The 56,987-nt window shown below is 71.2% G+C and carries 48 protein-coding genes (1 of these 48 running past the window's edge); 17 read left to right on the forward strand and 31 right to left on the reverse strand.

Annotation, left to right across the window (positions count from 1 at the left end):
- Nucleotides 1–519 precede the first annotated feature (519 nt).
- On the forward strand, nucleotides 520–1,617 hold the full coding sequence (locus ACFFR3_RS01230; protein WP_379482461.1) for an AI-2E family transporter: 1,098 nt from the start codon (nucleotides 520–522) through the stop codon (nucleotides 1,615–1,617).
- Here ACFFR3_RS01230 and ACFFR3_RS01235 read toward each other — a convergent pair.
- Nucleotides 1,586–2,374, reverse strand: a complete 789-nt coding sequence (locus ACFFR3_RS01235; RefSeq protein ID WP_379482462.1) for a helix-turn-helix domain-containing protein — start codon at nucleotides 2,372–2,374, stop codon at nucleotides 1,586–1,588. The two genes, ACFFR3_RS01230 and ACFFR3_RS01235, sit on opposite strands and share 32 nt — an antisense overlap.
- A 20-nt stretch (nucleotides 2,375–2,394) precedes the next feature.
- A complete protein-coding gene (locus ACFFR3_RS01240) occupies nucleotides 2,395–3,255 on the reverse strand; it encodes a hypothetical protein (protein WP_364382857.1) in 861 nt (286 codons plus the stop codon).
- 132 nt (nucleotides 3,256–3,387) lie between these two features.
- Here ACFFR3_RS01240 and ACFFR3_RS01245 point away from each other — a divergent pair, with 132 nt between their 5' ends.
- A complete protein-coding gene (locus ACFFR3_RS01245; protein ID WP_379482463.1) occupies nucleotides 3,388–3,516 on the forward strand; it encodes a hypothetical protein in 129 nt (42 codons plus the stop codon).
- Here ACFFR3_RS01245 and ACFFR3_RS01250 read toward each other — a convergent pair.
- Both ACFFR3_RS01250 and ACFFR3_RS01255 read right to left on the reverse strand, forming a co-directional pair.
- A complete protein-coding gene (locus ACFFR3_RS01250) occupies nucleotides 3,509–5,284 on the reverse strand; it encodes a vWA domain-containing protein (protein WP_364382863.1) in 1,776 nt (591 codons plus the stop codon). The two genes, ACFFR3_RS01245 and ACFFR3_RS01250, sit on opposite strands and share 8 nt — an antisense overlap.
- Entirely contained in the window at nucleotides 5,281–6,342 is a 1,062-nt protein-coding gene (locus tag ACFFR3_RS01255) for an ATP-binding protein (RefSeq protein WP_345398160.1), read from the reverse strand. The genes ACFFR3_RS01250 and ACFFR3_RS01255 overlap by 4 nt, the downstream gene beginning before the upstream one ends.
- Nucleotides 6,343–6,639: 297 nt before the next feature.
- Between ACFFR3_RS01255 and erm the strand changes: the two genes are divergently transcribed.
- Nucleotides 6,640–7,416 (forward strand): ErmE/ErmH/ErmO/ErmR family 23S rRNA (adenine(2058)-N(6))-methyltransferase, encoded by a 777-nt coding sequence (gene erm / locus ACFFR3_RS01260; RefSeq protein ID WP_379482712.1) that lies wholly within the window; start codon nucleotides 6,640–6,642, stop codon nucleotides 7,414–7,416.
- On the opposite strand, the gene ACFFR3_RS01265 is transcribed toward erm, so the two are convergent.
- Complete coding sequence (locus ACFFR3_RS01265; RefSeq protein WP_364382867.1) at nucleotides 7,405–8,793, reverse strand: putative hexosyltransferase; 1,389 nt, start codon at nucleotides 8,791–8,793, stop codon at nucleotides 7,405–7,407. The two genes, erm and ACFFR3_RS01265, sit on opposite strands and share 12 nt — an antisense overlap.
- A 127-nt stretch (nucleotides 8,794–8,920) precedes the next feature.
- Between ACFFR3_RS01265 and ACFFR3_RS01270 the strand changes: the two genes are divergently transcribed.
- A complete protein-coding gene (locus tag ACFFR3_RS01270; protein ID WP_379482464.1) occupies nucleotides 8,921–10,507 on the forward strand; it encodes a molybdopterin-dependent oxidoreductase in 1,587 nt (528 codons plus the stop codon).
- Here ACFFR3_RS01270 and ACFFR3_RS01275 read toward each other — a convergent pair.
- The 5 genes from ACFFR3_RS01275 to ACFFR3_RS01295 form a co-directional block, all read right to left on the reverse strand.
- Nucleotides 10,494–12,287: a chitinase gene (locus ACFFR3_RS01275; RefSeq protein WP_364382873.1), complete on the reverse strand. Its 1,794-nt coding sequence runs from the start codon at nucleotides 12,285–12,287 to the stop codon at nucleotides 10,494–10,496. The genes ACFFR3_RS01270 and ACFFR3_RS01275 overlap by 14 nt on opposite strands.
- Before the next feature lie 99 nt (nucleotides 12,288–12,386).
- Nucleotides 12,387–13,829, reverse strand: coding sequence for a carbohydrate-binding protein (locus ACFFR3_RS01280; protein WP_364382876.1), 1,443 nt, complete (start codon nucleotides 13,827–13,829; stop codon nucleotides 12,387–12,389).
- Entirely contained in the window at nucleotides 13,826–15,403 is a 1,578-nt protein-coding gene (locus tag ACFFR3_RS01285; RefSeq protein WP_345398136.1) for a chitinase, read from the reverse strand. Before ACFFR3_RS01285 ends, ACFFR3_RS01280 begins: the two co-directional genes overlap by 4 nt.
- A gap of 289 nt (nucleotides 15,404–15,692) precedes the next feature.
- A complete protein-coding gene (locus ACFFR3_RS01290; protein ID WP_379482465.1) occupies nucleotides 15,693–17,522 on the reverse strand; it encodes a M14 family metallopeptidase in 1,830 nt (609 codons plus the stop codon).
- Nucleotides 17,523–17,613: 91 nt separating this feature from the next.
- Entirely contained in the window at nucleotides 17,614–18,480 is an 867-nt protein-coding gene (locus ACFFR3_RS01295; RefSeq protein WP_364382885.1) for a TIGR03619 family F420-dependent LLM class oxidoreductase, read from the reverse strand.
- A gap of 105 nt (nucleotides 18,481–18,585) precedes the next feature.
- Here ACFFR3_RS01295 and leuE point away from each other — a divergent pair, with 105 nt between their 5' ends.
- Together leuE and ACFFR3_RS01305 are read left to right on the forward strand one after the other, a co-directional pair.
- Entirely contained in the window at nucleotides 18,586–19,242 is a 657-nt protein-coding gene (gene leuE / locus ACFFR3_RS01300; protein ID WP_345398126.1) for a leucine efflux protein LeuE, read from the forward strand.
- Between the two features lie 216 nt (nucleotides 19,243–19,458).
- Entirely contained in the window at nucleotides 19,459–20,100 is a 642-nt protein-coding gene (locus ACFFR3_RS01305; RefSeq protein ID WP_364382891.1) for a VC0807 family protein, read from the forward strand.
- Here ACFFR3_RS01305 and ACFFR3_RS01310 read toward each other — a convergent pair.
- Complete coding sequence (locus ACFFR3_RS01310; protein ID WP_379482466.1) at nucleotides 20,008–21,030, reverse strand: hypothetical protein; 1,023 nt, start codon at nucleotides 21,028–21,030, stop codon at nucleotides 20,008–20,010. The genes ACFFR3_RS01305 and ACFFR3_RS01310 overlap by 93 nt on opposite strands.
- A gap of 34 nt (nucleotides 21,031–21,064) precedes the next feature.
- Complete coding sequence (locus ACFFR3_RS01315) at nucleotides 21,065–22,255, reverse strand: sensor histidine kinase (RefSeq protein ID WP_379482467.1); 1,191 nt, start codon at nucleotides 22,253–22,255, stop codon at nucleotides 21,065–21,067.
- 392 nt (nucleotides 22,256–22,647) lie between these two features.
- Here ACFFR3_RS01315 and ACFFR3_RS01320 point away from each other — a divergent pair, with 392 nt between their 5' ends.
- The 8 genes from ACFFR3_RS01320 to ACFFR3_RS01355 all read left to right on the forward strand — a co-directional run bounded on the left by ACFFR3_RS01320 (nucleotide 22,648) and on the right by ACFFR3_RS01355 (nucleotide 32,176).
- Entirely contained in the window at nucleotides 22,648–23,265 is a 618-nt protein-coding gene (locus tag ACFFR3_RS01320) for a DedA family protein (RefSeq protein ID WP_345398112.1), read from the forward strand.
- A gap of 37 nt (nucleotides 23,266–23,302) precedes the next feature.
- Nucleotides 23,303–24,103: a DMT family transporter gene (locus ACFFR3_RS01325; RefSeq protein ID WP_345398109.1), complete on the forward strand. Its 801-nt coding sequence runs from the start codon at nucleotides 23,303–23,305 to the stop codon at nucleotides 24,101–24,103.
- Nucleotides 24,104–24,165: 62 nt separating this feature from the next.
- Entirely contained in the window at nucleotides 24,166–25,377 is a 1,212-nt protein-coding gene (locus tag ACFFR3_RS01330) for a glycosyltransferase (RefSeq protein WP_465263778.1), read from the forward strand.
- The gene (locus ACFFR3_RS01335) at nucleotides 25,374–26,096 is read left to right on the forward strand and encodes a DUF998 domain-containing protein (RefSeq protein WP_345398103.1); all 723 of its coding nucleotides are present in this window, start codon (nucleotides 25,374–25,376) and stop codon (nucleotides 26,094–26,096) included. The genes ACFFR3_RS01330 and ACFFR3_RS01335 overlap by 4 nt, the downstream gene beginning before the upstream one ends.
- A gap of 49 nt (nucleotides 26,097–26,145) precedes the next feature.
- On the forward strand, nucleotides 26,146–26,925 hold the full coding sequence (locus tag ACFFR3_RS01340; protein ID WP_379482468.1) for a cytochrome P450: 780 nt from the start codon (nucleotides 26,146–26,148) through the stop codon (nucleotides 26,923–26,925).
- Entirely contained in the window at nucleotides 26,922–27,662 is a 741-nt protein-coding gene (locus ACFFR3_RS01345) for an isocitrate lyase/PEP mutase family protein (protein WP_379482469.1), read from the forward strand. The genes ACFFR3_RS01340 and ACFFR3_RS01345 overlap by 4 nt, the downstream gene beginning before the upstream one ends.
- A gap of 8 nt (nucleotides 27,663–27,670) precedes the next feature.
- Nucleotides 27,671–30,583 carry an ATP-binding protein gene (locus ACFFR3_RS01350; RefSeq protein ID WP_379482470.1) on the forward strand — a complete coding sequence of 971 codons (2,913 nt, stop codon included), beginning with the start codon at nucleotides 27,671–27,673 and terminating at the stop codon, nucleotides 30,581–30,583.
- 60 nt (nucleotides 30,584–30,643) lie between these two features.
- Complete coding sequence (locus tag ACFFR3_RS01355; RefSeq protein ID WP_379482471.1) at nucleotides 30,644–32,176, forward strand: MFS transporter; 1,533 nt, start codon at nucleotides 30,644–30,646, stop codon at nucleotides 32,174–32,176.
- Nucleotides 32,177–32,185: 9 nt separating this feature from the next.
- Here the strand turns inward: ACFFR3_RS01355 and ACFFR3_RS01360 are convergent, their stop codons facing one another.
- The 7 genes from ACFFR3_RS01360 to ACFFR3_RS01390 form a co-directional block, all read right to left on the reverse strand.
- A complete protein-coding gene (locus ACFFR3_RS01360) occupies nucleotides 32,186–33,100 on the reverse strand; it encodes a serine hydrolase (protein WP_345398091.1) in 915 nt (304 codons plus the stop codon).
- Between the two features lie 120 nt (nucleotides 33,101–33,220).
- Complete coding sequence (locus ACFFR3_RS01365; RefSeq protein WP_379482472.1) at nucleotides 33,221–34,615, reverse strand: NAD(P)/FAD-dependent oxidoreductase; 1,395 nt, start codon at nucleotides 34,613–34,615, stop codon at nucleotides 33,221–33,223.
- Nucleotides 34,616–34,664: 49 nt separating this feature from the next.
- Nucleotides 34,665–35,450: an ABC transporter permease gene (locus tag ACFFR3_RS01370; RefSeq protein ID WP_345398088.1), complete on the reverse strand. Its 786-nt coding sequence runs from the start codon at nucleotides 35,448–35,450 to the stop codon at nucleotides 34,665–34,667.
- Complete coding sequence (locus ACFFR3_RS01375) at nucleotides 35,447–36,298, reverse strand: ABC transporter permease (RefSeq protein WP_345398084.1); 852 nt, start codon at nucleotides 36,296–36,298, stop codon at nucleotides 35,447–35,449. The genes ACFFR3_RS01370 and ACFFR3_RS01375 overlap by 4 nt, the downstream gene beginning before the upstream one ends.
- 2 nt (nucleotides 36,299–36,300) lie before the next feature.
- Nucleotides 36,301–37,494, reverse strand: coding sequence for a polyamine ABC transporter substrate-binding protein (locus ACFFR3_RS01380; RefSeq protein WP_345398081.1), 1,194 nt, complete (start codon nucleotides 37,492–37,494; stop codon nucleotides 36,301–36,303).
- A gap of 30 nt (nucleotides 37,495–37,524) precedes the next feature.
- Complete coding sequence (locus tag ACFFR3_RS01385) at nucleotides 37,525–38,604, reverse strand: ABC transporter ATP-binding protein (protein ID WP_364382925.1); 1,080 nt, start codon at nucleotides 38,602–38,604, stop codon at nucleotides 37,525–37,527.
- An 18-nt stretch (nucleotides 38,605–38,622) separates the two neighbouring features.
- Nucleotides 38,623–40,056 (reverse strand): gamma-aminobutyraldehyde dehydrogenase, encoded by a 1,434-nt coding sequence (locus ACFFR3_RS01390; RefSeq protein WP_345398078.1) that lies wholly within the window; start codon nucleotides 40,054–40,056, stop codon nucleotides 38,623–38,625.
- A 198-nt stretch (nucleotides 40,057–40,254) separates the two neighbouring features.
- On the opposite strand from ACFFR3_RS01390, the gene ACFFR3_RS01395 reads away from it, so the two are divergent.
- The gene (locus ACFFR3_RS01395) at nucleotides 40,255–40,746 is read left to right on the forward strand and encodes an Lrp/AsnC family transcriptional regulator (protein ID WP_355422752.1); all 492 of its coding nucleotides are present in this window, start codon (nucleotides 40,255–40,257) and stop codon (nucleotides 40,744–40,746) included.
- A gap of 5 nt (nucleotides 40,747–40,751) precedes the next feature.
- On the opposite strand, the gene ACFFR3_RS01400 is transcribed toward ACFFR3_RS01395, so the two are convergent.
- From ACFFR3_RS01400 to speB, 3 genes are read right to left on the reverse strand one after another with little or no spacing between them, the layout of a single operon-like run.
- Entirely contained in the window at nucleotides 40,752–41,423 is a 672-nt protein-coding gene (locus ACFFR3_RS01400) for a cyclase family protein (RefSeq protein ID WP_364382929.1), read from the reverse strand.
- Nucleotides 41,423–42,934, reverse strand: a complete 1,512-nt coding sequence (locus tag ACFFR3_RS01405; protein WP_345398075.1) for a purine-cytosine permease family protein — start codon at nucleotides 42,932–42,934, stop codon at nucleotides 41,423–41,425. Before ACFFR3_RS01405 ends, ACFFR3_RS01400 begins: the two co-directional genes overlap by 1 nt.
- Entirely contained in the window at nucleotides 42,931–43,869 is a 939-nt protein-coding gene (gene speB / locus ACFFR3_RS01410; protein WP_379482473.1) for an agmatinase, read from the reverse strand. The genes ACFFR3_RS01405 and speB overlap by 4 nt, the downstream gene beginning before the upstream one ends.
- Nucleotides 43,870–43,939: 70 nt before the next feature.
- Here speB and ACFFR3_RS01415 point away from each other — a divergent pair, with 70 nt between their 5' ends.
- A complete protein-coding gene (locus ACFFR3_RS01415; protein WP_364382936.1) occupies nucleotides 43,940–45,433 on the forward strand; it encodes a PucR family transcriptional regulator in 1,494 nt (497 codons plus the stop codon).
- A 2-nt stretch (nucleotides 45,434–45,435) separates the two neighbouring features.
- On the opposite strand, the gene ACFFR3_RS01420 is transcribed toward ACFFR3_RS01415, so the two are convergent.
- The 9 genes from ACFFR3_RS01420 to ACFFR3_RS01460 are packed head-to-tail and all read right to left on the reverse strand — an operon-like array spanning nucleotide 45,436 to nucleotide 56,412.
- Complete coding sequence (locus ACFFR3_RS01420; protein WP_345398072.1) at nucleotides 45,436–46,326, reverse strand: hypothetical protein; 891 nt, start codon at nucleotides 46,324–46,326, stop codon at nucleotides 45,436–45,438.
- Between the two features lie 35 nt (nucleotides 46,327–46,361).
- Nucleotides 46,362–49,091, reverse strand: coding sequence for a glycoside hydrolase family 38 N-terminal domain-containing protein (locus tag ACFFR3_RS01425; RefSeq protein ID WP_379482474.1), 2,730 nt, complete (start codon nucleotides 49,089–49,091; stop codon nucleotides 46,362–46,364).
- Nucleotides 49,088–50,167: a Gfo/Idh/MocA family protein gene (locus ACFFR3_RS01430; RefSeq protein ID WP_364382942.1), complete on the reverse strand. Its 1,080-nt coding sequence runs from the start codon at nucleotides 50,165–50,167 to the stop codon at nucleotides 49,088–49,090. Before ACFFR3_RS01430 ends, ACFFR3_RS01425 begins: the two co-directional genes overlap by 4 nt.
- Complete coding sequence (locus tag ACFFR3_RS01435) at nucleotides 50,164–51,057, reverse strand: TIM barrel protein (protein WP_379482475.1); 894 nt, start codon at nucleotides 51,055–51,057, stop codon at nucleotides 50,164–50,166. Before ACFFR3_RS01435 ends, ACFFR3_RS01430 begins: the two co-directional genes overlap by 4 nt.
- Nucleotides 51,048–52,241 (reverse strand): CehA/McbA family metallohydrolase, encoded by a 1,194-nt coding sequence (locus ACFFR3_RS01440; protein WP_345398054.1) that lies wholly within the window; start codon nucleotides 52,239–52,241, stop codon nucleotides 51,048–51,050. Before ACFFR3_RS01440 ends, ACFFR3_RS01435 begins: the two co-directional genes overlap by 10 nt.
- Nucleotides 52,238–53,302, reverse strand: coding sequence for an ABC transporter ATP-binding protein (locus tag ACFFR3_RS01445; protein WP_345398051.1), 1,065 nt, complete (start codon nucleotides 53,300–53,302; stop codon nucleotides 52,238–52,240). Before ACFFR3_RS01445 ends, ACFFR3_RS01440 begins: the two co-directional genes overlap by 4 nt.
- Entirely contained in the window at nucleotides 53,302–54,120 is an 819-nt protein-coding gene (locus tag ACFFR3_RS01450) for a carbohydrate ABC transporter permease (protein WP_345398048.1), read from the reverse strand. The genes ACFFR3_RS01445 and ACFFR3_RS01450 overlap by 1 nt, the downstream gene beginning before the upstream one ends.
- A complete protein-coding gene (locus tag ACFFR3_RS01455) occupies nucleotides 54,117–55,043 on the reverse strand; it encodes a carbohydrate ABC transporter permease (RefSeq protein ID WP_345398045.1) in 927 nt (308 codons plus the stop codon). The genes ACFFR3_RS01450 and ACFFR3_RS01455 overlap by 4 nt, the downstream gene beginning before the upstream one ends.
- Nucleotides 55,018–56,412 (reverse strand): extracellular solute-binding protein, encoded by a 1,395-nt coding sequence (locus ACFFR3_RS01460; protein ID WP_364382951.1) that lies wholly within the window; start codon nucleotides 56,410–56,412, stop codon nucleotides 55,018–55,020. Before ACFFR3_RS01460 ends, ACFFR3_RS01455 begins: the two co-directional genes overlap by 26 nt.
- Nucleotides 56,413–56,676: 264 nt before the next feature.
- On the opposite strand from ACFFR3_RS01460, the gene iolC reads away from it, so the two are divergent.
- Nucleotides 56,677–56,987, forward strand: partial view of a 5-dehydro-2-deoxygluconokinase gene (gene iolC, locus ACFFR3_RS01465; protein WP_345409598.1) — the 5' end (the start) only. 628 nt of this gene lie beyond the right edge of the window; only the first 311 of its 939 coding nucleotides appear in the window; the start codon lies at nucleotides 56,677–56,679; its stop codon lies beyond the right edge, outside the window.

Consider the following 56,987-nt stretch of genomic DNA (forward strand, 5'->3'; position numbering starts at 1 on the left):
TGAGCCAGGATCAAACTCTCCAAACAATGCTTGAAAAGAAGTCCTGGCCAACACTCATGTTCACATGAATGTCAACCAAAGGAATCCGTCAAAAATATGACGGGGTTGTGCATCATGCACTGGCTTTTAACACACTGTTGAGTTCTCAAGAAACGGACGCGTACATCCGCACCGAAATCACAAATCCTTGCGATCCCCGCTCGGAGGCGTTCACTCCGTTCGTTCTGTTGTGTCTTAATCTTTTCAGCCGCTCAAGTCCCTGTCAAATTGACCGGACCGGCTCGACTTTCCAAGAATTAAGCCGCGCCCCCTTTCGGGGACAACCCCTCTAAGTTACCAGCCGATCCGAGTGGACGCGCACGTCTCACCGGAGTGGTGATCTCTTGGAGGTGGCCCCGAGTGAGCCCGGCGATCACCGCCGTTCTCGTGGGACTGGTGAACTCTATGTACGCCTCCCGGAACCGTCAAATCGATGGTTCGTCCCTCTCCCAGAGGCGGCACAGGGGTAGGTACGGGGGCGTGCGTGATCAATCCGTGCCGAGGGCGGTGATCATCCTGGTCGGCCTGGCCGCCGGAGTGATCGTACTCTTCGGCATCCGCGAGGTCGCCTCCATCGCCGGGCCCGTGGTGCTGGCTCTCGTGCTGGTCATCGCGGTCTCCCCGGTGCGCAACTGGCTGGCCCGCCGGCACGCCCCCATCTGGCTCCAGGTCGCGCTGCCCTTCCTCATCGTCGTCCTCGTGCTGCTCGCCATGGTCGGCATCATCACCATCTCGGCCACCCAGCTCGCCTCACTGCTGCCCACGTACACCGACCAGTTCCGGCAGCTCGTGGCCGACGCGCAGCGCTGGGCCGCGGCGCACGGGCTCAGCAACGACGTGCTGAGCAGGGGGTTGCAGGCGTTCGACCCCGGCAGGGTGCTGGGGCTGGCGCAGATCCTGCTCGGCAGCCTGATCGGGGTGCTGTCCGCGCTCTTCCTCATCGTGGTGCTGTTGCTGGCGATGTCGCTGGACGCGCCCGTCACCTCCAAGGTGCTCACGGCCGGCGAGGGGTATCGGCCGCACGTGGTGACGGCGCTGGCGACGTTCGCGCACAAGACGCGGCGGTATTTGATCGTCTCCACGGTCTTCGGATTGATCAACGCGATTCTCGACATGCTCGCGCTGTCGTTGCTGGACGTGCCGCTGCCGTTGCTCTGGGGTGTGCTGGCGCTGATCGCCAATTACATTCCGAACATCGGTTTCGTGATCGGGTTGCTGCCGCCCGCAATGCTCGCGCTGCTGGACGGCGGGGTGCAGACGATGCTCCTGGTCATCGCGGCCTATTGCGTCATCAATGTCGTCACGCAGTCGTTCATTCTGCCGAAATTCCTGGGTGACGCCGTGGGGCTTTCCACGACGATGACGTTCATCTCGCTGATCGTGTGGACTTTCGTGCTGGGGCCGCTCGGCGCGATTCTCGCGATTCCGTTGAGCCTGCTGACGCGGGCGTTGCTCATCGACAGCGATCCGAGTGCGAAATGGGCGCAGGCGCTGGTGTCCGGTAAACGGCCGGCGGGGCGGCCCGCCCAGGGGCGAGCGAGGCGGGTCAGAGGAGGTGGCTCATCGGGCCGCCGCTGAGCCGCCGTACGTCGTTGGCCATGTGGGCCTGGTCGGTGTAGCCGGCCGTGGCGGCGACCCGGGCCAGCGGGAGGCCGGTGCGGGCCAGGCGCAGCGCGTGCTGGAAGCGGACGATGCGCTGCAACGTCTTGGGTGCGTAGCCGAACGCGGAGACGCTGCGGCGTTGCAGCTGGCGTTCGCTGAAGCCGAGTGACCAGGCGACCTCGCTGACCGTCCTGCCCTGGCTCAGGGCGGTGGTGATGGCGGGGGCGACGGGGTCGAGGCCCTGGTCGGCGTCGTAGCCGAGGTGAGGGACGAGCAGGCGGCGCCGCACCGCCGCCCGCATGGCGTGCAACCGCTCCCCCGCCGTGCTCGCGGGGCCGTCGGTCAGCTCGCGGAGGAACGCGTGGCCGCCGGGCAGGTCGGCCAGGGGGACGCGGCGGTCGAGGAGGTCGGTGAGCGGGACGCCGAAGAACGCGCCCACCGCGCCCGGCTTGAAGCGAACGCCGGCCATGGTCTCGCCTGCCCGGATGGACGTCGGCATGGGCCCGGTGTCAGGCCCCGCCACGAACGGCACGCCGTCACCCCAGATCAGGTCGACACAGGCGTCGGGCACCACGAGCACCCGCCCACCACCCCGCTGCTCGGGGGTGACGGAAGAGCCGGAGCCCAGCGCGCCCCAAGCGAGGGCGGGCGAGGCGGAGGTGTCGCTGGTGCGGAGCCATTCGCAGGCGATGCGGCCGGTGAGGCCCGAGGCCGGGGGCCGTTCGGCGTACATGGCTCCAACGTACGCCCGCCCTACGACAGATCGCCAAGCCTCCCGTACGCGTGCAGCGTCTGCAGGCGCTGGACGGTGATGTAGCCGCCCCACTCGTGCTCCACCAATGGCGTCCACATCGTCCAGTTCGGGCCCCAGCCGCCGTCCGGGGACTGCGCGGCGAGCAGCGCGTCGAGGTGGGTGTCCAGGATGTCCTGGGGGAAGAGGGGCAGCGGCGACGGCCGGGGCGCGAAGTCGAGCGGGTGGTGGACGTGGCCGGGCGCGTCGAGATCGTAGGTGACGGTGCCGAGCAGGACGTCCCGCAGCCGGTCGAACTCGGCCAGCGCGCGTTCCCTGTCCGGCACGTACGTCAGAAAGGTCAGCGCGGCCATCGCCTCGTACGTGCCGGGCTCCTTGAGGTCGGCCAGCCGCGACCAGCAGAACGCGGTCGCCCCGGCCAGCCACGGATGCGCGACCCCGTGCTTGTGCAGCAGCCCCGCGATGGGCGCGGTGGGGACGAGCGCGCCGGGCGGGTCGTCGTCCGTCTGCCACCAGGGGGCGCGCGGCGTCTCGCGCACGGACGGCAGCACCCACGGCACCCCGCCGTCGGGCGTGGTCACGGAGGCGAGGTAGTCGCAGGCGGCGGCCACCATCGGGGAGCCGAAGGCGTCCAGCTCGTCGAGGATCCACAGCGCCACCTCGACGGACTCTGGCTGGCTGCCGGCGCCGCGCAGGTCGGGTTCGAGTGCGTGGCCGAAGCCGCCGTCGGGGTTCTGGTAGGCGTGCAGCGCGTGCAGCACGGGTTCGCGCGGGCCGCCCCTGAACAGCGCCTGGAAGCGTAGCCGGTCGATGAGGCGTCCGTGGTGGAGCAGGTAGCGCTCGGCGCGGTCGAGTACGTCCATGGCGGTGGTCCTTTTCATCGTGGGCTTCCGACGCTAACGAGACCGGGAGACCGCGGGCTTGTAACAATCGGACACGTGGACAGACGGCGCTGGGACACGGCGCTGGGACATCGACGACCGCTTCACCGGGGTGTGCGACGCGACGGCGATGTTGCCCGCCGGGAGGAGGAGTTGGAGGGCAGCGCGGCGTACCGGGCGGTGATCAGGCTGCTGTCGGTGATCGCGGAGCCGTCCTTCCTGGTACGCCTGATCGTCACTTGAGGTGGAAGACGGGCCCGCGCGGCCGGAAGGGCAGCGAGGCCCCCTGCGGGATCAGGAAGGCGTGCTCGCGCCGGATCCGCAGCACGTCGCACTCTCCGTCGGTGATCAGCAGGATGGGCCCGTCGGGCGGGAAGTCGCCGGCGCGTTCGAGCAGCCGGACGCCGGGCTGGAGGATGGTGCCGCCCCGTCCGCGCACCCTGACCTTGGAGGCGATCTCCTCGACGGGCAGGTAGCCTGCGTCATAGGCGGTGGCGTCGCAGAACACCACGCGGGCGCGCGGCACGTCGCGGGCGGCGGCGTAGGAGGCGATGGCGCCGAGCGCCTTGCCGAGCAGCTTGACGTCCATGGAGCCGGAGGTGTCGAGCACCACCCCGAACGTGGCCTTGCGGACGGTCTCCTCGGGCCTGATCCGGCCGGGGCGCGGGATGTGCGGGGTGGCGGCCTGGCGGCGGGAGGCGCGGGCGTAGGTGCGGCGCTGCTCCTCGGGCCGGAAGTGCTCGTCGAACCAGCGGGCCAGCCGGGCGTCCCACGGCAGGGGCGGCTGGTCGAGCGCGCGGATCTCCTGTTCGAGCCCGGCGGGCAGCAGGCCGCGGCCGCTGGACTGGTGGTAGGCCAGGCCGGTGGCGAGGGCGTTGCGGTAGTAGTCGTCGAGGTCGACGTAGCCGCCGGCGCGGCGGGGCGGGCGGTCGAGCACGTCGCCGAGCCCGCGCCCGCGCAGCGTGCCGAGCTTGCGCAGGCGGCGCAGGTCGGTCGCGATGCGGTCGTAGACGGCCTCGGCGGACATGCCGGTCAGCGACTGGTCGAACAGCAGCCCTTCCGGCATCTCGCCGACGCCCATCTCGACCAGCCAGCCGTTGATGACGTAGTCGCAGGCGACGTTCCACAGGTACGGCTCGCGCAGGCCGGCGCGCTCGCCGTGGCGCAGCGCGGCGTGCAGCATCTCGTGGGCCAGCACGAACCGCCAGCCCAGCTCGGTCTGCCTGCTGAGCGGGTTGATGTAGATCTCGCCCGCCTCGGCGCTGACGGCGGCGATTGAGATGTCCCACTCCCTGGCCAGCTCGGCGTCCGTGACGATCTTCATGCCCGCGGCCAGCGCCCCGAGCAGCGGGTACGACGACACGAACCAGCGCAGCGCGGTGTCCCACGGCCCCTTGACGTGCCCTTCGACGAAGGTGCGCGGCTCACCGGCGACGTCGAGGGCGTGCGTGGCCGCGTCGGCGATGCCGATGGCGAACGACCGGGGGAAGTCGAGGTCGCGGGCCAGCTCGGCGGTGCCGATGCGGAAGTCGGGCTCGCCCGGCGGGCGGTAGGCGTCGGGCACGCTGGTGCGGCGCCACAGCTCCGACAGCGCCACCTCGTCGTGCGGTGGCAGCTCGGCGGGCAGCGGCGCGGGGCAGCGGCCGATCTTGAGCGTGCGCAGGAAGCGTTCGGCGGCCAGGCAGCAGGCGGCGTGGTACGCGGGCTCGGGGAGGTCGTCGTCGACGTCCTTCGGCGCGCAGGAGCGCGGGTCGGCGTGGCCGAAGCCGAGGTGGAGCAGCAGGTGGGCGAACACCCACGCCCACTCGTCGGCGGGGGCGCGGCGCTTGGGGTGGAAGTGCACGTCGCCGCCGGCGGTGACGTACGCCCATGTGTCGGGGGTGAGGCGGCCGTCGGGGGCCTCGTACAGGGTGCTGTGGAAGACGCGGAACAGCGGCAGCCGGCTGACGGTGTGCCAGCCCTTGAGCACCTCGGCCCGCCAGGGGTCGGTCTTGGCCTTGCGGCGGCTCATGAGCGGGCGGCCATCAGGCGGGGCACGTCTCTGCCGACCTCGACGAGGAACCAGGTGGGCAGCGCGGGCGCGCCGTCGGCGTCGTTGGCGATGACGAGCTGGGCGCACTCCAGCGAGATCTCGGCCAGCTCGACCAGCAGCGTCTTGGCGCGGAACGCGAGGTCGCGGCCCCGGCCGGAGGCGCCGCGCTTGTCGGCGGGCAGCCCTTTGATGAGGCGGGCGCGGAAGGTCTCGGCCAGGAAGTAGAGCAGGTCGCGCTCCTCGGGCCGGCGCGGCCATGGCGCGTCGCCCTTGAGCACGGCCTCCAGGTCGTACGCGTGCCGCACGGTCTTGACGTAGGCGCGGAAGGCGGAGGCGTGGGCGCTGGTGAGCGTGCCGAAGGCGAGCGTGGCGAGGGTGTCGTCGGAGACGTCGTCGCCGTAGGAGACGAGCACGTCGGAGAGCATGTGCCAGGCGCGCGGCGAGGAGAACGGCTCCTCGGTCTTGGGCGGCGGGCTCCACAGGTGGTCGGGCCGCTGCACGAGGTAGTCGATGATCCAGGGGTGGATGCCGTTGGCGGCGGCCCACTTCAGCCAGTCGTCGGACGAGGCCCGCAGGTGGACGTGGACCAGCCGGTTGATGAGCGCGGACGCCATGGGTCTGGCCAGGGCGTTGTCGGTGGCGCGGTTGCCGGCGCCGATGACGACGGAGCCCTCGGGCAGCTCGTAGGCGCCGATGCGGCGGTCGAGGATCAGCGAGTAGAACGCCTTCTGCACCTCGGGGGCTGAGGCGTTGAGCTCGTCGAGGAACAGGCAGTAGGGCTCGGCCCGCGCGATCGACTCGGGCGGCGCGAACCTGCTGCGCCCGCCGACCAGCTCGGGCACGCCGATGAGGTCTTCGGGGGCGAGCTGGGTGCCGAGCAGCGTGACGCAGTCGAGGCCGAGCGAGTCGGCGAACGCGCGTACGAGGGAGCTCTTGCCGATGCCGGGGGCGCCCCACAGGAAGACGGGCCGGACCACGGCGACGTGCAGCAGCAGCTCGGGGAGCTGTGCCGGAGTGACCGTGATCGTCGCCTGCATCACTCCAGACTGCCCAACGACGGGGGCGGCGCGCGAGGCGTTTAATGCTTTGCCCGCCCGATCGGCCGCGACCTACAGTGACCGCCATGTCGAGCATGTTCTGCTGTCCGTTCTTCATCCGCATCCGCCGCGGCCGGGCTCTGGCCCGCCGGCGGATGCGATGAGCTGACCTGAGGCTGACGCGTCCGCAGGCGCGCCCGGGGCCCTTCGAGAGACCTGTTCATCTCGAGGCCCAGGAAGGGCAGTGCTGTGGCGCAGAACTTCGCGCACGGAAATCATTCACACACTCAGAAGAAGATCAGGAACGCCGGTGGCGGCCGCACGCCCACGGATCGGGCGCGGCGCACGCTGTCGCAGAACTTCCTCGTCGACCGGCATGCCGTGCACCTGATGGTCAAGGCCGCCGCCCCGGACGGCCTGGTGCTGGAGCCGGGCCCTGGCACGGGGGCGCTGACGTTCGCGCTGGCGGAGGCGGGCGCGCGGGTGATCGGCTACGAGCTCGACCCGCGGCTGGCCGGGCTGCTGGCCGCGCGGACGCGCAGCGATCAGCGCATCCAGGTGGTCAGGGGCGACTTCGCGCGGGCGCGGGCGCCGCGCGAGCCGTTCGCGGTCGTGGGGAACATCCCGTACGCGTCGACCTCGCGGATCGTGGACTGGTGCCTGCGGGCGCCCGGCCTGACCTCGGCGACGCTGCTCACCCAGCGGGAGTACGCCCGCAAACGCTCCGGCGACTACGGCCGGTGGAGCCTGGTCACGGTGCTGTCGTGGCCGTGGTTCGACTGGCGGCTGGGTGACGCGGTCGGCAGGGAGAGCTTCCGCCCGGTGCCGTCGGTCGACTCGGCGATCCTGCGCGTCGAACGCAGACCGGACCCGCTGGTGTCGGGCCGCCGCTCGTACGAGGAGCTGGTCGAGCTGGGCTTCGGCGGGGTGGGCGGCTCGGTGCGGGCCTCGCTGAGGACGCGCTATGCCGGGGTGGACGCCGCGCTGGCGGCGGCCGGGGTGGCCCGCGACACCGTCGTGGGCCACGTGCGTCCCGGTCAGTGGATCACGTTGTGGGAGCGCCTATGCCGGTGACGTGATCCGCGACGACTTGGGCGACCCCGAGGAGGCGAGCCCTGGGACCTCCGCGACGCGGCGGTTCCAGGGCAGGGCCAGCGCGAGGATCGGCAGGATCAGGATGGAGGCCCGCGACCAGTAGGTGTGCTGCAGCCACCACCCCTGCGGGCCGAACTGGGTCATGACCAGGTAACCGTAGGCCGACCAGAACGACGTGGTGAGGATGGCCGCCCAGGCGAACCTGGTGGGCCGCGCGACCAGGAACGGCATGAACCACAGCAGGTATTGGGCGCCGAGCCGGGGCGTCATGATCATGAAGACGATCAGGATGGCCGTCGTCATGTCGATCGGGTCGGCCCGCCGCCACCACAGGATGACGGCGATCACGCTGACGTAGATGAGGTTGGTGCCGAACGAGGCCAGCTCGGGCCGCAGGTCCCAGCTGCCGCCGGTGAACCACGGGGTCCAGCCCCACTCGCCGACGATGGGCCGGATGTCGCGGATGGTGTCGATGACGGCCGGAATCTGGTTGAGCGACGTGCCGGCGAAGATCGGCAGCGTCACCAGGAAGAAGACCGGCACGAGCCCGGTGGTGAACAGCCCCATCACGCGGGCGCGCAGGTTGGGCAGGAGCAGCAGCATGCCGGGGATCAGCCAGATCGGCCAGCTCTTGGCGCACAGCGCGAGGCCCATGAGCAGCCCGGCCAGGGCGCCGCGGCGCAGGTGGGCGCGGTCGTCGGGGCCGGGGAGCAGCGCGCGGTGCAGCATGCCGCGGCGGCCGATCACGCGCGGGATGGAGCCGCGTACGCCGTAGGCCGCGATGCCCTGGCGCACCCTGGCGGCGACGTCGGTGACCATGCCGGGCCTGTGGGGGTCGCCCGGACCGCGGGCCACCACGAACGCGGCCACGCCGAACACCAGCGCGACCGGCTCGACCTGGCCGTGCACGGAGGCGACGAGCAGGGCGAGCGGGTTGAGCGCGTACTGGAAGGCGCGCAGCGACGCCCTCGGGCCGCCGGCGAGCTTGCCGACCAGCGGGATGAGCACGATGTCGGCGACCACGGTGACCAGCCGGCCGGCGTATTCCCATGGGATGCCGAGCCACAGCAGGATGCCGTAGACGTAGGGGATGGTCGGCAGGAAGTGCCAGCCGCCGTTGCTGGCCAGCACCGGGTCCTCGCCGCGCAGCACGGCCTCGCCCGCGGGCTTGAAGCTGTTGACGAAGTCGACGGGTTGCCAGGTGCCGATGGCCGCGACGTACATGATGAGCACGCGCACGGCGATGCCGACCGTGAGGGCGACCCAGAGAGGGGGGCGCCAGTCACGACGTTGCGCGACGATGGCGAGCACGACACCGGCGACGAGGACGATCCCCGTGAGAGCTGCGTAATCCATGGCGCGTCTAGCCTGCCGTAAGCCGGGACCCGCTGCCACTCGGCCGGGTCGAGTGCTGCCAATTCTTATCCCCGACATGCCGACACGTATCCCGATACGACATCACGGTCTGTGTTGAACTTTTTCCATGGGGGGATCGCAGGTCAACCAGGCACTGGTCAGGCTGTATTTCGAGGTACGGGACGGGGAGCGCGACCCGGTCGCGGCCTGGGCGAAACTCACAGGAAACTCACAGCTCTACCACCGCATGCGAGGTGAGCGGCGGGTGCCGCTCGACGACGCGACGGCGGCGGAGCTGGCCGGCGCCGCGATCGTGGACACCGCGGCGCGGCACGGCGCCGAGCGGGTGGCGGCGCTGGCGACCTCGCCGCTGTCGCGGCTGGTGGGCGGCCTCGGCGGGGCGGTGCTGACCGAGCATCCATGCGCGCCCGAACAGGTGCTCGGCCCCCGGTTCTCCGGGCCGGGGGCCGACGACTGGGCCCGGCAGGCGTACGTGCTGCTGTGGGGCGAGAACAACCGGCTGGTACGCACGGCGGACACGCCCTGGGTGATCGCCGGGCGGTACAAGGGCCAGAAGGTGGTGGCGATCGGCACCCACCCGACCCGGCTGTCGGACGAGACGCTGGTGGTGCGGCCGGGCACGGACGGCGCGCTGGCGATGGCCATGGGGCACGTGCTGCTCAAGGAGTTCTACCTGGACCGCACGCCGTTCGCCGGGCACGCGATGGAGCGCACGGACCTGCCGTCCCTGGTGTGGTTGCGGCGGCGGGAGGGCGCGTACGTGCCGGGCGGGCTGACGGGTGAGGTGTGCGACCGGCTGAGCGTGTACGGCGGTCAGGCGGCGGAGGTGCTGCTGCCGCGCTTCGACGACGGCACGGGGGTGCTGCGGCGTGGCGTGCCGGTGGTGTCGGACGGCGGTGAGCCGGTGACGACGGTGTTCGACCTGCTGCTCGCCGTGTACGGGGTGCCGCGCCCCGGGCTGCCGGGAGTGTGGCCGGGCGGGTACGAGGACCGGGCCGAGCCGTACACGCCGGGATGGCAGGAGGCGTACACGGGGGTGGCGGCGTCGCGGGCGGTGAAGACGGCGCGGGAGCTGGGGGTGACGGCGGAGAAGACGGGCGGCCGGTGCGTGATCGTGCCGGGGCGGCTGGAGACGCCGCACGCGGACACGGCGTACCGGGCGATGCTGGCGCTGCTGGTGCTGACCGGGTGCGGCGGCGGGTGGGCGCAGGCGGGCGGCGCGGGGATCCCGCTGGTGCCTTACCTGTGCCTGCACGCGTGCGGCGAGGACCGCGCCGACTTGGGGGCGCTGAGCTGGGCGCTGGCGGAGGGGTTGTTCGCGCGCAGGACGTCGCGGGCGGTCCTGCTGGAGGCGGTGGCCGGCGGGTGGCCGATGGCGCCGCCGCCGCGCGTGCTCGCGCTCCCCCGGCCGATCTATCCGCTGCCGCCCGACGTGGACCTGCTGATCGGGCCTGACGAGCACTGCGACCTGACGCCGCCCGACCCTGAGCTGCTGGCCGGGGCCGTGACCAGGCTGGCCGGCGACACGACCCCCAGGCGGCTCCCCGAGCCGGGCGCGCGGCCCGCGTTCGGGCGGATGCGGCTGATGGTGGACCACGCCTGGATGCACGAGTACGGCGAGGCGCTGCCCACCTACCGGCCGCCCGGTCTCGGCATCCCGATCAAGCCCACCCAGCTCGTCAGGGTGCGGTGAGCCCGTCGAGGTGGGCCCGGTGGCTCCGGGAGAACTCCTTGCCGTTGAAGACGTCCCAGTTGATCGACCAGGCCATCAGCCCGCGCAGGCCGGGATAGACGCCGCGCGGCCGGTACGACCCGCAGCCGGTGCCCTTGGCCAGGCAGTCGAACGCCTTGTGCACCTCGGCCACAGTGGTGAACCCGTTGCCGGCGTTGGGCGAGGCGGGCAGCCCGATCGCCACCTGGTCCTGGCGCAGCGGCGGGAACATGTTGGCCGGGTTCCCCGCGATCGGGAAGCCGGCGAGCAGCATGTCGGTCATGGCGACGTGGAAGTCGTGCCCGCCCATCGTGTGGTACTGGCCGTCGAGCCCCATGATCGGGCCCGAGTTGTAGTCCTGCACGTGGAGCAGGGTCAGGTCGTCGCGCAGGGCGTGGATGACGGGCAGGTAGGACGCGCTCCTGGGGTCGGCGCCGTTCTGGCCCGGGCCGTAGAACTGGTGGCCGAGCTGGACGAAGAACGTCTCGGGGGCCATGGTGAGCGTGAAGTCGTCCCCGTAGCGGCTCCTGAGCGTCTTGAGCGCCGCGATGAGGTTGACGACGACCGGGGTGGTCGGGCGGGCGAGGTCGGTGTCGCCGGGGTCGAGGTAGAGGGAGTGGCCCTCGAAGTCGATGTCCAGGCCGTCGAGGCCGTAGCGGTCGATGATGGCGGAGACGGAGCTGACGAACGCGTCGCGGGCCGCCGCCGTGGTGAGCTGCACCTGGCCGTTCTGGCCGCCGATCGAGATCAGCACCTTCTTGCCCTGCGCCTGCTTGGCCCTGATGGCGGCGATGAAGTCGGACTCGGACTCGACGCCTGGGCATTCGGCGGCGGGGCAGCGGGTGAAGCGGATGTCGCCGGAGGTGACGGAGGTGGGCTCGCCGAAGGCGAGGTGGATGACGTCCCACTCGTCCGGTACGTCGCTCATGCGGATGTAGCCGGAGCCGTTGGCGAACGACGCGTGCAGGTAGCCGACCATGACGCGCTCGGGCAGGCTGGTGTCGCCGCCGCCCTCCGCCGTGGTGCCGGTGACCTGCGTCGAGTACGGCGAGCAGTTGCCCGCCGCGTCGCAGGCCCTGACCCGGAAGGCGTACGACGTCCGCGGAGTCAGGCCGGTCGCCGTGTATGAGGTGCCGGTGACGGGGGTGGGGGCGACGCCGTTCCTGGAGACCTCGTATTTCGTCACGCCGACGTCGTCCGATGAGGGCGACCAGGTCACGTCGAGGCTGCTCGCGGTCGCGTGGCCGACGGTGACGTTCCCTGGGACGGCAGGGGCCTGGGTGTCCTCGGGGCCGCCGCCCGGGCCGTCCAGCTGGACGTCGTCGGCGAGGTAGGGGCCCTGGCCGTACCAGCCGTTGACGTACACGGTGACGGACGTGGTGGCGGGGCCGGTGGTGAAGGAGGTCCTGAGCTGGGACCAGGCGGCGCCGGGCGAGGCCCACGTGCTGGCGCTGACGCCGGAGCCGGTCGCGCCGAGGAAGACGTACGCGCCCTGCACCCAGGCCGACAGCTCGTAGACGGTGTTCGGCAGGACGGTGACGGCCTGCTCACAGCGGGCCAGGTCGTTGCCCTGCGGGGTGGCGCGCAACGCGCGGGCGCCGCCGTGCACGGGTGCGGTGACGGTCTCGGCGCCCGAGCAGGTCCAGCCGGTCAGGCCGGACTCGAAGCCCGGGTTGCGGGCGATGTCGGCGGCGTGTGCGGGGGTGGCGGGGAGTGCGACGAGTGCGGCGGCCAGCAGGACCGCCGGTGCTCGGAATCTCATGCTGTCCTCACTGCGGTCCGCCCCCGAGGCGGAGGGGGGACGGGCCGGTCGGTGACTCGGAGGCGGCCCGCCCCTCGCGCAGGGGCGGGCCGTCGCTGGTCAGAAGCCGGCGGTGATCCTGGTGAAGTCCCAGTCGGCCTGCGCGATGCCGCTGCAGTGCGCGACCACGCCGCCGCCGGGGCAGCCGCGGTCGCGGTTGACCGCCCAGTAGGCGAGCCTGGTCAGGCCCTTCGACCTGGCCCAGTCACGGATCTGGGTCCAGGTGCCGGTGGTGGTCATCTCCTGCTGATCGGACACGCCGTTCATGCCGGAGATGCCCATGTGGGCGTACGCCTGCGCGTCGGTCCAGCCGTAGGCGTTCTTGAGCGCGTTCTTCAGGCCCTCGGAGGCGTTGACGGTGTCCTGGTAGATGTTGGAGCTGCCGAAGTCGAACGGCATGATCGTGAAGTTGTCGATCGGCACGCCGAGCGCCTTGGCCTGGTTGATGAGCCGGACGCCGTGGTTGTTCGGGCCGGTTCGCTCGGTGCCGAACGTCACGACGATCTTGACGTTCGGGTTGTTCTGCTTGACGATCTTGAGGGCGTTCAGGATGCGGTCCTGGACGGTGTAGTTGGCGAACTCGTCGGTGTTCTCGATGTCGAAGTCCACGACGGCCGGGCCGACGGCGTTGATGACCTGCTGCACCGCGTTGGCGTACGCCTGCGGGGAGGAGCAGTTGGGGCCGAGCTTGTTGCCCTGCCAGCCGCCGAAGGAGATCTGGACGTTGCCGCCCTTCGACTTGATCGTGTTGATCGCCTGCTGGTCGGCGCCGCCGGTGAGCGGCCTGTTGCCGTCCCAGGCGGGGGTGCAGCCGCCGCTCGACAGGATGAACGCCATCGTGAACGACTTCACGCCGGTCGCGTCCATCACCGTGCCGGGGTTCGGCGGGCTGCCCCAACCCATGTAGAGGTAGGGGGCGCCGGCCATCTTCGCCGGGTTGGGTCCGGGGTCGGAGCCGCCGCCGGAGGTGGTGGCCGTCACGGAGTTGCTGGCCCCCGACAGGTTGCCGGCGGCGTCGCGGGCGCGGACGGTGTAGGTGTAGCCGGTGTTGGCGGCGCGGCCGGTGTCGGTGTACGACGTGCCGGACACCGTCGTGACCAGGGTGCCGCCCCGGTAGACGTTGTAGCCGGTGACGCCGACGTTGTCGGTGGAGGCGTTCCATGCCAGGGAGACGCTGCTGGAGGTGACGCCGGTCGAGCGGAGGTTGCCGGGCGCCGACGGGGCCGAGGTGTCGCTGCCGCCGCCGCCCGAGCCGCGCTTCCACAGCGCGGGCACGTTCGGCGGCTCCCAGCCGGGCTGCGAGGTGTGCGCCTGGAGGCACACGTAGTCGACGCCCTGGTAGGTGACGACGGCGCCGGTCGCGTACGAGGTCCACGGCGCCCAGGCGGCGGCGAGCACCCTGATCTGCTGAGTCGTGGCCTGTGCGGGGGTGGCGAGCCCGGCGCCGGTCAGCACGAGGGCGAGGCCGGTCGCCAGGGCGGTGAGTCTGCTGCGAAAGGTCATGGCATTCCCTGGAGGTGGGGCTTGACGGTCTTGGAGAACTGCCAGTTGTTGCTCGCGTCCCAGTTGATGGACCAGGTCATCGCGCCGCGGATGTCGGGGTAGGCGCGCGGCGGCACGAAGGAGCCGCAGTTGCTGCGCTTGGCCAGGCAGTCGAGCGCCTGGTTGACGAGGGCGGGCGCGACGACGCCGCCGCCCGCCGCGCCGGGCCCGGCCGGCAGGCCCAGCGCCACCTGGTCGGGGCGCAGGCCGTTCTCCAGCTGGATGCAGGCCAGGGCGGTCATGAAGTTGACCGAGCCCTGCGCGTACGCCTGCGCCTGGTCGCAGCCGAGCATGGAGCCCGAGTTGTAGAACTGGGTGTGGACGACCGTGAGGATGTCCTTGATCGACAGGGCGAGCTTGAAGTACTCCATCCCGGTCGTCTGCATGTCGATGGTCTGCGGGGCCATCGTGATGATGAGGTCGGCGCCGGCCTTGGCGCGCAGCGATCTGAGCGCCTGGGCCATGTAGGTGGCGTTGAGTCCGTTCTCCAGGTCGATGTCCACGCCGTCGAAACCGTAGCTCTGCATGATCGCGTGGACGGAGTCGGCGAAGCGGGTCGCGGCCGCCGAGTCCGCCACCTGCACCCGGCCGGCCTCGCCGCCGACCGACAGGATGACCTTCTTGCCGCGCTGGTGCAGGGCCTGCACGTCGGCCTTGAACTGGGCGTCGGTGTAGCCGCCGACCGCGGCGGCCAGGCCGCCGTCCACGGCGAAGGTGACCTGGCCTGGAGTGGAGGTGGCCTCGCCGAAGGCGACGGCGATCAGGTCGTACTCGCTGGGGACGGCTCCGAGCTTGAGCTCGACGGCGGGGTTGACGAAGTTGTGCCAGTAGCCGGTGAGGAAGTGCTTGGGCAGCGTGCCTCCGCCGCCGGTGCAGCCGCTGGTGGTGGCGGTGACGTCACGTCCCTGCGACTCGCCCTGCGCGTTGTACGCCTTGACGGTGTAGGTGTGCGTCTGGCAGGTGCCGAGCCCGCCGATGGTGGCCGTGGTGCCGGTGGCCGTGGCCTTGACGGTGCCGCCCTCGTAGACGCGGTAGCCGGTGACCGTGCCGCTGGACGCGCCCCAGGTCAGGGTGATGGCGCTCGCCGTGGCGGTGGCGTTGACCGTTCCCGGGGCGCCGGGGACGCCGGGGTTCGTGGTGCCGCCGCCGCAGGAGGCGCCGTTGAGCGTGCAGCCGGTGATGCCGGGGAAGTTGCCGGGGTTGCCGTTGAAGCCGAAGCTCACGCCGGCCCCGGGGGCGAGCGGGCCCGCCCAGCTCGGCGGGGTGAAGGTGTAGTGCTGCCCGTTCCTGGTCATGACGGCGTCCCAGGCGGACGGGATGCTGAAGCCGGACGGCAGGTCGAACTGCACGTTCCAGCTCGGCATGGCGGTGGTGCTGTCGTTGGTGACGGTCACCTTGCCCTCGAAGCCCGAGCCCCAGTCCGACACCTTGACGAACGTCGCGGTGGGGCCCGCGGCGTGCGCGGGCGCGGCGGGGAGCACGGAGAGGCCGAGTGCGGCGGTGGCCAGCGTCAGGAGGATCGCGCGTAATCTCACGGGTCTTTCCTTCTGGTTCTGCGTGCCGTACGGCTTGCGCAGGGGGGTGAGAACGCAAGCCGTACGGCACGGCCCGCGGAGGTGAACACGGGCCTGGGGGGTGTCTGCGCGAGTAACCTTGCTGCGGTTGTCAGGTCTTGTCCGGACGAAGATTACTTTTAGGAAACTTTCCTAAGGATTGCCGCGATCGTAGCTCTGACACCCGAGGCTTACAAGACCCAAACACGACTCCGCCGCACGAGTCAGCCGACCGTGCGGCCCAGTCGTGCGGCGGAGGAGAGACCGGCTGCTACGGCTGCCGGGTGATCCTGACGTCGTCGATGCCGGCCTCGACCAGGGAGGCCCCTGAGGCGTCGGCGGCGTCGATGAGGATGCGGACGGTCTGGCCCGCGTGCGCGTTCAGGCTCGCCGTGGCCGTGGCCCAGGCGCCGTTGCGGTTGGAGGCCGCGCCGGGCTGGTTGAGCACGGTCGTCGTGGTACTGCCCACCACGCGGACGCGCAGGTAGTCGGCGCTTGAGGAGTTCGAGCCGTGCGCCAGGTAGTGCGAGAAGGACAGGCTCAGCGCGCCCGTCGAGGGCAGCGTGATCGGCGGCGACTGGATCAAGGTGACGCCGCCGTCGATGTCGTGGTCGCCCGCCGACGAGCCCGCCAGGCGGCCGGTCACCAGGTCGTTGGTACCACTCACCGTGGTGCCGAGTTGCTTGGCGCCGCTTGAGGTGGTGGCCTGCGGGTCGCCCCGCTCCCAGAGCCCGGTGCCGGCCGTGTCGGTGCCGTTCGGGTTGACCGTCCAGCCGGTCGCCGTCTCGAACGTGTCGATGTAGACGGTCTCCGACGGGGTGCCGGTGCCGCAGTACTGGGCCTCCTTGCCGATGATGCGGTAGACGCAGTCCGCGTACTCCAGGAAGCGCAGCACCGCCTCCCTGTTACGGGTGGTCTGCGTGACGATCTGCTCGTCCGGCGGATAGAAGCCGGGGCTGGAGCCGCGCGGATACATCTCGAACGTGAAGCTGAAGATCTTGTAGAAGCCCCACAGCCAGTCGTCGATCGTGCCGTCGGTGATGTAGAGGTCGCTGGCCTGCTCAGGCGTGTACCCGTTCGTGCTCGCCATGTTCTGCCCCAGCGTGGCGTGCGCGTCGCGGTCGTCCTGCGTCAGGCCGGGCGCCGTGTCGTTGAAGGTGTAGCCGTACGGCCAGAGGATCAGCTCGCTGTAGGTGTGCCAGTCGATGTGCGCCTTGATCTGCTGCACCCCGCCCACGACCCGGCCGCGCACCCAGTTGGCCGCCGCCCTGACCTCGGGCGCCGACTCCGCGCTCGCGCCCCGGTACGTCTCGCTGCCCGCCGAGCCAGACGACCCGCCGCAGCAGCCCCAGTTGTAGGCCCAGTTACGGTTCAGGTCGGTGCCGACCGCGGACGAGCCCGAGTTCGGCTGCCGGTTCTTGCGCCAGGAGCGGTAGGAGCCGGTGGCGATGTCGTACTCGCCGCCGTCCGGGTTCAGGTCCGGCATGATCCAGATCTCCCTGGTGTTCACCAGGTTCGTGATCCGGGCGTCGCTGCCGTAGTTGTCGGCCAGCAGGTGCATGATGTAGAGCGCCATCTCGACCGTCAGGTGCTCGCGGGCGTGCTGGTGCGCGGTGAACAGCACCTCGGGCTCGTTCTCGTCGGCGCCCACGTTGTCGCTGATCTTGACCAGGCGCAGCGGCCTGCCCTCGTACGACGTGCCGTACGTCGTCTGGCTGACGATGTCGGGCCGGGCCGCCACCAGCGCGTTGATCTCCGCGGTCATCTCGGCGTAGTTGTGGTAGGCCGAGTCCGCCGGCGGGAAGTCCAGAGCGCCCACCGATGACGGCGGCGCCGGTCGCGGCACCTCCGTCACCCGATAGCCGAGCCGCCTGATGGCCGACACCTCGGACTCCGTCGCCGTGACCAGCACCGAGTCCGGGTCCACCTCCTCGATGGCGGCTCCGGTCGCCGCCACCGCGCTGCGCTGCCGCGCGTCCGCCGGGCCCGCCACCCGATACTGCTTGTTCGGCGGCGGCTCGGCGGTGGCCCCCGCGCCTGTCATGCCGGTCAGGCTGATCAGGCTGAGGGCGGCAAGCAGGATGACTAATCGGTGTCTCACCTCGTCCTCCTCGGGCGCTCGGGGTCGGGGTTGACCGGCGCCTGAACTGAGAGTGAAGACGTTGACCGCCGCGGAGAAGGCCCAAATTCCGTCAGCCTGCGGCCAGCCCCGCGATGCGCTCCACCAGGCCGTCGGCGTCGAAGCCGATCGGCTGCCAGTAGACGTGGTCGGCGCCCAGTTCCCTGGCCCGCGCGAGGTCCTCGGCCACCTGCTCGGCCGAGCCGGTCAGCGGCATGCGCTCGTCCAGCGGCCGGTCGCCGATCACGCCGTTCACCTGGATGACGAACGGCCCCGCCCCGCCGGCCTTCCGGTACGTCTCCACGCACTGGCCCAGCGCGTCCCAGTCGAACACCACGGCGCTCAGCCCCATCCCGAGCGCGGCCGCCCGCTCGACCGCCGCCGGTGCCGCCGCCCCCGCGAGCAGGGTCAGCCCGGCCGGCTTCGGCCCGACCTGCGACTCGGGGATCGTGTAGAAGCGGCCGGAGAAGCTCACCGGGTCGGGGCCCCAGCACGCGCGCATGGCCGCCACGTGCTCGGCGAACCCGGCCCCGCGCCGCGAGACGGGCACTCCCGCCGCCTCGAATTCCTGCGCCATCCAGCCCTGGCCGAGGCCGATCCACAGGCGGCCGCCGCTCAGCCGGTCGAGCGTCGCGAGGCGCTTGGCCAGCACCACCGGCGGGTGGTAGAGGGCGTCGATGACGCTGGTGCCCAGGCGGATCGTGCTGGTGGTGGCCGCGAGGTAGGCGAGCGTCTCCAGGGGGTCGTACACGATGGCGCTCTCCTCGGGCAGCGGCACCACCTGGTTCAGCCCCAGCATGTACGGCTCCGCCGGCCGCAGCAGCCGCTCGTACGCCCACACCGCGCCGAGTCCCGCGCGCTCGGCACGCTGCGCGACGTCGGCGATCCGCTCAGGGCTCGCCTCAGGTCCCGTGATGGGCAGGCCGATTCCGAAGTCCATGTCGTGCTCCCTTCCGTCACATGGATGGACCCGGGCGGGGCGGGAAAGTCATCGGACCGCCGGATATCGTGTGATGTCAGCGGTTCGTCCCCAGGAGCAAGCAGCATGTTCTTCGGCATCACGGATTTCTGGGCCTACGCCATCGGCGCCTTCCTGATCATCCTGTTGCCCGGGCCCAACTCCCTGTTCGTGCTCAGCCACGCGGCCACGCACGGCGTACGGGCGGGCTACCGGGCCGCGTGCGGCGTCTTCGCGGGCGACACCGTGCTGATGTTCCTCAGCGCCGCCGGCGCCGCCTCGCTGCTGCGCTCCCACCCGGCGCTGTTCGCCGTCGTCAAGTACGCGGGCGCCCTCTACCTCGCCTGGATCGGCCTGCAGATGATCCGCGGCGCGTGGAAGTCGTGGCGCGCCGTCCCCGAGGTGTCGGAGCAGCCCGTCACCGCGCCGGCCAGGGCCGAGAGCCGCCCGTTCCGCAAGGCGCTGACGATCAGCCTGCTCAACCCGAAGGCGATCCTGTTCTTCGTCTCGTTCTTCGTGCAGTTCGTGGACCCCGGCTACGCCAGCCCGGCGCTGACGTTCGTCATCCTCGGCGCGGTCATCCAGCTCTTCAGCTTCCTCTACCTGACCGCGCTGATCTTCGGCGGCACGTTCCTGGCCGCGCAGTTCCGCCGCCGCAGGCGGCTCGGCGCGGGCCTGGCCTCGGGCGTCGGGGTCGTCTTCCTGGGATTCGGGGCGAAGCTGGCCACCGCGTCACTCGGCTGAAAGCCCGGCTCAAGGCGCGGCTGTTTTCGCTGGAGACAGATCGAACGCGTCAAAAGAGGCAGTCGCACCACCACTCCTCAGGTACCGTAAGCCACCGGCGTGCTTCCCGGGGACGGCGGCCGATGACGCTCTGGTGACAGCGAGCGATCCATCGGGAAAGCCTGGTCCCCCGAAGCCCGGGTAGTCGCTGATCGTCGGCCTATCTGCGGAGCAGCCTTGAACCATCCACCGGTCACCCTTCCACGCCTCACCGCGCTCGCCCGGCAGGCGGCTCCCCGGCTGCTCGAGGCCGTCGTGGCGCCCCTCGCCGTGTTCTACCTGGCCATGGTGGTCCTCGACTTCAGGTGGGCGCTCGCCCTGACCGTCGCCTGGGTCTACCTGGGGGTGATCTGGCGGCTGATCAGGCGGATCAAGGTGCCCGCGACGATGTTCCTGGCCGCGTTCGCGATCACCGTACGCGCGATCGTGGCGTTCTGGACCGGCACCTGGATGTGGTTCTTCATCCAGCCCGAGATGGGCACGATCTGCATCAGCATCGCCTTCCTCGCCTCCGTGCGGCTCAACAAGCCGCTGGTGGAGAAGCTGACGCTCGACTACATCCACCTGCCGTCGGCGGTGCTCAAGCACGAGCGCGTGCGAAGGTTCTTCGCCAGGATCACCCTGCTGTGGGCGTTCGTGCTGCTGATGAACTCGACGTTGAGCATCTTCCTCGCCGTCTACGAGTCGCTGGCCGGCACGCTCGCCGGGTTCATGCTGCTGCGCACGTCAGCGGTGGCGCTGATCAGCGGCACCGCGATCACGTTCTCGATCATCGCCTTCAAGCGGCTGCTGCACCGCCTGCACGTCGCCCACACCTGAGCCCACACTTGACCGTTCGACCAGCAGAAACGCCGCGCACAGGCCCATGACCAGCCCGGTCAGCATGCCGAACAGCGCCACGAACTCCTCCACGCCGCCCTCCGCCGCGCTGAGCGGCCCGGCCGCCGCCGCGACCACCATCGTGTAGAGCCCCCAGGCGAACAGCGTGCCCGAGCCCAGCCAGACCAGCACCGCAGGACGCCAGAACGGGCCGCGCCCCCGTCCGGCTCCCCGTCCGGGCCCACGTCCGGGCCCCCGCCCGCGCACGAGCGCCACCAGCGCGAGCGCCCCCGCGATCGCCAGCGTCCCGCGCAGCAGGTTCTGCACCGCGAGGTACGGCTGCGCCCCGATCACCCGCGTCAGCATGACGCCGCCGAGCAGCACCGCCACCGGCAGCGCGGCCCACGCGATCACCCGCTGCAACGGCCTGGTGAGGCTGGGGAAGGGGTGCGAGAGCCGGGTGGTGAAGACAGCAGGCCAGCGGTCGCGGGCATAGAGCGCGAACGCGGCCATCAGCCCCACGCCCTGCCCGATGAACCCGCCGTAGACCATCGCGTACACCCACGGCTCGATGGGGCCGCCGTCGAGCGCGTCCAGCCCGGACGCGGCCAGCACCACCGGCGCGCTGACGATCACCACCGACAGCAGGCCAGACCCGACCCACAGCGGCAGCAGCACCAGCCAGGCCGGCAGGCGCAGCCCCCAGCGCATGGTGAAGGCCAGCGCCAGCACCAGGCCGACGGCGTCCATGCCGAACGTCATCGCGTTCATCCCGACCATCGCCAGGTCCGCCATCAGATCGGGGGCGCCGACGCCGACGTAGTGGCCGGCCAGCCAGAGGATCTTCAGCGTGAGATAGGGCAGCATGGCGGCGACCGCCACGATCGCGGCGGTGACGCGGCCGATGCCGGGCCTAGGTGCTTCGGTCATGCTCCGAGCGTGGCGCGGCGAGCTCCCTGGCTCCTCACGAGCCTCGGGGATCCTCCTCCCCCTCGCGGGGGAGGGTGACGGCGAGCTCGAAGCCGCCGCCCAGGGGCCGCGCGGTCAGCGTGCCGCCTTCCGCCCGTACGCGCTCGCGCAGGCTCGTCAGCCCCAGCCCGCCCCTGCGGGCCGTGGGCCTGCTGCGCGGCGGCCCGTTGCGCACGCGTACGAGATGCGGCGAGACCGACACCGCGACCTCGGCGCCCGGCGCGTGCTTGGCCGCGTTGGTGAGCCCCTCCTGCACCACGGCGGCGGCCAGCTCCGGCATCGGGCCGCCGGCCAGGTCGAGGGTGATCGCCATGCCGGAGGCCGCCGCCCTGCGGACCAGGTCGGGCACCAGCTCCTCCACCGGCTCCTCCGCCGGCTTCTCCAGGGGCGCCAGGGGTGCCGCCTCGGCGTCGTCCCGGAGCAGCCCGATGATCTGCCTGAGCCGCTCGGTGGCGTCGGACGCCGCCTCGCGCAGCTCACCGGCCGCCTTGACCTGGGCGGGCGCCAGCCCGGGAGCCAGCTCAAGCCCGCCCGCTCTGACCGCGATCAGCGCCAGGTCGTGGCCGAGCGAGTCGTGCATGTCCCGCGCGATCCGCGCCCGCTCCCGGAGCCTCGCCTGTGCCTCGACCGACAGCCTGGTCTGCGCCCGCTGGTGCAGCAGCCTGCCGCGCAGCACGCCGAGCAGGTAGGGGACCAGGTAGGTGCCGATCAGCGCGGTGACCATCGACACCCACAGCGCGAGGTCGCCGCCCATCACCACGACCACGGCCACGCCGACCAGCGTGATCAGGCAGAACGCCATGAGCGCGGGCGCCGTACGGGTCGCCCGGCGGCCGGTCAGGTACGCGTACCAGATGATGAACGGCGACGTGGGCAGCAGCGGGAGGATCTTGACGTCGTGCCGGGGCAGCAGCCACGTCAGGTCCACCGTCGCGAACCCCTCGCTGAACTTCCACGGCCCGAGCGGCAGCAGCAACATCAGCGCGGCCAGCGGCCAGCGGCGGCCGACCAGCACCGCCGCCGTGGCCAGGCCCCAGCGGGGCAGGGTCATCAGGGCGAACCCGGCGGGGTCGCGGAACGGGTCGGCCCCCATCGCGGCGATGAACACGCAGAGCCCGATCCACAACAGCAGGTCGTAGACCACCTGGCGGCGGTTCGCGCGGCGGAGCTGGCGAAGGTACCTCACGCCCGCCGACGTTATCCGCTGCCGGACGGTACGGGAGACCCCCGAAGGCCAGGTGAGGCGCCTGACGAAAGTAAGGGTGGGGAGCCGTCCACCGCGACGGTAGTGCTAGCCCTACCGGGAAAGCGCCTACCTCCACTCCTGATTCCGGCGCGCGAAACCGGTTTGATCGATGGTGTCATCCGGAGGTCCGGCGCCCTCCCCCGACGAAAGTAGGGGGTGGGGCATGCCTTACGTCCGATGTGCCGTGACCTGCGGAGTTTCTATCTTCCAGGGGTGACGGCCCTGACCCGCCTCCGGGAAAGGGCCGCGTTCGACCCGGGGCATCCCCGATACCCCGGGGACCCCCGCACAGACAGGCTGTGTGGTGCCCCTAACGATCGGAGTACACGCTCATGTCGCACGCCATCCTCGACCTGGTCGAGCAGGTGATGTCGTCGCCGTGGCTGTATGTCGCGCTGTTCGGGCTCGCGCTGCTCGACGGGTTCTTCCCGATCGTGCCGGCCGAGACGTCCGTGATCACCGCGGCGGTCTTCGCCGCCTCGGGCCAGACCAACCTGGCCCTGGTCATCGTGGTCGCCGCCCTGGGCGCGTTCGCCGGCGACCACATCTCCTACCTGATCGGCCACCGGTCAGGGGGGCGGCTGCGGGAGAAGAAGGCGTTCGTCTGGGCGCGCAACGCCCTGGCGGAGCGCGGCGGGCTGGTCCTGGTCGTCGCCAGGTACATCCCGGGCGGGCGTACCGCGACCACGCTGACCATGGGCGCCGTACGGCATCCGCTGCGCTCGTTCACCTTCTTCGACGCGATCGCGGCGGGCTCGTGGGGCCTGTACTCCGGGCTGATCGGCTTCTTCGGCGGGATGGCGTTCGAGAACGACCCCATCAAGGGCCTGCTGCTCGGCCTCGGCATCGCGGTGTCCATCACCGTCGCGGTCGAGGTCGTGCGCTGGGTCAGGAAGCGGCGCGCCACCAAGGCTTCCGCTGACCGCCTTCCGGTGGACACGTCCCTTTGACCCTGCCAGGTCACCATCCGTTGGAAAGGAGTGCGCAATGACTGTGCTGGCCGCGGTGATCGCCCTGGTCGGTTCGCTGTTCTTCGCGCTCGGAGCCGCCCTGCAGCAGTTCGAGGCGGTCGGCACCGCCAAGCCTGGGCTGCTCGTCCTGCTGCGCAGGCCGCGCTGGCTGATCGGCGGCGCGTCCATCCTCGCCGGTGGTGGCCTGCACATCGTCGCACTCGGGCTCGGCCCGCTGACCGTCGTCCAGCCGATGGGCGTGGCCAGCCTGCTGTTCGCGCTGCCCCTCGCCGCCACGCTGCACAACCGCAAGCCGGAGCGCAAGGAGCTGGCGGCGGCGGGCGTGGTCGCGGCCGGGTTGATCGGGCTGGTGCTGCTGGTGCCGGAGTCCGACGGCCCCACCCAGCTCGACCCCGACGGCGTGCTGACGCTGCTCGGCGTGGCCGGCGTCGCGGCGGTCCTGCTGTGGGCCGCCTCGAAGGTCGCCTCGCCCGCCGGCCGCGCGGCCCTGCTCGCCACCAGCTCAGGCGTCCTGTACGGCGCCACCGCGACGCTCATGCGCGTCCTGGTGGACGGCGAATGGAACTGGCTGTACCTGCTGGCGTTGCCGGTCCCCGCCCTGCTGGCGCTCATGATGCTGCAGCGTGCCTACGCCGTCGGGCACTTCGGCGTCTCCTTCGCCGCCCTGCAGATCGCCGACCCGCTGACCGCGGTCGCGTTCGGCGCGCTGCTGCTCGGCGAGCCGGTGCCGACCGGAGTGCTGCCCGTCGTGGCGGCGCTGCTGACCGCCGCGGGCACCGTGGCCCTGGCCAGAACGAGCCCGCTGGAGACCCGCTGATGTCCCTGCACGAATCTGCCCCCGCTGTCCCCCCGCAACCGGTGAAAACGGAGTCATCTCACATGGCCATGCCTCTGCACAGCGTCCCCCGCGTCCCCGACCTCGGCCCCGCCCCCGAGCGGCCGCGCCGCGTGCTGATCTCGACCGACACCTACCCGCCGGACGTCAACGGCGCCGCCTACTTCACCCACCGCCTGGCCACCGGACTGGCCGCGCGGGGCAACGAGGTGCACGTGATCTGCCAGTCGGAGACCGGGCGAGCCGGCGCCGACGTCGAGGACGGCGTGGTCGTGCACCGATTGCGCTCGGCGCCGATCCTGGTCCACCCGACCATGCGGGTGACCGTGCCGACCAGGCTCGACCGGCTGGTCGCCGACATCAAGCCCGACGTGCTGCACACCCAGGGCCACTTCGTGGTCGGCAGGGCCGCCATCGCCGCCGCCCGCCGCGCCGGGGTGCCGATCGTCGCCACCAACCACTTCATGCCCGACAACCTGTTCCAGTTCGCCCACATCCCCGCGCGGCTGCGCGAGCAGGCGGGCAGGCTCGCCTGGCGCGACTTCAGCCGGATCTTCAAGCGGGCCGACCACATCACCACGCCCACCCCGCTGGCCGCCAAGCTCCTCGCCGACCAGGGCTTCCGCAGGGAGGTCGAGCCGGTCTCCTGCGGCATCGACCTGACCAGGTTCCACCCGCGGCCCGAGCCCAAGTCGTGGGCCCGCAGGTCTTTCGACCTGCCCGACCGGCCCACCGTGCTGTTCGTCGGCCGCCTCGACGAGGAGAAGCACCTCGACGAGCTGGTACGCGCCCTCCCGCTGGTGCTCAACGACACCGACGCCCAGCTCGCGTTCGTCGGCAAGGGCAACCAGCGGGAGGTGCTCGAACGCCTCGCCAAGCGCATCGGCGTGCAGGACAGGGTCTTCTTCCTCGGGTTCGTGCCCGACGAGTCGATGCCGCAGGCGTTCGCCGCCGCCGACGTGTTCGGCATGCCGGGCATCGCCGAGCTGCAGAGCATCGCGACGCTGGAGGCCATGGCCTCGGGGCTGCCCGTCGTCGCCGCCGACGCGATGGCGCTGCCGCACCTGGTCGACTCCAACGGCTACCTCTACGAGCCCGGCGATGTCGTCGCGCTGGCCAGGCACCTGACCACGATCCTGGTGGACGACGAGCTGCGGGCCAAGCTGGGCCGGGCCAGCAGGGAGCTGGCGCTCACGCACGACGACCAGGCGTCGCTCGCCAGGTTCGAGCGCATCTACGACGAGGTCGGCCGATGACGCTGAAGCAGATCTTCTGGAGCACCGTGCTGCTCACCGTGGCATCGGCGGGCGCGCTGGCCTACGCGCAGGTGGCGCTGCCCTCGCAGGTGCTGCTCAGCGACTACGCGCTGGTCTCCGGCGGGCTGCTGCCCGTGCTGGTCGGGATGCTGGCACTCGCGGGAGCGTGCCTGAGTCTCGCGTACGGGCTGGCCGCCTCCGACCCGGCGCGGACCGCGGCGACCCGGGTCCTGCTGCTGGCCGGCGCGGCCGGGCTGATGATGAGCGCGATCTTCCCGACCGACCCGGGCACCTCCCAGGTGGGCTCGCTGTCCGGCGAGATCCACCGCTGGTCGGCGGCCGTCGTCTTCACCTCGCTGCCGGTCGCGGGCTGGACCCTGGCCAGGGGCCGGGGTGGCGCGCCGCGCTGGAACGCCGTACGCGCGATGGCCATGGCCTCCGGGGTGTCGCTGGCGGTCTACCTGGCCGCGCATCCCGCCTCGTTCACCTCGCCGCTCATCGGAGGCGCGGCCTACTACGGGCTGCTGGAGCGGGCCGTGGTGCTGGCCGAGATGGGGCTGCTCGTCGCCATGGCGCTGGCCGTCGCGACCGGCCGGCCCGCCGTCAGGACCGCTCACGACCCCGCGAGCACGGACACGGGCCCGATCACCGGCTCGCTGACCGGCCCGCCGCCCGGGCACCCCGAGCGGCCCGGCGAGCAGGAGCGGCTGGCCGCGTGACGGCCACACTTCGACGGGGGCCGAAGGAACGCCGCCCTAGCGTGGACCCATGCTCATCACACGCCATGCCGACGCTTCGGCGGTGCTCGCCGACCCCCGGTACGTGCCGCCGCCCGTCGCCCAGGACGCCCCCGAGGGGACGCTGGCCTGGCTGCGCGCCCGGGTGTCGCGGTTCAGCACCGGCACGACGCACGACGAGCGCCGCCTCGACCTGGTCGCACTGCTCGACGGCATCGACCCGGCCGGGCTGCGCGCCGATGCACGTGACCTGACCCGGAGGCGCGGCGGCGACTGGCGCGGGGTGCCCACGACGGTGCTCGGGGCCGCGCTCGGTGTCGAGGACGCCTCCCCCGTGGCCGACGCCGCGGCCGGCTACCTGTCGGGCTCGGGTGGCCCTGCCGCTGACACCGCCGTCGCGAAGCTGCTCGCCTCTGCCGGCATCCCGGAGATCACCCTGCTCCTCCAGGCCCACACCGCCACCGAGACCCTCATCGAGCACGCCCTGCGCCACCGCACGCCCGGCCAGGACGTGGACGCGCTGCTGCGCGAGACGCTCAGGCACGATCCGCCGCTGACGGTGACCCGCCGGGTGGACACGCTGACCGGGGACGAGGTGACGATCGACCTGGTCTCCGCCAACCGCGACCCGTCGGTGTTCCCCGACCACGACCGCTTCGACCCCCACCGCCGGCACTCCCCGCACCCCGAGGACTCGCCGCACGGCGGGAGCTCCCCGCACCTGACCTTCGGCTACGGCGTTCGGCCCTGTCCTGGGCCTGCCCATGCGCTCGCGCTGGCCGCCGGTGTCCTGGAAGGGCTGGTCCCGTGAACTTCCATGGCCTGCACCGGCCCGGCGACCCCCTCCTGCTGCCCAACGCCTGGGACTACGGCTCCGCCGCGCTCCTGGCCGCCCACGGTTTCCCCGCGATCGGGACGACGAGCCTGGGCGTCTCCGCCGTTCACGGCAGACCGGACGCGGCCGGCGCCACCAAGGCCGAGACGATCGAGCTGGCCGAGACGATCAGCGGACTCGGCGTCCTGGTGACCGTGGACATCGAGGGCGGGTTCAGCGACGACCCCTCCGAGGTGGCCGACCTGGTGTCCTGCCTCGCCGCGCTCGGCGTCGCGGGCGTCAACCTGGAGGACGGCAGGCCCGACGGCACCCTGCGCCCGATCGAGCTGCACCAGCGCGTCATCGAGGCCGCCAAGGGCCACGGGGTGTTCGTCAACGCCCGTACGGACACGTGCTGGCTGGGGACCGGCGACACCCTTGAACGGGTCCGCGCGTACGGGCACGCCGACGGGATCTTCGTGCCGGGACTGAGCGACCCCGGCGCGATCGCCGAGGTGGTGGCGGCCACGCCGCTGCCGGTCAACGTCCTCTACCAGCCGAGTGGTCCGTCCCTCGCGCGGCTGGCCGAGGCCGGCGTGGCCAGGGTGAGCACCGGGTCGCTGCTCTACCGGGCCGCGCTGGGGGCGGCCGTGGCGACCGCGCTCGGCGTCCGAGGGGAGCCGGCGCCACCGATCCCGACGTACCAGGAAATAGTGGCCCGGCTGCCGGGATAATCGGAGGTATGCGCTTCCAGATCCTCGGACCCACCACCGCGTGGCAGGCGGACGGCGAGCCGGTGGAGCTGGGCGGGCCCCGCGTACGCGCCCTGCTGACCCTGCTCGCCCTCGACGCGGGCCGCATCGTCACCGCCGGGCATCTGGTGGACGGCATGTACGGCGCCCGCCCTCCCGAGGGCGTGGCCAACGCGCTGCAGTCCCAGGTCTCCCGGCTGCGGCGGGCGCTGGGCCGCGACCGCGTCGAGTTCCACCCGGCCGGCTACCGGCTGGTCGCCGACCCCGAGGACGTCGACGCCCGCCGCTTCGAGCTGCTCATCCGCGACGGGCGGCAGGCGCTGGCCGGCGGCGACCCCGAGCGGGCCGCGGCGCTGCTGCGCGCCGGGCTCGACCTGTGGCACGGCGCGCCGCTCGCCGACGCCCCGCACGCCGAGGCCGCCGCTGCCGCTCTGGAGGAGCTGCGCCTGGCCGCCACCGAGGACCGCGTCCAGGCCGACCTCGCGCTCGGACGGCACCGGGAGCTGGTGGCCGAGCTGACCCGCCTCACCGCCGCCCACCCGCTGCGCGAACGGCTGCGCGCCCAGCTCATGCGCGCCCTGTACGGCAGCGGCCGTCAGGCCGAGGCCCTGACCGTCTACGAGGAGGCCAGGAAACTGCTCGACGAGGAGCTGGGCATCGACCCCGGCCCCGACCTGACCGCCGCCCACCTGGCCGTCCTCCGCGCCGACCCCTCACTCACACCCCGCGCCCCCTCATCCCCGCCCACCCCCGCCGTCTCACCCACCCACCCCCGCACCGACCCCGCCGGGCCGATGCGGGTGGGGTTGCGGAGTCAGCTGACCAGTTTCGTCGGCAGGGCTGAAGAGCTCGATCGGGTGGGGGCGAGCCTGCGGGACGGGCGGTTGGTCTCCCTCATCGGGGCCGGTGGGGCGGGGAAGACGCGGCTGGCGATGGAGGCGGCGGCCAGGGAGCCAGGCGAGGTGTACTTCGTGCCGCTCGCGCCCGTCTCCGGCGGCGTGCCCCAGGCGGTGCTGGCGGCGCTGGACATCCGCGACGCCCTGCTGCACGGCCACGAGCGCTCCCGCGTCGATCCCGTGGACAGGCTGGTGGCCGCCCTGGCCGACCGGGAGCTGCTGCTGATCCTGGACAACTGCGAGCACCTGGTGACGGAGACGGCCGAACTGACCGACCACCTGCTGGCCGCCTGCCCCCGCCTGCGCGTGCTGGCGACCAGCCGCGAGGCGCTGGGCATCACGGGCGAGTCGGTCCTGCCGGTGACGCCGCTGCGGCTGCCCCCGCCCGAGGCGGACGACCCGCTCGGCTACCCGGCGGTCAGGCTGTTCACCGACCGGGCGGCGGCGGTCCGTCCGGGGTTCGCGGTGGACGAGGACAACCGGGCCCACGTCGTACGGATCTGCCACGCCCTCGACGGCCTGCCCCTGGCGATCGAGCTGGCCGCGGCCAGGCTGCGCACCCTCCCGGTGGCCGAGGTCGCGGCCCGGCTCGACGACCGGTTCCGGCTGCTGACCCGCGGCAGCCGTACGGCGCTGCCCCGCCACCAGACGTTGCGCGCGGTGGTCGCCTGGAGCTGGGACCTGCTGACCGAGGACGAGCGGCTGATGGCCAGGCGGCTGAGCGTGTTCGCGGGCGGCGCGCGGCCGGAGGCGGCCGAGCGGGTGTGCGGGCTGCCGGAGGACGTGCTGTTCTCGCTGGCGGAGAAGTCGCTGGTCGAGTACGTGGACGGCCGCTTCAGGATGCTCGCCACCATCAGGGCGTTCTGCCTCGAACGGCTGGAGGAGTCGGGCGAGGCCGAGGAGATCCGCCACGCCCACGCCCGCCACTACCTGGACTTCATGCTCGCGACCGACCCGCTGCTGCGCACGTCCGAGCAGCTCGTCTGGCTGGCCAGGGTGGACGAGGAGAGCGACGACCTCGACGCGGCCGTGCGCTGGGCCACCGAGGCGGGGCATCTGGAGCTGGGGTTCCGGATGCTGGCCCACAGCGCCTGCTACTGGTGGATGCGCGGCCACCGCTCGGCCAGCTCCCACCTGGCCGACGGGCTGCTGTCGGCGCTGGGTGAGAGACGCCTGCCCGGCATGGACGAGGAGTTCGCGATGTGCGTGCTCGTCTCGGCCTGGAACGGCAGATCGGACGAGGAGCTGCGCTCGCAGCTGAGCGAAGTGCAGGCGCTGCTGCCGATCGAGTGGCTGCCGAAGCGGGTGGAGTTCCTGATGATGCTGCTGTCGATGTTCACGGGCCCGCCGTCGGACTTCGCCATGACGTACGACCTGCTCGGCCGCTACGGGGACCGGCTCCCGCCCTGGCAGCAGTCGCTGGCCTACACCGGCCGGGCGTTCCTGCTGCAGGTCCTCGGCCGCACGGACGAGGCGGTGGCCGAGTTCGAGCGCAGCCTGGCCGCGTTCAGGAGGATCGGGGAGCGGTGGGGCATCGTGCTGGTGCTGTCGGGGCTCGGGAACCTGCGGCAGTCGCAGGCCGACCACCGGGGTGCGCTGGCGCTGGCCGACGAGGCGCTGGAGGTGGCGCGGGAGCTGCGGGCGTACACGGAGATCGGGGAGGCGCTGTGCCGGCGCGGCGACGCGCTCGCGTATTTGGACGACCTCGAAGGCGCGCGGGCCGACTACCGGGAGGCGGCGGAGCTGGCGCGGATGAAGGGCTCGATGGAGATCAGGGCGTGGGCGCTGCTCGGCCTCGGCGAGGCGGCCACCGCTGACGGTGACCTCGGCACGGCCCGCGACCTGCTGGTACGCGCCCGCGAGGCGTGCCCCCGCAGCTGGTACAGCACAGGGGACACCTGGGAGCGCATCGAAACGGCCCTCACCCGCCTCGACACGGCCGGCGAGCCGGCAGGCGGCGGAGAGGCCGGCGACGGGGAGGCCGGCGACGGGAAGACCTCCCGCTGATCGGGTGGCGGTCAGCGGGCGGTAGGCGGGTGGTCAGGGCGCACGCCGAGAGTGGGCGGCATGACAAGCGTGAAGAATCCGTGGGCCTGCCTGGCCATCGCCTGCCTGGCCACGCTGCTGCTCTCCCTCGACCTGACGGTCCTGCACCTGGCCCTGCCCAGCCTGGCCGCCGACCTCGGCGCCGGCTCGACGCAGGTGCTGTGGATCGGCGACATCTACGGCTTCGCCCTGGCGGGCCTGCTGGTCACCATGGGCAACCTGGGCGACCGCGTCGGCCGTAAGCGGCTGCTGCTGATCGGCGCGGCCGCGTTCGGCGCCGCCTCCGTGGTGACCGCGTACGCTCCCACCCCCGAGCTGCTGATCGCGGCGCGGGCGCTGCTGGGCGTGGCGGGCGCGACCATCATGCCGTCCACGCTGTCCATCATCAGGAACGTGTTCACCGAGCCGGGCGAGCGCACGGCCGCGATCGGCATCTGGAGCGGCATGAGCGCGGCGGGCTTCGCGATCGGCCCGGTGGTGGGCGGCCTGCTGCTGGACCACTTCTGGTGGGGCTCGGTGTTCCTGATCAACGTGCCGGTCATGGCGGTGGTGCTGGTGGGCGGCTGGCTGGTGCTGCCCGAGTCGCGTAACCCGCACGCGGGCCGGCTGGACCTGCTGAGCGTGGGCCTGTCGTTCGCGGGCATCGTCGGCGCCGTCTACGCGCTCAAGGAGGCCGCGAACAAGGGCGTCGATCACGCGGACGTGCTGGTGGCGGGGGCGGGCGGGATCGTGCTGCTCGGGTGGTTCTGGTGGCGGCAGCGGCGGCTGGCCGAGCCGCTGATCGACGTACGGCTCTTCGCCCGCAGGGCGTTCAGCGCGTCGATCCTGACGAACCTGCTGGCGATCTTCGCGATGTCGGCGATGATGCTGATGTTCGCCTGGTACCTGCAGCTCGTGCTGGGCTGGTCGCCGCTGATGGCGGGCCTGGCGCAGCTGCCCGGCGGGCTGAGCGGCGCGGTCGGCGGCGTGCTGGCCGCCCGGCTGATCCCGCTGCTGGGCAGGAACGGCGTGGTCGCGCTCGGCCTGGCGATGAACGCGGGCTCGTTCCTCTACTACACGACGCTCGGCACCGAGCTGAACTACCTCACGCTGCTCCCCGCGCTGATCGTGGGCGGGGTCGGCGTCGGGTTCGCCTTCACCGTCAACAACGACAACGTGCTGGCGACGGCGCCACGGCAGCGTGCGGGGGCCGCGGCCGCGGTGTCGGAGACGGCGTTCGAGCTGGGCGGCGCGCTCGGCATCGCGGTGCTGGGCACGGTGCTGACCAGCGCCTACCGGAGCAACCTGGAGCTGCCCGCCGGCTTGACGGGCGGGGTGACGGGAGGGGCGGCGCGGGAGTCGCTGGCGAGCGCGATCGCCGTGGCGCAGAGCCTGCCGGCGGGTCAGGCGGCCGACCTCGTACGCGCGGCGCAGGCGGCCTTCCTCGACGGCGTGCACCTGGCGTCGTACGTCACGGCCGGGCTGCTGGCCCTGGTGGCGCTGCTGGCGCTGGTGGGCCTGCGCGGCGTGCCGAAGGTCATCCCGGAGGAGGTCCTGACGGCGGCGCACTCCTGACCGGCGGCGTCAGAGGATGGGGTTGGTGGGGCACGGCCGGACGGTCGTGGGCGACAGGCCGTCGAGCCGGCCCCCGATCATCCGGGCGACGCCCTCGATGGTCTGGATGCCCGCCCCCTCCCCCGGCTGCCGGTCGGTCTGCACCGACAGCAGCAGGTCGCGCCCCGGCCCCGCCACTCGCCCGTAGCTGGTCACGGCCCACGTGTTCTGGATGAACGGCCGGGGCGTCCAGCCGTTCTTGAGCGCCACCCGGTCGCCTGGCCTGGCCGCCGCGCTGACGCCCCACGCCTGGTCCTGCTGCACCTGCTCCATCAGCTCCAGCACCGTGCGCCGGTCGGCCCTCGTCAGCCCGCGACCGCCCTTGACCAGCACCCGCATCAGCCGGATGCGGTCGGCGGGGCTGGTCTTGGTGCCGCCCCAGAACCGGCTGGGGCCCGGCGTGGTCTCCCGCATGCCGAGCTCGCGGTAGAGGCCGCTCATGGAGCCGGCCACGCGCGACCACAGCGCGTCGGCGGCGCCGTTGTCGCTCTCCTTGATCATGCGTTCCGCCAGGTCGCGCTCGCCCTCGCCGAGCCCGTCGTCGCGCCGGTGCAGCAGCGCGACGAGGATGTCCACCTTCGCGCCGCTGGCGGTGATCATGTCGTTCTGGTGCTCGCCCTGGCCCAGCCGGACGCCGGTGACCAGGTCGAGCGCGCCGTAGACGATGTGGCCGGGACGGCCGGCCAGGTAGCGGGCGATGTCACGCTGCAGCCGGGCGCGCGCCAGGGCCGCGCCCCGCGGGTTGGAGAACGACAGCAGGCAGCGCGCCACCTTGACCGGCGGCCGGACGACCCGCCCCACCGAAGCGGGCACCACGGGCGCGGGTTCGCTCCCGCATCCGGCCACGAGCACCAGGCTCAGCCCGGCCACCCATCTCGCACGCACGCCACCAACCCCCGCAAGCTCGACGGGGGTCGTACGGGAACATGCCCGGCACTCGGGGCCTATCCCTCACACCAGGGGTTTCCTGGCCATACCTTCAGCACGCCGTTGCCAGGAGCGGCGCTAGGAGTCGAAGCCCAGCCCCATCCGGTCGAGCGCGCGCAACCACAGGTTGCGTCTGCCCTGGTGCTGGTCGGCCTGCGCGATCGACCAGCGGGTGAACTGGATGACGCCGGACCGCACCGGCTCGGGCGGGAACGGGATCGGCTTCTCCTTGACCATGCGCAGCTCGGTCCGCTCGGTCGGCTTGCCGGACAGCAGGTCGAGCATGACGTTCGCGCCGAAGCGGGTGGCGCCGACGCCCATGCCGGTGTAGCCGGCCGCGTAGACCAGCCGGCCGCCGTGCGCCTGGCCGTAGAAGGCGCTGAAGCGGCTGCAGGTGTCGATCACGCCGCCCCACCGGTGGGTGAAACGCACCTCGGCGAGCTGCGGGAACGTGTCGTAGAAGTGGCCCGCGAGCTTGACGAACGTCTCGTCGCGCTGCTCGTACTCGGGCCTGACCAGCCCGCCGTTGTAGTAGACGGCGTCGTAGCCGCCCCACAGGATGCGGTTGTCGTCGGTCAGCCGATAGTAGTGGAACTGGTTGCCGGAGTCGCCCACGCCCTGCCGGTTGCGCCAGCCCACCGAGGCGAGCCGGCCGGCGGTCAGCGGCTCGGTCATCAGCACGTAGTCGTACACCGGCACCACCAAGTGCTTGAGGCGGCGCAGCAGCGGCGGGAACACGCCGGTGCCGAGCGCCACCTGGCGGGCGGCGACCGCGCCGTGCGGCGTGCGCAGGGTGATCGTCGTGCCGTCGTCGTCCATCGCGCGTACGGGCGTGCGCTCGTGGACGCGGACGCCGAGCCGCAGGCAGGCCTCGCGCAGCCCCCACGCCAGACGCGCCGGGTCGAGCATGGCGCAGCCGCTGCGCTCCCACAGCCCGCCCAGGTAGGTGGGCGAGTCGACCTCGGCGCGCACCTGGCCCTGGTCGAGCGGCACGTAGTCGAGCCCGAGGTCGGAGATCAGGTCGAGGTGCTCGCCGAGCGCGTCGACCTGCCAGGGCTCGGTGGCGACGTGCAGCTCGCCGGTGCGCTCGAAGGAGCAGTCGATGCCGTAGCGCCTGAGCGTGACCTCGATCTCGTCGAGGTTGGCGACGCCCATGCGTTCGAGCTTGTCGATCTCCTCCGGCCACCGCTCCAGGCCGTTGGCCAGGCCGTGGGTGAGCGTCGCCATGCAGAACCCGCCGTTGCGGCCGGAGGCCGCCCAGCCGATCCTGCGGCCTTCCAGCAGGACGACGTCGAGCGAGGGGTCGCGTTCCTTGGCCATCAGGGCCGTCCACAGGCCCGAGAAGCCGCCGCCGACGACGACCAGGTCGGCGGTGGTGTGTCCGAAGAGCCGCGCCTGCGGCTCGGGTCTGGCCGGGCTGTCCAGCCAGTACGGCTTGCGCTCCGCGTCAGCAAGCGCCTTCAGCGGATCCACACATCCCACTTCCCTACAAGTTCTTCATGATGTGATCACTGGATCGAGCTCAGGTGCGCCGCCGGGCCGCGACCGCGTTGGCGATCGCGATCAGCACCCCGATGCAGAAGATCAGCGTACCCATGACGTTGACCTGCGGCGGGATACCGGTCTTGACCGCGCCGACGATCCACAGCGGGAACGTGACGGTGGAGCCGTTGACGAAGCTGGTGACCACGTAGTCGTCGATCGACAGGGCGAACGACAGCATCGCGCCCGCCAGCACACCCGGCAGGATCGACGGCAGCGTGACCTGCCGGAACGTCCCCCAGGCCGTCGCGCCCAGGTCCCTGGCCGCCTCCTCCAGAGCCGGGTCGAGCGTGACGACCCGCGCCCGCACCGTCACCACCACGAACGACAGCGAGAACAGCACGTGCGAGACGATGATCGTGAGGGAGTCGCGCGGCACGTTGCCCGAGACGAACAACGACAGCAGCGAGGCGCCCATCACCAGCTCGGGCGTGGAGATGGCGGCGAAGACGAGGAAGTTCGTCACGCCTTTGGCGCGGAAGCGGTGCCGGCCGAGCGCGAGGCCCAGCATGGTGCCGATGACGACCGTGATGACGGTGCTGACCACGGCGATCACCAGCGAGTTGCGCAGCGCCACGGTCAGGTCGGAGATGTCGAACAGCTCGGCGTACCAGCGCAGCGTGAAGCCCTGCCAGCTGGTGTTGGACTTGCTGCGCTTGTCGTTGAAGCCGAACAGGATCATCACGGCGATCGGCGACGACAGCCAGATGATGATCAGCCAGGTGTAGAGGTGCAGCAGCCGGTCGCCGGCCCTGGTGCCCCTCATCGCGCGGCCGCCTCGAGGACGTTCTCGGTGCCGAGCGCCCGCGCGTAGACGAAGATGCCGACCAGCAGCACGGCCATCAGCGTGAACGACAGCGCGGAGGCGGTCGGGTAGTCGAGGTTGGTCAGGTACTCGGTCTGGATGATGTTGCCGATCATCGTGTTGGACGTGCCGCCGAGGATGGCCGCGTTGATGGGGTCGGCCGTGGCGGGCACGAACGTCATCAGCACCCCGGCGAACACCCCGGGCAGCGACAGCGGCAGCACCACCCGGCGGAAGGCGGCGGCGCGGGTGGCGTACAGGTCCTGGGCGGCCTCGACCACGCGCGGGTCCACGCGTTCGAGCGCCACGTAGATCGGCAGGATCATGAACGGCAGGAAGTTGTACGTCAGCCCGCCGACCACCGCGAACGTGGTGGCCAGCACGTGGAAGTCGCCGGGCAGCAGCCCCCAGTCCTTCAGCGTGCCGAACAGGATGCCGTTGTCCGACAGCAGGAAGTTCCACGAGATCGTGCGCAGCACGAACGAGACGAAGAACGGCAGCAGGAGCAGGAACAGGTAGACGGACTTGCGAGTGCCGGCCTTGAACGCGATCCAGTAGGCCACCGGGTAGCCGATGACGAGCATGGCGGCGGTGGCCAGGGCGCCGTACCAGAGCGAGCGGCCGAGCTGGGTGCTGTAGCGGCCGAGCGCGTCGCCGTAGTTGGAGAAGCTGAACGTCATCGCGAAGCCGTCGATGGCGTTGCCGGTCTGCAGCGACACCGACGCCATCGCCACCATGGGGACGACCAGGAAGATCGCCAGCCACAGCCAGCTCGGCAGCGCCAGCAGGTAGGGGGTGAGCCGCCGCATGGTCAGGCCTGGGTGATCGACTGGAAGATCGGGTTGAACACCTGCTCCTGCTGGGTGGTGAGCGTGGTGTACGTGCGCAGCTTGGCGTAGTCGGCCTCGGAGGGAAACATGAGCGGGCTGTCGATCATGTCCTCCAGGGCCTTCTTGTCCTCGCCCTTGGCCGTCTTCGCCTTCTCCCTCAGCAGGTCCTGCACGGCCGGGACCGGGGTGACGAACTGGATGTACTCGTCCAGCTCGGCGGCCACGGCCGGCTGGTAGAGGTAGTCCATCAGCATGAGCGCGTCGACCGGGTTGGCGGCGCCCTTGGGGATGAGCATGTTGTCGGTCCAGATCGTGCCGCCCTCGGCGGGCACCACGAACTTGACGGGCTCGCCGGCGAGCTGGCGCTGGAAGACGTCGCCCGACCAGGCCATGGTCACCCAGACGTCGCCCTTGGACACGGCGTCGATATACGACTGATCATAATATTTCCGCACAATTCCGGCGTCGCGCTGGGCCTTGAGCTTCTCCCCCGCCTTGCGCCAGTCCGCCTCGGTCGACTTCTCCGGGTCGATGCCCAGCGCGATCATCCCGAAGTTGCCGATCTCCTGGGCGTCGTTCATCATGCCGACCCGGCCCTTGTACTTGGGGTCGAACAACGCCTCGATGCTGGTGATGTCCTCTTTGACGTACTCGGTGTTGTACGCGATGCCGGTCACCCCGGACGTGTACGGCACCGTGTACTTGTTGCCCGGGTCGTAGGACCGCTCCTTGTACTTCTGCCCGGCGTTGGCCTGGAAGTTCGGCAGCTTGGAGTGGTCGAGCGGGATCGCGTAGCCCAGCTCGATCATGTGCTGGAGCTGGATGCCGTTGGTCATGACGACGATGTCGTAGCCCAGTGACTGCCCGGCGCGCAGCACCGGGTCGGCCTTGCCGAAGAAATCGGCGTTCTCCTGGATGACCTCTTTGTACTCGTACGCGATGCCGGTGTCCTTCGAGAACCGCTCCAGCGGAGCCTTGTCCTCGGGCATGTACTCCGGCCAGTTCGCGAAGACGACCTTGCCGTGCTTGGTCTGCTTGGCCCAGAAATCGGCCACCGCGTCCGCCTTCGGCGGCGCCTGCTTCTGTCCCTGCACGCCGCAGGCGGCCAGAGCCAGTCCGGCCGCCGAGAAACCGGCCAGCCTGAAGACGTCGCGGCGGGTGCGGGGCTGCGTCATTCCACGCATGAGGAGGGGGTTCATGGGGTGCTATCGACTTCCAATCACGTACGAGTGCTGCGCCTGCCAGGACAGCCACACGGAGTCGCCTCGCTCCGCCGTCGCCGTCGCGTCGTGGGCATTCTGCTGGAACACGGTGATGACGGTCTCCCCGGCCCCCTCAGCGAGCCGCACCGCGTAACTGTTGTAGGTGCCGAGGTAGACCACCTCGGCGACGGTGCCGCGGACGGCGCTGCGCTCGCGCGCGGGCTCGTCGGCGCCGATGGTGATCTTCTCCGGCCGTACGGTCACCGTCACCTCGCCGTCGTGCCCCGGCACCAGCACCCGGCCGTCGCCGACCTTCAGCTCGCCGTCCCTCGCGGTGCCGGCGAGCAGGTTGGAGGTGCCGATGAAGCCGGCCACGAACGGCGTCGCGGGCCGCTCGTAGATCTCGCGCGGACCGGCGAGCTGCTCGACCAGGCCGTCGTTCATGACGGCGATGCGGTCGCTCATGGTGAGCGCCTCGCTCTGGTCGTGGGTGACGTACACGAACGTGATGCCGACCTCGCGCTGGATGCGCTTGAGCTCGATCTGCATGGCCTGGCGCAGCTTGAGGTCGAGCGCGCCGAGCGGCTCGTCGAGCAGCAGCGCCCTGGGCCGGTTGACCAGCGCCCTGGCCAGCGCCACCCGCTGCTGCTGGCCGCCGGACAGCTCGCGCGGCATGCGCTTCTCCCGGCCGGTCAGATCGACGATCTCCAGCATCTCGCCGACCCGCCGCCTGATCTCCTCCTGCGGCGTCCTGCGCTGCCTGAGCCCGAACGCCACGTTGTCCCAGACGCTCATGTGCGGAAAGAGCGCGTAGGACTGGAAGACCATGTTGACGTCGCGCCTGTTCGGCGGGACGTTCGTGACGTCCTGGCCGTGCAGCTTCACCAGGCCCTTGGTGGGCGCCTCGAAGCCGGCGATCATCCGCATGGTCGTGGTCTTGCCGCAACCGGACGGGCCGAGGAGGGAGAAGAACTCCCCCTCGGCGATGTCCAGCGTCACGCCTTTGACCGCCTGGACGACCTCGCCATGCGAGAGATACTCCTTGACGACGTCTTCAAGCTCAATCGCACTCAGCCCGGTCATATCCAGGATTTTTCCTTGCTATTCGCCGATGTAGTGCATGACGTGCTTGACCCTGGTGTAGTCGTGCAGGCCGAACACCGACAGGTCCTTGCCGTACCCCGAGTGCTTGAAGCCGCCGTGCGGCATCTCCGACACGAACGGGATGTGCGTGTTGACCCAGACCACGCCGAAGTCGAGCCGGTTCGACATGCGCATGGCGCGGCCGTGGTCGGAGGTCCACACCGAGCTGCTCAGCCCGTAGCGGACGTCGTTGGCCTTGGCCAGGGCGTCGGCCTCGTCGCTGAACGTCTGGACGGTGATCACGGGGCCGAAGACCTCGTTCTGCACCATCTCGTCGTCCTGCTTGAGCCCGTCCACGACGGTCGGGGCGAAGAAGTAGCCGCGCTCGCCCACGCGGTGACCGCCGGTGAGCACCTTGGCGTGCGCCGGGACCCGGTCGATGAAGCCCTGCACCCTGGCGAGCTGGTTCTCGTTGTTGAGCGGGCCGTAGAGCGCGTCCTCGACGCCGCGGTCGCCGGTGACCGTGGCGGCCGCGGCCTCGGTGAGCGCGGCCACGAACTCGTCGTGCACGCTCTCCTGCACGAGCACCCGGCAGGCCGCGGTGCAGTCCTGGCCCGCGTTGTAGAGGCCGGCCATCGCGATGTCGGCGGCGGCCTTGCCGAGGTCCTTGACGTCCTCGAACACCACGACCGGCGCCTTGCCGCCGAGCTCCAGGTGCACCCGCTTGAGGTCGTCGGCGGCGCTCTTGGCAACCGACATGCCCGCGCCGACCGAGCCGGTGATGGCCACCATCGCCGCGGTCGGGTGGCCGACGACCAGTGCGCCGGTCTCCCTGTCGCCGGTGACGACGTTGAAGACGCCGGGCGGCAGCACGGAACCGAGGATCTCGGCCAGCTTGAGCGTGGAGACCGGAGTGGTGTCGGACGGCTTCAGCACGATCGTGTTGCCCGCCGCGAGCGCGGGGGCGATCTTCCAGACCGCCATCATCATCGGGTAGTTCCACGGCGTCACCTGACCGACGACGCCGATCGGCTCGTGCCTGATGACGCTGGTGTGCTCGGCCAGGAACTCGCCGGCCGTCGGGCCCTCGAGCGTGCGGGCCGCCCCGGCGAAGAACCGGAAGTGATCGGCGGCGATCGGCGTCTCGTCCTCGGCCATGCGCGCCAGTGGCTTGCCGGTGTTGCGGCACTCGTCCTCGTTGATCTCGTCGGCCCGCGCCTCGATCGCGTCGGCGACCTTCAGCAGCAGCCCGGCCCGCTCGCCCGGGGTGGTACGGCCCCACGACTCGAAGGCGGCGGCCGCGGCGGCGTAAGCGGCGTCGACGTCCTCCTGCCCGGAGACGGGCGCCTGGACGTACGCCTCACCCGTGCAGGGGTCGATGATGTCGGAGAACCGGCCGCTCTTGGCGTCCACGAACTCACCGTTGATGAAGTTCTGCAGACGGGTTGTCATTCGCCCTCCTGGACAGGTGGCTGAGATGCCGCGACTCTGACAGAGCAGGTGCAGCTGGACAAGGGATTTCGTGGTGAAGATATCAAATTGCTACGAATTCGCTTGACAGACCGCCAGGAACTGACAACATGTCGCACCAGGACGGCAACCCAGCGGGAACGCCCCCGTAACGCCGACCCGCTAGGAGGAATCCTCTCGATGACGACGCCGCCGCGCGTACGCCGAAACAACGGCAAATCCGGGCCCGTTGTGCTCGACGACCTGTCCAAGCAGATCATCGAGCAGCTCCAGGCCGACGGACGCAAGCCGTACGCGGCGATCGGCAAGGCGGTCGGGCTGTCAGAGGCGGCCGTCAGGCAGCGCGTCCAGCGGTTGCAGGACGCCGGGGTCATGCAGATCGTCGCGGTCACCGACCCGCTCACGCTCGGCTTCCCCCGCCAGGCCATGATCGGCGTCAACTGCGAGGGCGACCTGGAGTCGGTCGCCGACGAGCTGGCGGCCATCGACGAGATCGACTATGTGGTGCTCACGGCGGGCTCCTTCGACGTGATCGTCGAGGTGGTCTGCGAAGGTGACGGCCACCTGCTGGAGATCCTCAGCAAGATCCGGGCCATCCCCTCCGTCCGCGCGACCGAGTCGTTCGTCTACCTCAAGCTGCGCAAGCAGACGTACTCCTGGGGCACCCGCTAGCCGGCTTACGCCCCTGCTTTCGGCCCTACTTTTGCCCCTACTTTTGCCCCTACTTTTGCCACGGCCCGCACGGGTGCGCCGTCCGCGCCCGGCAGCCGCAGTGGCAGCAGGAACACCTCGATCGGGCCCGCCTCCGCGAGCAGCCGGTCGAGCCCGGTCAGGTTCTCGGCGATGACCGCGTGCGCGCCCAGCAGCGCCCGATGCGCGGGGAAGTCGGCGGCGGGCGTCGGGTCCACGCTGAACGCGTCGATGCCCACCGTCCGCACCCCGCGCTCGACCAGCAGCTCCGCCGCCTCCTCCGTCAGGTAGGGGTGCTCGGTGTAGCGCGCGCTCCCCCACCACCGCGACCAGCCGGTGGCGACCAGCACGATCACGCCGGGCTCGACGTCCTGGAACGGCTCAGGCCCGATCGGCGCCCGCGGCGGCAGCCCGCGCGCGTCCACCACGACCGCCGGCCCGCAGAACCGATCCAGCGGCAGCTCGTCCAGCGCCGGCAGCGCGTCGTCGATGTGCCGTGGCGCGTCCACGTGGGTGCCGGAGTGGGAGCCGAGATGCAGGCCCAGGACGTTGACGCCGTCGCGGGCCACGGTGAGCGCCGGGCCGGTCGAGACCTCGGGATCGCCAGGGTAGACGGGCATCCCGGTCTCGACCGGCACCGACAGATCGACGATCGCCATCAGGCCACCGGCTCGGTGGCCGCGGTGATGGGCAGCACCGGCGTGTCCGCCGCTCTGACCAGGCGCGGCCCCTGCGGGCCGTAGACTTCGCGCGGCTCGGGGAAGGCGGTCAGCAGCGCCAGGTAGAGCAGCGCCGCCACCGCCAGACCCAGCGGCAGCGACACGTCCACGCCGCCCGCCAGGTCGCCCAGCGGGCCGACGAACTGGCCGGGCAGGTTCACGAACGCCAGCGCCGCCCCGGCCGAGACCAGCCACGCGCTCATGCCGCGCCAGTTCCAGCCGTGCGTGAACCAGTAGCGGCCGCCGTGCTGGCGCCGGTTGAACACCTGCAGCGCCTCCGCGTCGTACCAGCCGCGCCGCGTCACGTAGCCGATCATCATGATCACCATCCAGGGTGCGGTACACGTGATGATCAGTGTGGCGAACGTGGAGATGCTCTGCGTGAGGTTCGCCGCGAACCTGCCGACGAAGATGAACAGGATCGACAGCGTGCCGATGAACACCGTCGCCCGCACCCTGGAGAAGCGCGGGAAGACGCTGGAGAAGTCGAGGCCGGTGCCGTAGAGGGAGGTCGTGCCGGTGGACATGCCGCCGATCAGCGCGATGAGGCAGACCGGGACGAAATACCAGCCGGGCGAGATCGCCAGCAGGCCGCCCACGTAGTTCGGGGCCGCCGGGTCCACGTACTCGGCCGCCTTGGTCGCGATGATCGACGCCGTGGTCAGGCCGAACAGGAACGGCAGGATCGTGGCGATCTGCGACAGGAACGCCGCCGCCATCACCCTGCGGCGCGGGGTGCTCGCCGGGATGTAGCGCGACCAGTCGCCCAGGAACGCGCCGAACGAGACCGGGTTCGACAGCACGATCAGCGCCGCGCCGATGAACGACGGCCAGAACAGCGGGTCGCCCGGCTTGATCGCGCCGGCGTACGACGGGTCGAAGTCGCCGGCGAAGGCGAACACGCCCAGCACGAACAGCGCCGACGCCGCCGCCACCGCGATCTTGTTGACGAACAGCATGAAGCGGAAGCCGTACACGCAGACCACGAGCACCAGGACGGCGAAGACGGCGTACGCGACCGCGTACGACAGGTCGGTGTCCGGCAGCCCCATCAACCGGTGCGCGCCGCCCACCAGCGCGTCGCCCGACGACCACACCGAGATGGAGAAGAACGCGATCGCCGTCAGCAGCGACAGGAACGAGCCCACCACCCGGCCGTGCACGCCGAGGTGCGCCGATGAGGAGACGGCGTTGTTGGTGCCGTTCAGCGGGCCGAACAGCGACAGCGGCGCCAGGATCAGCGCGCCCACGACCAGCCCCAGCACGGTCGCGGCCAGCCCTTGCCAGAACGACAGCCCGAACAGGATGGGGAAGGCGCCGAGCACGCAGGTGGCGAACGTGTTCGCGCCGCCGAAGGCCACCCTGAACAGGTCGAGGGGGCGGGCGGTGCGGTCGGCGTCGGGGATGCGCTCGACGCCGTAGGTCTCGATCTCGGTGATGGAGCCGCTCATCCCGTCTCCTCCTCGGTCAGCGCCATCAGGCTGACCAGGTCGTACGCCACGTGGGACGCGGCGATCGAGGTGATCTCCGCGTGGTCGTAGGCCGGGGCGACCTCCACGACGTCGGCCCCGACGAGGTTGCTGCCCGCGAGACCGCGCAGGATCTCCAGCAGCTCGCGGCTGGTCAGCCCGCCCGCCTCCGGGGTACCGGTGCCGGGGGCGTGGGCCGGGTCGAGCACGTCGATGTCCACCGAGACGTACAGGGGACGGTCGCCGACGCGCTGCCGCAGCAGGTCGATCACCTCGTCCAGACCGCGCCGCAGCACGTCGGCCGCGGTCACGATGCCGAACCCGAGCCGCCGGTCGTCCTCCAGGTCCTTCTTGCCGTAGAGGGAGCCGCGGATGCCGACGTGGCTGAGCGCCTCGGTGTCGAGCAGGCCCTCCTCGACCGCCCGCCGAAACGGGGTGCCGTGGGTGTACTCGGCGCCGAAGTAGGTGTCCCAGGTGTCGAGGTGGGCGTCGAAGTGCACCAGCGCCACCGGGCCGTGCCTGCGCGCCGCCGCACGCAGCAACGGCAGGGCGATCGTGTGGTCGCCGCCGATCGTGACCAGCCGGGCGTCCATGCCGCCTGCCGCGTCCTCGATCGTCTCGATGGCGGAGCCGATGTCGAACGGGTTCACCGCGATGTCGCCGGCGTCGGCGACCTGCGCCCGCGCGAACGGGGAGACGTCCAGGCCCGGATGGTACGGCCGCAGCAGCCGCGAGGCCTCCCTGACCGCCGCGGGGCCGAACCTGGCCCCCGGCCGGTAGGAGACGCCGGTGTCGAAGGGCACGCCGACCACCGCCACGTCGGCCCGCTCGACCTGGTCGAGCCGGGGTAGGCGGGCGAAGGTGGCGAACCCCGCGAAGCGCGGGACCTTGGAGGAGTCGACGGGTCCTGTGTTCATGTCCGCCAGTGTTCGTCATGGCTCTGACCTGCGGCAATTGTAGGTGCCACGAAGTACTACGGTGTGTGTTGTGGCTGACCACAAGCTGACCGTCGAAAACCTCCTGCGCTCCCCCGCCCTGCAGCTGCGCCTGCTCGCCGGGGAGGCGGGGCTGTCCCGCTCCGTGTCGTGGGCGCACGTCAGCGAGCTCGACGACCCCACGCCGTGGCTGCTCGGAGCCGAGGTCATCATGACCACCGGCATCGGCCTGCCGCGCGCCGCCGCCCGGCAGCGCGCCTACCTGCAGCGGCTCGACGACGCCGGCGTCTCCGCGCTCGCCCTGTCGGCCCAGCTCCACGTGCCGCCGCTGCACCCGGCCTTCTTCGAGGCGGCCGAGGAGCGCGGGATGCCGGTGCTGGAGGTGCCGCTGGCGGTGCCGTTCATCGCGATCGCCCAGGAGGTGGCCGCGGCGCTGCAGGAGGACGCCAGCCACCGGCTCGGCGCCCAGCTCCAGGTGTTCGGCGCGCTGCGCTGGCTCGCCGCCGAAGACCTCGACACCGCCACCCTGTTCAAGCGCCTGGAACGCCTGTCCGGCTACGACGTCTACCTGTCCACCCGCAGCGGCCGTCCGCTGCTGCCCGGCGTCCCGGTGCCGCCCCTCGACGTGCTGCCCGCCGAACCCGACGCGCCACCCACGATCCCGGGCGGCTTCGTCCTGCCCGTCTCCGCTCCTGGCGGCCCTGCGGGCCATCTGGTGGCCCTCGAACGCGAGGGCGCCCGCCCCGCCGGCCTCGCCGTGGTCCAGCACATCGCCACCGTCGCCGCGCTGCAGGTCGCGATGGCCCGCCACGAACGAGAGACGCTGCGCAGGGAGGGCGCGGAAACCCTGGCCGAGCTGCTCCAGGACCTCCTCGACCCACCCGCCGCCCGCCGCCGCCTCGCCCGTCTCGGCCTCCCCATGGACACCGACACGGTCCTGCTGGTGGCCCGCGACCTCCCGGAAGACCTCACGGGCGGGGCGCGAGGTGGAGCGGACGAGGCGCTACGCCGCGCACTCGACGACCTCCCGCACCTGATGCTGCGCCGAGGCGACGACCACTACGTCCTGGGCCCGCCCGCCATCGCCCCGGCGGTGGCCGCCGTGCCGGGAGTGGCCGCCGGCCTCAGCCGCCCCTTCCCACCCGGCACATCCCTGAGAGTCGCCCAACGGGAAGCCGTCTGGGCCGCCACCAACGCCGCCGAATCCGGCAAGCCGTTGGTCCACTACGGCGACGACACCACGGGCCGCTGGCTCCCCGACGACCCCGCCACCCTGTCGGCCCTGGTCGACCACGTGCTGGGGCCGGTGCTCGCCTACGACGAGGCCCACTCGTCACGGCTGCTGACGTCCGTACGGGTGTGGATGGAACGCAACCGGCACGTGGAGGACGCCGCGTCCGCCCTCCACATCCACCCCAACACCTTGTCCTACCGCCTGCGCCGCTTCACCGACCTGACAGGCCGCGACCTCACCTCGACCAGCGCCTTCGCAGAGGTCTGGCTGGCCATCCGCGCCGCCCGCCACCTGGGCCTCCTCGGCCCCTGACATCACCCGAAGACGTCCTCGACCGACTCAGCGGTGATCGCCCTGATGTGCCACTGGTCCAGGACACCAAGGTCCTCACAGGCCGTGACCCGCTGCCGCACCGCCTCGGACACCACCAGCCCCCGAACCTCGAGCACTTCGATGACCGCCCTTGCCGCCCGTGCGATCTCCCCTTGGATCTTGCCCTCGGCGAGTCCTCGGATCTTGCCTTCGGCGAGGAGGCCCTCCACGTACTCGCCCTGATACGGATACGTCATCGTGCTCATGCCTCGGTTCCACTCTTCCTGTGCGTCACCCAGCAGTGACAGATTGACATAACGAGCGTACCGCCACGCCTGCTCCGTATCGATGTGATCCAGCGCCTGTTGCAGGACGGCGAAGATCGTGGCGAACTTCGGGTGTTCGCTCTGCGTGATGGCGGAGATGATCGCCAGGCCGATGTTCTCCGTGGCCTGGGCGAGGTCGGTGATGACCGGGGTGTTGCCCGCGTGGATGATGAGGGCCTTGAGGATCAGCCCCGGGTGGCCGGTGTGGATCTCACGGGCGGCCCAGCGGGCCGCCTTCCTGGTCGGGCAGATGACGACCAGGCAGGCCGGGCACCGCTCACGCGCCCGGAAGTTGGCGATGTACTCCAGCCACGCATAGAGCTTGTCATCGTCCTGGTCGCGCTGCGTCTCGACGATGACGCCGAATCTCTCCTCTCCCGTGCCGTAAAGGATGGCGTTGTCGGCCCGGCAGACGCCGGGATCAGCTTCCGAGAGGTCGGGCGAGGCGAGTCGCGCCGCGCCCTCCTTCGGGACGGGAAGGTCGAACAGGGCCCTCAGCATCTCGCGGGTGTATTCGAGATTGAGAGTGGCGATCTTGTTCAGACCTTCATGTTGGGCCGTGACCATGGCCGAAAGATTACTACACGCGTTCGATTCATTACTCAGAGTTTATGGAACTGGATGGTCGCGATCTCCCAAGGAGACAGGGGAAGGCGGACGGTGCCGTCGGTGACCTGCAGCGGAGCGCCGGGGCGGCCTCTGAGGTCGGTGTGGCGGGCCTCCTGGACAGTGGAGATGACCGCTTCCGTGGGGTTGGGGGTCATGGCGACGACGCGGAGCTCCAGCCAGCCGTCTCGGTCGCGCAGCGAGGTCATGACGACCCCGTCGCCCGTGACCGACAGGCCGGGGGCGGGCTGCGGCATGGGCAGGGAGCGGTCGCCGAGCCCTGGAACCACGAGCAGGTCGTGACGGAACGCCTCCGCGTGGGGGACGACCTTCTCCCATGACCCGAGGTACGGCATGAGCGCCAGGTTCACCGTCCGCAGCCCCCGCGACTGCGCCGCAGGAGTGGGCAGCTGAGGGCCGGCCGGCTCGGGGCGCAGGCTGTTGCGGTTGCGGGAGAGGTAGCCGACCGAGCGCAGCAGGGTGAGCGCCAGCTCGTCGTCGTTCACCTCGTACTCGGTGACGTGCTCAAGGAGTGCGGCCACGCCGCCCGCGGCGACCCAGGAGGAGGCGGGGAAGGTGGGCAGCGGGGTCTCGCCGCAGCCGCCTTCGGAGGTCAGGGGCCGGGTGACGACCGCGAACTGCCCCTCCGCGTGAGACTCGGAGGCGGGCGTGGGCAGCGGAACGTGGAAGCGTACGCGATGGTCGTCGCAGCGGTTGTCGAACTCGACGCGCAGCCGGACGAACGGCTCGCCCGCGCGCAGCTCGACCCGCATGGTGACGACGATCTCCTCCATCTCGGCGCGCCGGTTGAGTGCGGGCACCTCGGGGATGCCTTCGATCGCCTCGGCGGCGGCGGGCCAGCGGTAGGTGCGGCGGACGTCCACGGCGGCGACGATCGGGCCGCTGAGGATCATCTCGGTCTCGACGCTCACCGGCTGGGAGACGACGAGGTCGGCGCGCGGCGGCGCGTAGTTGTAGGTGTCGCCGACGTCGCCGCCGTCCACGATGCGGCCGGCGCCGGTGATCCTGGTGCCGTTGTCGCCGACGATGTCGAGCAGGCCGTCCTCGGCGATGGTGACGCGCACCAGCCCGTTGTCGAGCACCTGGGCGTCGCCGCGGACGGGCAGCGGGGCGTCGTCGGAGCGCAGCCAGCACGACGGGTGGTGCTCGCTGGGCAGCGGTTGCGGCGCGTCGGGGTCGTAGACCTCGTCGCGCGGTGCGGGCCTGACGGTGGTGTGGCCGAGCGGCGGCGCGGTGACGAGCGCGGCGACGGTGCGGCGCTGCTCGGCCTCGATGCGGACGCGGGTGACGCCGTCGATGGCGGCCCGCAGGTCGTCCACGTCGAAGACGACGGACGTCTCGCGCGCCACGGTGAAGGTCAGGGTGCCGTCGTCGACCTTCCAGTCGGTGATGTGCTGGCCGTACAGCTCGGTGCCGTGCACGAAGCTGAGCGCGACGGCCGGGTCCATCTCCTGGTCGAGCAGGAGCGTGGGGGCGTACTCGATGGGCTGGGTGGGCAGGGCCTCGCCGGCGGGGTCGGCGATGGGGTCGGTGCCCTCGACGTCGAGGATCACGACGCCGGAGCGCGTCTGGGGCGTCGGGTTGACGATGACGATGGAGTCGGACGGCGCGGCCTCGGCGAGCCGGGCGGTCACCATGTCGCGGACGGCCTGCCCGAGGTGCTCGGCCTCGGCGATGCGGGCGGCGACCTGCTGGGCGGTGTCGTCCACGCCGCAGCCGGTGACGGAGTCGTGGCCGCTGGCGTCGACGAGCCGCCACCAGGCCATGTCGAGGAAGCGTCCTGGCCACTCCTCGCCCCAGAGCGCGGCGAGCGGCTCGGCGTAACGCTCGACCATCCGCTCGGCGCGGCCCATGGCCTGCTTGACGTGGGCGCGCACGGAGATGACGCCGGGCAGGATGTTGGCGCGGGCGTGGGAGCGCAGCTCGCCGTGGACCTGCGGCAGGCCGTCCACGTCGCCGGAGTACGCGCCGATGTAGCCGGACAGGGTGTCCATGCGGGCGCCGATGGCGGCCACCATCTCGGGCAGGCCGCGTACGGGGGCGGAGTGGTCGGTGCCGTACATCGCGAGCAGCGACCCCTCGGGCCCGTGCCACTCGCGCATGGTCCTGACGAACGCCGCCGCCCGCTCCTTGAGCCCCTCGCTGTCGTGGAACAGGTGGGCCCCGTTGCCGTAGCCGCCGGCCGGGAGGTATTGGGTGCGGATCGCGGTGCCGTCGGGAGCGGTCCAGGCGAAGGCGTCGGTGGTGACGGAGGACGGCACGCCGCGGTAGACGCAGGCGTGCAGCAGCCCGGCCTTACGCAGGATCTGCGGCATCTGGGCGGTGTGGCCGAACATGTCGGGCAGGTAGCCGACCGGCATGGCGCCGCCCAGCTTGTCCGCCCTGTCCATGCCGAGCTCCAGGTTGCGGATGATGTTCTCGCCCGAGCACAGGAACTCGTCGAGCAGGATCTGCCACGGCCCCACGGCCAGCCGCCCGGCCTCGACCAGCGCGGCGATGCGGTCGCGGTTCTCCGGACGCACCTCCAGGTAGTCGTCCACGCAGGCGAGCTGGCCGTCGAGGGTGAAGTGGTAGTCGGGCTCGCGCTCCATGGTGTCGAGCACCTCGTCGAGCAGCGCCACCAGACGCAGCCTGAAGCGCTGGAAGGGCTCGTACCACTCCCGGTCCCAGTGGGTGTGCGGTACGACGACGATCTCCGTGCTCACGCTGCTTCCCCTCCAATGGGCAGTCCGTGCTGTACGGCGTAGCGGGCCGCGATCCGCTGTGCCGTGACGATGTCCTCGAGCCCGCCGCCCGCGTCGGTGAGCGGCGGCGTGCCATCGTTCACGTAAGCATGGAAGGCCGCCAGCTGTACCTCGAATGCCTCAGTCACCTCGCGCCATTCCGCACGGCTCTCGCCTGGGGTGACCACGGTGAGCGTGGTGGGGGCGTTCATGAGGTAGGGCGAGGGGAAGACCAGTTCGAGTGAGCCGCTGTCGTGGTGGATGGCGACGGTCTCGCGGTAGGCCGGGTAGTCCTCCAGGTAGTGCCAGCGCAGGGAGAACCGGCCGGTCTCGGGCAGGGGGCCGGAGATCTCGATGGAGCCGGGCGTCTCGCCCCACGTCTCGACGTACGAGATGTCGGCGGGCGAGCCGGTGAAGCGGCGCAGCAGCGACAGGTCGTGGCAGATGGAGCCGAGTGCGACGCCGTACAGGCCGCGTACGTCCTTCGGCGCGTCGGCGCCGAGCGCCTGGGAGACCAGCTCGTCCTCGGCGGCCCGCAGCGAGGCCAGCAGCCCGGGGTCCACGTCGCGGGCCTGCGTCAGGTTGGCGAAGGCGAGCTGCGACTCCCCGCTCGGGTGCAGCACGGTCACCTCGACGGCCCTGATGGCGGCGGGCCCGCCCAGCTCGGCGAGCAGCTTCTCGGCGCGGCGCACGGCGGGGTCGTACTGCTTCATGTAGCCGACCATGAGCCGCCCTTCGGGCAGCGCCGCCACCTCGGCCCTGGTCAGGGCGAGCGGCTTCTCGCAGAGCACGGCGTAGCCGGCGGACAGCGCCTGCCGCACGGTCTCGCCGTGGGAGCCGGACGCGAGCACGACGACGGCCTCGAACCCGCCGTCGGCCAGCATGTCGGCGACCGCGGTGTAGCGCTTGCCCGCGCCCAGCCGGTCGCCGACGGCGTCGGCCAGCGTCCGCGACAGGTCGCAGACGGCGACCACCTCGAACAGGTCGCGGCGGCGCGACAGCAGCGGCACGTAGACCGCCTGGGTGACGGCGCCGCAACCCACCAGCGCGATTCTCACAGTCCCAAGTCCTTCAGCTTCTGGCGGTTGGCCGCCTGGTCGGCGATGTTCTGGGCGACGCTGCGCCGCCCCGGCAGGGTGTCCTGCTCGACGATGACCCAGCCGGAGTAGTCGATCTCGTCGAGGGTGCGGATGACGGCGGGCAGGTCGAGCTCGCCCTCGCCGAGGAGGGCGAAGCCGCCGCGGCCCATCAGCTCACGCAGGTCCACGCCGTCGGCCAGGGCCTGGGCGAGGATCTCGGTGTCGCCGTCCTTGATGTGCACGTGGGTGACCCGGCTCGCCCACTTGCGCAGGCATTCGACCGGGTCTCCACCGGCCAGCAGCAGGTGGCCGGTGTCCAGGCAGAGCTCGACGTCGGTCAGCTCGAGCAGCCGCTCGACGTCGTCGGGCGTCTCGACGTACGTGCCGAGGTGGTGGTGGTAGGCGGGCTCGAAGCCGCGCTCCCGGCAGCGGTCGGTGGCCTGCTGGATACGGGCGGCGTAGGCCGGCCAGTCGGCCGCGGCCAGGCCGGGAGCGTTCCCGCCGGGCCGCGCGAACCGCTCGGGGGTGCCGGGCGCGGCCAGCGTGGGCCTGGGCGGCAGGTCGCCCTCGGGGGCGGCGGCGAAGAAGTCGAGCGCGCTGTCCAGCCCGGCCAGGTCCTGCTCGAACGCCTGCGCGTCGTGGTAGCGCAGGTCCACCCAGCCGCCCGCGAGCAGCAGCCCGGCGCCGGAGAGCCGCTCGGCCAGCTCGGAGCCGGTGCCGAGGTAGCCGATCGGCCCTGAGTCGATGCCCTCGTAGCCGGCGTCGGCCAGGGCGCGGACCATCTCGTCGGCGGTCAGCGGCGGCGGGGCGTCGCTCAGCTCGAACACGCCGAAGCTGACGGGGGCGTTCGCGACTTTCCTCACGCGCATAGTGCGATCACCTCGTTCTCGTGGGTTTCCAGCCGGTGCGGCCCGTCGATGGCCGGCAGCAGGGCGCGCTCGCCGCGGACGACCTGGCGGGTGCCGTCGGGGCGGACCAGGACCAGGCCGTCGGCGTCCAGTGCGAGCAGCTCGTCGCCGAGGCGCAGCAGGAGCGGCGCGTCGGGGCCCGCTGAGACGGCGGTGCGCCCGGCCTTGACGGCGTCCAGCACCGTGTCCGTGCCGGGGACGGAGCCCTCGGCGAGCACCCAGGTCGTGGGCGCGCCGGGCAGGCCGTCGGAGCCGTGCTTGTGGAAGTCGCTGCCGCCGATCACGATGACGTCGTCGCGCCAGGCGTCGGCCCAGGCGAGCGGCGCGCCCCAGCGGCGGTCCCACCAGCCGGAGTGCCACACCTCGGCGACGCGGGGACGGCGCTCGATGGGCTGCAGCCAGGCGCAGTCGCCGCCGAGCGGATGGTTGATCGACATCACGCCGCCGGCGCGGTCGGCGTGGTCGTGCCAGGAGTCGACGGGCCGGCGGAAGTCCACCCAGCCGACGTCGCCGAACACGTTGGCGTGCCCGCGGTCGGTGGTGACCTCCTGGCCGGGCAGCAGGTGGATGCCCCGGTCGATCTTGCCGAGCCAGGGGTGGTGGCTGACCGTGTTGTGGTCGGTGACGGCGAGGAAGTCGAGGCCGCGCCCGTGGGCCAGCTCGGCCAGCTCGGCGATGGTCAGGCTGCCGTCGCTGTGCACGGTGTGGGCGTGGAAGTCGCCGGCGAACCAGCGCAGGCCGCCGATGTCGGGGATGTCCCTGCGGGGCGGGCGCTCGCCGTGCGGCGGCTCGGCGACGACCGGCTCCGGCGGGGCGACGCGCTCGCAGGTGATGTCGAGCGTGTAGTCGAGGCCCTGCGGCGGGATGCGGTGCAGCCGCAGCCACACGTTCCAGGTGCCGGGCTCGGGCTCGCCCGGCAGGTAGCCGGGGGTGGCCCAGTCGCGGGTGATCGTGTACTCGTCGCGCGCGCCGCCCGACCAGCCGCGGAATCCGTCCGGCGCGCCGCAGCCGAGGTCGAGCACGCCCTGCGACCTGTCGTAGGACAGCTTCACGTGCACGGCGGCGGTGCCGGGCGGCACCTCGAACGGCACTTCGCGCAGGATCCGCTCCAGGCGGTCGTCCAGCGACCAGTGGCCGGTGGTCATACGAGCTCTCCGTTCCGGTAGACGAGCGCGCGGTCGCGGCGGGGCACGGCGAAGCCGTCGTCGCCGACGGCGGGCTCGCTGCCCTCGGGCACCACGGCCTGCACGTTCACGTCGTTGACGTCGAGGGTCACCAGGTGGGAGGCGCCCAGGTTCTCGACGATGGCCACCTTCCCGCCGAACGCCCCGTCGGCGGGCGCGGCGGAGTAGGCGAGGTATTCCGGTCGTACGCCGTACACGATCTTCTCCCCGTCGGACAGCAGCCCCTCGGCCGAGTCGGGGACCGCGACCTTGCAGCCTGCCACGTCCAGCGTGTCACCTCGTACGGTGCCGTCGAGCAGGTTCATCGGCGTGGACCCGATGAACGCGGCGACGAACGTGTTGGCCGGCCGCTGGAACACCTCTGACGGCGTGCCGATCTGCCGGATGTGCCCGGCCTCCATGACGGCCATGCGGTCGGCCATGGCCAGCGCCTCGGCCTGGTCGTGGGTGACGAAGACGGTGGTGACGCCCAGCTCGCGCTGCAGCTTCTTGAGGAACGTCCTGGCCTCCAGCCGCAGCCGGGCGTCGAGGTTGGACAGCGGCTCGTCGAACAGGAACGCCTGCGCCTGCGTGGCCATCACCCTGGCCAGCGCGACGCGCTGCTGCTGCCCGCCGGAGAGCTGGCCCGGCCGCCGGTCCATCAGGTGCTCCAGGCCCAGCCGCGCGCCGACCTCGGCGGCCTTGTCGCGGCGGGTGTTCTTGGCGACCTTCTTGATGCGCAGCGGGTAGGCGATGTTGTCGGTGACGTCCATGTGCGGGAACAGCGCGTAGTCCTGGAACACCATGGCCACGTCGCGGCCGCCCGGCTGCACGCCCGTCACGTCGCGCTCGCCGATGACGACGGCGCCGCCGGTGGCGGTCTCCAGGCCGGCGATCGTGCGCAGCAGCGTGGTCTTGCCGCAGCCGGAGGGACCGAGCAGGGCGAAGAACTCGCCGTCGGGAATGGCCAGGTCGAGCGCGTCGAGCGCTGTCACCCCGCCCGGGTAGACCTTGGTCAGCCCGCGTAGTTCGATGGCGGCCATTAACGCTTGATCCCTCCGTGGAAGCGGAAGCCGTACTTCTTGCTGACGAACAGGTACATGAGGACCACCGGGATCGAGTAGAGCAGCCCGAACGTGGACAGCATGCTGAGGTTGGCCTGCCCGCCCTCGGTGTACAGCGTGTACGTGATCACCGCCGCCGGCTGCTTCTCCACGTCGCTGAGCAGCAGGTACGGCATCAGGAAGTTCCCCCACACGTTGGCCACGGCCCACACGGCGATGGTCGCCAGCCCGGGACGGACGAGGGGAACCACGACGTGCCGGACGATCTGCAGCGGCGTGGCGCCGAAGACGCGGGCCGACTCCTCGTACGACTTCGGCGTCGAGTCCATGAAATCCTTGAGCATGAAGATCGCCGCCGGCAGCAGGCCGCCGGTCAGGATGAGGATGAGCCCCATCTGCGAGTCGATGAGGTTCAGCTCCACCGCGAGCTGGAACAACGGCACCATGGCCGCCGTGCCGGTGATGATCGACGACAGCAGGAGCAGCGCGTACAGCAGGGCGTCGCGGCCGGGCAGCCGCACCCGGCTGAGCGCGTACGCGGCCAGCGCCGAGAAGATCACGACCAGCGCGGCGGTGCCGACCGACAGCACGACCGAGTTCCACAGCGACGGCAGCGCGTACGGGTGCTCGATGACGGCCTGGAAGTTGTCCCAGGTGAAGTCGGGCAGCCGCACCTCGTAGGTGGGGTCGGAGGTGAAGGGCGCGGTGACCAGCCACAGCAGCGGGATCGTGAAGAACGCCAGCAGCACGGCGATCAGCGTGTAGAACCCGATGCGGCCCAGGACGAATCGCGTCATTTCTTGCTCCTGAGCAGCCGCAGGTAGAACACCGCCACGACCAGGTTGATGAGCAGGATGATCGTGGAGACGGCGGCGCCGTAGCCCAGCTCGCCGCCCTGCAGCGCCACCTTGTAGACGTGCACGGCGAGCACCTCGGACTTGCCGTCGGGGCCGCCGGCGGTGAGCAGGAACGGGCTGAAGTCGTTGAACGTCCACAGGCTGATGAGCAGCAGGTTCGTCAGGATGTGGCCCCTGATGTGGGGGAAGACGACGTCCCTGAGCTGCTGCCAGCCGGAGGCGCCGGCCAGGCGGGCGCTCTCCAGGTGGGAGGGCGGCACGTTGCCGAGGGCGGCGCCGTACAACATCATCGAGAACGCGGTGCCGCGCCAGGTGTTGAACACGATGATCGACAGCATCGGGTGGTCGAGCAGCCAGGCCATGCCGGGCATGCCGAGCAGCGCGTTGAGCGTGCCGCCGTCGCGGTCGAGCAGCGCCACCCACAGGAACGACACGATGGCGCTGGGCAGGATCCAGGCCAGGATGACCAGGCCCTCGACGACCCGCTTGAGCGTGCCGCGCTTGTCGCGCAGCAGCCAGGCGATGGTGAAGCCGAGCCCGACCTGGCCGATGACCGCCGAGCCCAGCACGAACTCGACGGTGAGCCAGGTCGAGCTCCAGAACGTCGGGTTCGTGATCGCGTCGAGGAGGTTGTCCAGCCCGACGAACTGCGGATCGGCGGCGGCGATCCCGGTCAGGCGGTAGTTGGTCAGGCCGAGATAGAGCACCCACAGCGCGGGGAAGACGAGGAAGGCCGCGATGAGCAGCAGGGCTGGGGTCATGAAGACCCCGGCCCTGGCCTTGCCCAGGCCCGCCGCGTCCGAGCTGTAGCGGGCCTTGCCGCTCTCGGTCGCTACTTCAGGAGGCGATGTTGCCTGCGCCACCGACGATTCCCTCAAGCTTCTTCTGGTAGTCGGCCGCGGCCTGGTCGGGCGCGGTGCCGCCGGCGACCGCCGCGGTGGCCTCCTGCAGCGCCACCGACACCTGCGGGTAGACGGCGACCGGCGGGCGGTAGGCCGTCACCGGGAGCACCTTCTCCGAGATGTAGGTCAGCAGCGGCTCTCCGGCCAGGATCTCCTTGTTGACGTCCGAGCGCGGGGTGATGCGCACGTTGCCGTCCTTGGTCTCCTCCTTCAGCGCCTCAGGGGAGAGGGTGAAGGCGGCCAGCTCGAACGCCTCCTTGGGGTGCTTGCTGTTGGGGTTGACCGTGCGCAGCGCGCCGCCGGACATGCTGACGAAGTCCTGGCCGCGGATGCCCTTGCCGGGCTCGATGGCGGGGATCATCGCGTAGCCGACGACCTGGTCGCGGTCGGCCATCTTGGCGACGCCGGTCTTGGGGTTGACCACGCCGCGCCAGAAGTAGTCGCCCTCCATCAGAATGCCGACCTTGCCGTCGGCGAACTGCTGGAACGACTTGTCGCGGCCCTTGGCCTCCTGCTGGAGCTTGGGGTCGCCGAGGCCGCCGCCGTAGATCTTCTGGTAGAGGCCGAGGGCGTCCTTGAGCGGCTGGGACGCGCCGGTCCACTTGCCGTCCTGCTGCACCTCGCCGCCCGCGCCGGCGAGCAGCGGCAGCACGCCCTGCATGGAGGTGGCCTCGCCCATGGCGGTGCCGGCGTTGATCTGGATCGGCACGGGCACGCCCGAGCTCTTGAGCTTGGCGCCGGCGTCGAGGATCTCCTGCCAGCTCGTCGGCTGCCAGTCGGCGGGCAGCCCGGCCTTGGCGAAGAGGTTCTTGTTGAAGTAGAGGACGCGGCCGTCGGTGCCGACGGGCAGCGCGTACCTCTTGCCGTTGAACTCGGTCATGCCCTGCACGGCCTCGGGGATCTGGCCCCAGCCGTCCCAGTTGTCGGCCTCGGGGCCGACCAGCTCCGACAGCGGCTTGAGGTAGCCGGCCTCGGCGAACTCGCCGGCCCAGATGCCGTCGATGTCGAGGACGTCCGCGCCCTTGCCGGACTTGAGGTCGAGCGAGAGCTTGGTCTTGTACTGCTCGTCGTCGACGCCGCTGGGTACGAACTTGACCGTGACGTTCTTACCCTTGGCCTTCTGGGCCGCCTCGAACTTCGGGATCACCCAGTCGGCGATGTGCTTCGCGGCGGCGGCGTTCTTGCCGCCCGCGATGGCGTTCTGGGCGATCGTCAGCTCGATGGCGTCACCACCTTCACCGCCGCCGGAGGACTGGCCGCACGCGGCGAGCCCCAGACCGGCCGCGGTGATGACCGCGACCACACCCAATGACCGTTTCCGCAATGCCATGCAAACCCTCCGACGTGTCCATAAAGGGAGGCAGCCATGGGCCAATATGTCATGACATTCAGATGACGTAAAGACCTGGCCATGATCAAGGAAGTGCCCACATGCTGCGCCTTTTCCCAGGCAGGAGCGATCTTCACGACCCGGCGCCCGCAGGGGTGAGCGACAGGGGTTTCGGACGGGGCACACAGCGCAACATAGCGGACATCCGAATGTCATGACAATATGCCATAGTGTCGAGGGTAAGCTCCGTCCCTGGAGGTGCTGTTGTACGACCTGATCACGATCGGCCGCTGCGGCGTCGACGTCTACCCGCTGCAGACCGGGGTCGGCCTGGCCGACGTCGAGACCTTCGGCAAGTTCCTCGGCGGCAGCCCCACCAACGTGGCCGTCGCCGCCGCTCGCCACGGGCTGCGCCCCGCCGTGATCACCGGAGTGGGCGCCGACCCGTTTGGTGACTACGTACGCCGGGCGATCCGCGGCTTCGGCGTGGACGACGCCTTCGTCAGCACCATCGAGGGCGCACCCACCCCCGTGACGTTCTGCGAGATCTTCCCGCCCGACCACTTCCCCATCTA

Source organism: Nonomuraea salmonea (genome assembly GCF_042428605.1).
In the GTDB taxonomy this organism is placed as follows: Bacteria; Actinomycetota; Actinomycetes; order Streptosporangiales; family Streptosporangiaceae; genus Nonomuraea; species Nonomuraea salmonea.

Coding starts and splice junctions, on each gene's coding strand:
- leuE (WP_345398126.1), top strand. CDS start 18,586: ATGTTCTTCGGCATCACGGATTTCTGGGCCTACGCCATCGGCGCCTTC.
- ACFFR3_RS01335 (WP_345398103.1), top strand. CDS start 25,374: ATGACGCTGAAGCAGATCTTCTGGAGCACCGTGCTGCTCACCGTGGCA.
- ACFFR3_RS01240 (WP_364382857.1), bottom strand. CDS start 3,255: ATGGACGTACTCGACCGCGCCGAGCGCTACCTGCTCCACCACGGACGC.
- ACFFR3_RS01270 (WP_379482464.1), top strand. CDS start 8,921: ATGGGGGGATCGCAGGTCAACCAGGCACTGGTCAGGCTGTATTTCGAG.
- ACFFR3_RS01325 (WP_345398109.1), top strand. CDS start 23,303: ATGACTGTGCTGGCCGCGGTGATCGCCCTGGTCGGTTCGCTGTTCTTC.
- ACFFR3_RS01340 (WP_379482468.1), top strand. CDS start 26,146: ATGCTCATCACACGCCATGCCGACGCTTCGGCGGTGCTCGCCGACCCC.
- ACFFR3_RS01460 (WP_364382951.1), bottom strand. CDS start 56,412: ATGGCATTGCGGAAACGGTCATTGGGTGTGGTCGCGGTCATCACCGCG.
- ACFFR3_RS01330 (WP_465263778.1), top strand. CDS start 24,166: ATGGCCATGCCTCTGCACAGCGTCCCCCGCGTCCCCGACCTCGGCCCC.
- ACFFR3_RS01265 (WP_364382867.1), bottom strand. CDS start 8,793: ATGGATTACGCAGCTCTCACGGGGATCGTCCTCGTCGCCGGTGTCGTG.
- speB (WP_379482473.1), bottom strand. CDS start 43,869: ATGAACACAGGACCCGTCGACTCCTCCAAGGTCCCGCGCTTCGCGGGG.
- ACFFR3_RS01385 (WP_364382925.1), bottom strand. CDS start 38,604: ATGACCGGGCTGAGTGCGATTGAGCTTGAAGACGTCGTCAAGGAGTAT.
- ACFFR3_RS01450 (WP_345398048.1), bottom strand. CDS start 54,120: ATGACGCGATTCGTCCTGGGCCGCATCGGGTTCTACACGCTGATCGCC.
- ACFFR3_RS01390 (WP_345398078.1), bottom strand. CDS start 40,056: ATGACAACCCGTCTGCAGAACTTCATCAACGGTGAGTTCGTGGACGCC.
- ACFFR3_RS01405 (WP_345398075.1), bottom strand. CDS start 42,934: ATGAGCGGCTCCATCACCGAGATCGAGACCTACGGCGTCGAGCGCATC.
- ACFFR3_RS01320 (WP_345398112.1), top strand. CDS start 22,648: ATGTCGCACGCCATCCTCGACCTGGTCGAGCAGGTGATGTCGTCGCCG.
- ACFFR3_RS01395 (WP_355422752.1), top strand. CDS start 40,255: ATGACGACGCCGCCGCGCGTACGCCGAAACAACGGCAAATCCGGGCCC.
- ACFFR3_RS01250 (WP_364382863.1), bottom strand. CDS start 5,284: ATGAGCCGCCGCAAGGCCAAGACCGACCCCTGGCGGGCCGAGGTGCTC.
- ACFFR3_RS01310 (WP_379482466.1), bottom strand. CDS start 21,030: ATGACCGAAGCACCTAGGCCCGGCATCGGCCGCGTCACCGCCGCGATC.
- ACFFR3_RS01235 (WP_379482462.1), bottom strand. CDS start 2,374: ATGTACGCCGAACGGCCCCCGGCCTCGGGCCTCACCGGCCGCATCGCC.
- ACFFR3_RS01370 (WP_345398088.1), bottom strand. CDS start 35,450: ATGAGGGGCACCAGGGCCGGCGACCGGCTGCTGCACCTCTACACCTGG.
- ACFFR3_RS01280 (WP_364382876.1), bottom strand. CDS start 13,829: ATGACCTTTCGCAGCAGACTCACCGCCCTGGCGACCGGCCTCGCCCTC.
- ACFFR3_RS01400 (WP_364382929.1), bottom strand. CDS start 41,423: ATGGCGATCGTCGATCTGTCGGTGCCGGTCGAGACCGGGATGCCCGTC.
- ACFFR3_RS01350 (WP_379482470.1), top strand. CDS start 27,671: ATGCGCTTCCAGATCCTCGGACCCACCACCGCGTGGCAGGCGGACGGC.
- ACFFR3_RS01375 (WP_345398084.1), bottom strand. CDS start 36,298: ATGCGGCGGCTCACCCCCTACCTGCTGGCGCTGCCGAGCTGGCTGTGG.
- ACFFR3_RS01275 (WP_364382873.1), bottom strand. CDS start 12,287: ATGAGATTCCGAGCACCGGCGGTCCTGCTGGCCGCCGCACTCGTCGCA.
- ACFFR3_RS01420 (WP_345398072.1), bottom strand. CDS start 46,326: ATGGTCACGGCCCAACATGAAGGTCTGAACAAGATCGCCACTCTCAAT.
- ACFFR3_RS01295 (WP_364382885.1), bottom strand. CDS start 18,480: ATGGACTTCGGAATCGGCCTGCCCATCACGGGACCTGAGGCGAGCCCT.
- ACFFR3_RS01445 (WP_345398051.1), bottom strand. CDS start 53,302: ATGGCCGCCATCGAACTACGCGGGCTGACCAAGGTCTACCCGGGCGGG.
- ACFFR3_RS01255 (WP_345398160.1), bottom strand. CDS start 6,342: ATGCAGGCGACGATCACGGTCACTCCGGCACAGCTCCCCGAGCTGCTG.
- ACFFR3_RS01440 (WP_345398054.1), bottom strand. CDS start 52,241: ATGACCACCGGCCACTGGTCGCTGGACGACCGCCTGGAGCGGATCCTG.
- ACFFR3_RS01380 (WP_345398081.1), bottom strand. CDS start 37,494: ATGACGCAGCCCCGCACCCGCCGCGACGTCTTCAGGCTGGCCGGTTTC.
- ACFFR3_RS01355 (WP_379482471.1), top strand. CDS start 30,644: ATGACAAGCGTGAAGAATCCGTGGGCCTGCCTGGCCATCGCCTGCCTG.
- ACFFR3_RS01435 (WP_379482475.1), bottom strand. CDS start 51,057: ATGCGCGTGAGGAAAGTCGCGAACGCCCCCGTCAGCTTCGGCGTGTTC.